Here is a 57,671-nt window from a genome sequence, read left to right as displayed (position 1 = left end):
ATTTACCATCACTTACTTCTATAGAAATAACCTTATGTCCTGTTGCTTCAATAGCTCCAGTTTCATGAACTAAAATATGTCCTGTATTTGCAGCAATAGCAGCTTCATGAGGTCTTAAAAAAGCTGAAATCACAGTTAAATTAGTTTGCGTGCCTCCAACAAATAGATGTATATCAACATCACTACGTCCTATTCTTTCTTTCATTAATTCAATAGCTTTCTGGGTATAAATGTCCTCCCCATATCCTTCTGTCTGCTCTAAATTTGATTCAATTAAAGCCTTTAATATTCTTTCATGTGTCCCTTCACTATAATCATTCTTGAAACTGTACATTATAAATAGCCCTCCTTTTTAATCCTAATTACTAATTTTCCTTACTTTCAATTATATCATATTATTTTTTCATATATTTTCCGAGCTATTTTTTCTTCTAATTTATCAAGATATTCAACTATGATAAAAACTTTTTATTTGCCGTTATTATTTATTAACACAGTATTATTTTCTTCAATTCGTTTTAATATACATTGTTTTAGGATTTCACAGAACAATGTATCAGTCCCATTATTACTTCTATATCTATTTTCATATTTATTATTTAAATTTTTATGAAGTCTATTATTAGATTCAACAATTGAATTTACTCGCATTTTATCACCTCTAATTATAAATACGAAACATGCATCACTTTTTTACGGTGTCCTTAAAGTAAATTTTCTCATATAAGTTCTTTATAGTTTTTATTGCCAGTAAACTCATGAATTATTTATTTTTAAAAATAAATAATAATACAAAAATAAGCACCAGCTTTCACTAGTGCTTATCCAAAACAAATATATAATAAGGGGGACTTATTATATTCTTTTAACCTTTCCTCTAAGGTCTATCGCCTTAGGACAATTATTATTATATAAGGTAATTGTTACGTTTTCGTGTAATATTTGTTACTTGTTAGTGTATATTTTAAAAACATTTTATGAACAAAGTATTTAGAATTAAACCAATTATTCTCTTTAATATTACACACAATATACTTAATAATCGACTTTACATAAATGATTGTTTAATTTATTTTTAGTTGGTGGTTAAATGTTTAATATATATAGAAAGTTGAAATGGTATATTTTTATTTTCTATCTCTTCTAATTTATTTGTACTATAAGTTATAGTAGCATCCGGAAAATTACGCATTATACTCACCCTTTCAAATAATTGTTTCTATTTTTTTATACATTTTCTTAGAACACTTATTATATTACAGGGTTTTTGTCACAGTTTTGTTTAAGCTTTGTTACTTCTTAATGTATATTTTTAAAACATTCTATGAATAAAGTACCTAAAACTAGCCAAGTTCTTGTTTTCAATATATAACATATATTTATTTATATACTATGTAACAACTTAAAAATGCTTTAGTTACTTCATAATTAAAATATGATTAAAAACTTACTAAATTATGGAGCAGGTTTTTATAATGACTCGTCTAATGTTATGAAAATAATTATAAAGGAGATTTGATCTATGAAAACTAATAATTTATTAAAACCAAAATACTCATTCATTCTTGCACTGGCATTTGCTTTTATCCTAGCTTTTCAATTTGGAGCTTCAAAAGTACTTGCTGCAGATTCCAGCGCAGCTTCTGCTGATACAGCAAGAACAATAAATGTTACAGGAGATGGTGAAGTAACTGCAACTCCAGACATAGCATACTTATATTTAGGAGTAACTGTAGACAAGTCTACAACTATGGATGCTCAAAATACTGCTTCTACTGAAGTGAACAATGTTATTGCTGCCATTAAAAAGGAAGGCATACAAAATGAAGACATAAAAACAGCTGATTATAGCATACGTCCTAAATACAATTATGATAAAAACACAGGAACAAGTACTTTAGCTGGATACACTGTATCAAATACTCTAAAAGTTACTGTTAAAGATATCAGTAAGGCTGGACAAATAATTGATACAGCTGTAAAAAATGGAGCAAATATTTCTAGTGGCATAAGTTTTGGAGTAAGTAATTACGAAAAATATTATAATACAGCTTTACAAAACGCATTATCAAATGCACAAAATAAAGCACAATCAATTTCTAGTTTTTTAGGAGTAAAGCTTACAACACCTTCAAAAGTAATAGAAAATTCAAGCGGTATTCCTAATGATTATCCTGTTCCATTATATGACAAAGCATCATTAAATGAGTCCTCAGCTTCTACAACTATTAATTCAGGAACCTATAAAATAAAAGCAAACATAAGCCTAGTTTATCAGTATTAATTAGCATAAGTTATAAAAACTTAGTAATGTAATATTGATAAAATTAAGGGACTGCCACATTAAGAACTTTACATACAATATGTTGTAATACTTATTCTTAGTGCTGTAGTCCCTTTATACAATTTTATATGTCTTGTAATTTTAATTCTCTGTTTTGGCAGCTGTTTAATAATCACCAGGTCTATTTATAGCTAACTACCTTAACCCCTTCATTTTCAATTGTCTTATATAACTCCTTAATATATTTTTCTGACGGAGTTTTAAACTGTCTTGATGTTTTTTCTAAACCTAAAGCTTCATATTTGCTGTCTCCATAGGAATGATAAGGCAGCAATTCTATCTTAGGTATTTCTATATTTTCTTTAATAAATTTGGCTGTTTGCCTTATATTTTCTACATCTGAATTAACATTCTCAATCACTGGTATTCTAACCACCACAGGTACCCTTAATTCATTAAGTCTGCATACATTTTTCAATATTTTTTCATTGCTTACTCCTGTATAAAACTTATGTTTGCTGTTATCCATGTGCTTTATATCTATAAATATCAAACTCATTTTTTCCAAAATGTCTCTTATTTCTTCAAAATCAAAATAACCAGAGGTTTCAATAGCTAAATCCACAGCTGAATCATAAAGTTTATATGCAAGTTCTCTAAGAATGTCTACTTGCATAGTTGCCTCCCCTCCAGAAAAGGTAACACCACCATCTGAATGCCTATAAAATATCTTTTGCTTTTCAATTGTCTTTAATATTTCTTCACTACTACAATTATAAATTAAATTTTTTCTACTTTTAGTTGGACATTCCTCTACACAAGCTCCACAAGCCTTACATTTTTCCTGTTCAAGCGGAGTATTTAAGTTTATACCTACTCCTTGCGGACATATCTTAGTACACCTTCCACACTTCACACAAGTCTTTTCATAATGAGCAACCTTCTTAAAGCTCGTATGACTTTCTGGATTAGAACACCACTTGCATCTAAGAGGACACCCTGCAGAAAAGATTATTGTTCTTATTCCATTTCCATCATTAACAGAAAAATTCTGCGCCTCCATAAAGTATCCACGTAAGTTATCCATATGAATCCCCTTAATAAGTTTCATGGGCTGTTCTTGCAATAATTGCATCCTGCATTGATTTAGATAGATTTACAAATTGTGTGCTGTAGCCTGCAACCCTGACTAACAAATCTTTGTAATCCTCAGGATGTTCTTGTGCTTTAAGTAATGTTTCAGTGGATATTGTATTAAACTGAACATGAAAAGCTCCTAATGAAAAGAAGGATTGTATCATGGCGCCTAAATTGCTTTGACCTCTTCTTGTATTTACCAAATTCTCATTTAGTCTTAAATTTAATAATGTTCCACCTGAATGTACATCCTGATTAACCTTTGCTGCTGAACGCATAGCTGCAAGTGGTGTAGAAGTATCAGATCCTGCAAAAGGAGATACGCCTTCTGACAATGGCTCCTTAGCTTTTCTTCCACAAGGAGTAGCTCCAACTACCTTTCCTGTTGGCAAATAGTTAGAAATACCCATAAAAGCAGTGTTAAAATTATTGTCATTAATGTCTTTATATTTGTGTCCTTCTTTATAATAGTGATTTGCCATCTTAATAGCAATATCATCTACATAATCTATGTCATTTCCGTATTTTGGAACTGATAAAGCTAGTGCTCTAAGTTCTTCATAGCCTTCCCAATTTGCATCAAGGGCTTTTACTAAAGTTTCCATAGTTGTAACCTTATCTTCAAAAACAAGCTTTTTAATTACAGCAAGGGAGTTAGATGTAACTGCAAGTCCAATTCCAGTAATTACAGGGCCCAAATTGTATTTAGCACCAGCATCAACTAAATCTTTTCCCTTTATCATACAATCTTCTATACATGCAGATAAAAATGGTCTTGGAACAATTTCTTTATGAATCCTCTGTGCTACTAAAGTGGCTGTAATTGAATGAGCAATTAAATTATCAAATTGTTTGTAAAAGGCTTCTTCTACTTCTTCATAAGATTTAAAGGTTGATGGATCTTTTTCATCCATACCTATCTTTTCACCAGTAATTCTGCTTACACCTTTATTTAAGGCATATTCTAAAGCTGCAGTAAAATTAACATTTACTGCTGAAGTCCATTCACCTGTCTTACGGAAATGAGGAACTACACAGCCGCAGTTGTTCCAATCTCTAGCATCTTCTGGTTCATAACCAGCATTTATAAGCATTTGATATCCTGCACTATCATTATGAATTGCTGGGAAACCAGTACCCTTACTTACCAAATGAGTAACTTCATCTAAAAAGCTACTTGGACAATCTTGATGAATTCTAACACTTAGTCCTGGTTGATGTGTTTTTACTCTTTCAGTAGCTCTCAAACACATATAAGAAAGATCATTAGTGGCATCTTTTCCTTCTCTTGTCTTTCCACCAACTGTTAAGTTTTGAAATTGATTATATCCAGCAAAGAATTCAGCAGTATTTGCAGAAATTGTCCAAACCCACTCTGATAACTTTATCCAAAATGCTTCAATAAGTTCTTCAATTTCATCCTTTGTCATAATTCCTTTTTCCATATCTGATTTATAATATGGATACATAAACTGATCGAATCTTCCTATATTAAGTGCTAATGGATTTTCAGCTAATATTCCACCAACTTGTGTAAACCAAACAAATTGAATAGCTTCATAAAAAGTTGCAGGAGGATTTTCAGGAATTTTACTGCATATTTCAGATATTTTTAATAGCTCAGCTTTTCTTACAGAATCCCTTTCTGCCTCTGCCATTTCCTTAGCCTTTTCAGAATATCTATTGGCAAGAGTAATAATTCCTTCAGAAGTAATTATAATTGAATTGTAAAAATCCTTCTTTTTTATATCTTCTACTGAAGTAATAGAAAGTTTTGATATATTTTCTTTACCTTCTTTAATAATTCCACCAAAACCTTTTTTAAACAGAACATCCTGATAGTCAGGTGTTATTTCACCAACTGCCTGTCTCCATTTTGAATCATTATCAACTATACCAGTATCAACAGCCACCTTTGCAGTTTCCTTTGGAAGCTGTGCTAAAAAAGATTCCTCTAAAGATTTTCCTTTCCAATAAGGAAATATATTTTTTCTAACAAATGCTCTTTGTTCATCTGTCATAACATATGGATCTTGAACTCTTTTATCAAAGTTATCCATTTCCCTATCTACCCATGTCCATGAGAACTCTGGAGTTAATATACCACATTTTCTAAATTCACCAATAGCACCAACAATAAGCTCCCCTTCAAAAATATTAACATCAATTTGCTCACAAGTATCTTTAAAAGCTTTAGCTCTCCTTATTGGAATTGCTTCACCTTCTGTCTTTTTGTGAGATTCTGTCCAAATTCTTGCCCTTTCATAGGAAATTGCAGGCTTTGCATTAATATAATTTTTTCTTGCCTTTTCAATTCTTTCTGTAACCATGATTATCACCCTCCATTTATATTTATATTATATTATGTTATACCATATATTTTATGTTATAACATACAAGGTTTTTAAAATTAGTTCAAAATATATATTTAATTAATAGTTAAGAGCGAAGAATTAATAATTAAGGCTCATTTTGCTAAAACAAAATATTGCTGAGCTAGTTTATACGAATTAAAAGATTTTTTGCGACAGCTAAAAACCATCCTTCACTATTAATTCTTAATTATCAATTCTTAACTAAAAACATTGCATACATAAAAATTAAATCATAAAATCTTAATTATATTACAAATTACTGGTTTTTCTTTAATATTTAATTACATTTTGAAAAATAACTTCTTCATCATATGGATTACTATAAGTATGACTTTTATTAGGCTTAAATCTTAATGCTGCTGGAGAAGTAAGTTCAAAGGTTTGATCTCCTAGAGTAAGCTTCAAAGTTCCCTTTGTTACTACAATATATTCTTCTACTGAGCTCTGATGCGGTGTAGAAACATGGTGTGTACCAGGAAGTAATTTGATGTAAAAATATTCAAACCCTGATAAAGGATTGAAAGGAAATACATCATATAATATCATTTTGCCATCTGATTCATATACAGGCTCAATATCATCTATGGATACTGCTTTATAATCATCATTTTCACTTCCTAGAAGTTCAGAAAATGAAATACGCAAACCTGTGGAAATTTTCCATAATATTGATATTGTAGGATTAGATTCCCCTCTTTCAATTTGACCCAGCATTGCTTTACTTACACCTGTTAAATTAGATGTTTCCTCCAATGTCAATTCTCTTTCAAACCTTACTCTTTTCAAAACAGAGCCTATATTATATGTCGGATCGTTCAATTCATATCAGCCTTTCTCAATTTTGTATTTTTTATATTGTGTATATTATAACATATCTTATACATTATAGCATACATCATTTTTCATCTTTTATTAAGTAAAATTCCACTTGACTTATTTTGTTAAATGCAGTATTATTTCACTATCGAATTAATACTATATCGAAATAATACTAAAAGGAAGTAATTAATATGAATAAAGTAAATGAAGAACAATTTCAAAGATTTGATGCTGTTATGCACAAGATATATAAACGCTTGAGACAATTACAAGGTGATATAGATACAATGTTTCCTGATGGAATAACAAGCAATGAACTAAGTGTATTAAAAGTAGCTAGTAAATATCCTGATGCAGCTTTAAAGGAAATTAGTCAATATTTGGATGTACCAGGAAGTACGCTTACCAGCACAGTTGACAGACTTGAAAAAAGAAATTTGGTTAAACGTGTTATAAGCTCAAAAAATAGACGTTCCTATTCATTAGAATTAACACAAGATGGTGTTAAAATAAGCGAATTACATGAAGATGCTGAAAACCAGCTGTGGAAAAAGGTGCTTGGAGCTTTAGATAAAGACTCTGAAAGAGATACATTAATTAACCTTCTAGATAAAATCAGTAAAGGAATAGAATAATTGGGGGAATAGAAATGAAAAAAGCTATTGTAATAGGAGCTACATCTGGGATCGGAAAAGAAACAGCTAAAAAATTAGCTAAAAATGGTTACGAGGTTGGATTAGCTGGAAGAAGAGAAGAACGCCTTATAGAAGTTCAAAAATCCATAGCAACTAAAACTTTTATAAAGAAAATAGACGTTTCCAAAACCGATGAAGCAATTTACCTTTTAAAAGATCTTATAAAAGAAATTGGAGGCTTAGATTTAATTGTAATATGCCCTGGCATTGTAAGGCCAAATATTGAACTCAATTGGAATAAAGATAAAGAAACTATAGATACAAATGTATCAGGCTTCTCATCCATGGCTAATGCTGCTGCTCAATATTTTTCTAATCAGAATCATGGACATATAGTTGGTATTTCTTCTATGTCTGCAATTACATACAGTGATAGAACTAATGCCTATTGTGCATCAAAGGCTTTTATATCAAGTTATTTGAGAGGACTAAGAATACTATTTAATAGATCAAATAAAAATGTATATGTAACAGAGGTTCTTCCTGGCTGGGTATATACTGAAATGACTAAAAATGCTGATATGTCAAAAGTTTTCTGGGCTATCAGTGCTGATAAAGCAGCTGATCAAATATATGATGCTATAGTAAGCAAGAAGAAAAAAATATACGTTTCTAAAAGATGGTGTATTTTAGCTTGGCTCATTAATATGCTTCCTGAAGGGCTTAGAGTTAAATAAACAATGGTAAGTTTTTCATTACATCAGCTAAATTGTTTCTTATTATTTTTAGCTTAAAGTTTGTGAAAACCTTAGCCCTGTTTAAGAAAAGCGAATTTCATCAAGTTGCTAGACTTTCACAAACTTCCAGCTCTACCTTAACTTAAAAAATAATATATATGCTTTTCGTACTGTGCTTAGTGCTATTTTTTAACTTTAATATAGTATATTCTTAAAAGTAAAGTTATAACAAAGGTAATTCCCAATATAAATGCCAAACTTCCTATAATGTGATGAGGAAAATAAATCCATACAAAAGTTAAAGGTACACATATAACAAAATCGCAAACTATAAATGCTGTTAAAACCAATTCAAGCTTTTTAATAAAATAGTAATAATAAAATGCTATATCCCAAATTGCTAGAGAAATCATAAATATTAAATACGAAATATTTTTAAATCCATTTTTAACTAAATCTTCATTAAAATATTGAATATTTTCACCATTACATAATATCCCAATAATTTGAAAAAATATCCCTATTATAAAAATAATAGCACCAGCTTTTATAAGCATTTTTGTAAATATACTACGATTCTTTAATACGCTGTTCATTTCAGCTACCACAGTATTTTCTTGTCCAAAGCACTGCAAAACTTTAAATATACTCTCCTCTTCACTCAATCCTTGTTTCTTTAATTCTTCCACTTCCTCATACAAATAATTTCTCATTTCTTCTTTTGATATTTTTGCATCTTTATCTGAATTGTCAAAATTCCCATAAATACTATCAATATACTCTTCAATCTTATTCATCTAATATAACCTCCATAAAATTATTTAGCAACAATTTTAAAAAACTCCATTCTTTTACCTTGATTGAAAAATAATTTCTGCCTTCCTCAGTAATTGTATAGTATCTTCTTCTTCCACCTCCACTGCTTTTATTATCATTCCAATAACCTTTTAAGTAGTTCTTTTTTTCTAAACGTTTTAAAGATACATATAAAGTAACCTCCTTCATTTCAAATTCTTCTTTTGATTTTTCTTTTATCATTTTGGCAATTTCATACCCGTACATATCCGCATTTTGTAAAATACTTAATACTATTGTGTCAATATATCCTTTCAATATTTCTTTATCAAACTGCAACACTTTAACCCCCTTAGAAGAATCATTCTATTACACATATTATTATATATAGTACTTTACATTATATAGTAATATTATACTATATAATGGTTAAAATTGATATACCTGGTTACATATTTTTATACGACTTATTTATGATTTATTTTACAAAAGAGGCTGCTGCACTAAGTAATTTACATACAATACGTTGTTTTGCAAATAAAAAAGCAACACAATATATTGTAGTACTTATACTTAATACAACAGCCCCTATGAAAGTCAAAACGGAATCTGCTGAAAACTTAATATATTAAATTTAAAAACAAGTCAACTCTTATTTTATAGAAACATCCCAAAAGAAATTGATAGTCTAAATTTTTGTACATTTTAAAGTTCTTCACCATTAGTTTCAATGACTTTCTTGTACCAATAGAAGCTCTTTTTCTTATATCTTTCTAAAGTTCCACTTCCATCATCATGTCTGTCTACGTATATAAAGCCATATCTCTTTTTAAGTTCAGCAGTTGATGCACTAACTAGATCTATGCATCCCCAAGTAGTGTATCCCAAAAGTTCAACACCATCTTCAATGGCCTCTCTTACTTGAATTAAATGATCTCTTAAATAATTAATTCTATAATTATCATTTACAGTCTTATTTCCATTTTCATCAGTTATTAATTCATCAACAGCACCTAAGCCATTTTCAACTATAAATAATGGTTTTTGATATCTGTCATATAACAAATTAAGTATGTATCTTAATCCTTCTGGATCTATTTGCCATCCCCAATCTGAAGCTTTCAAGTACGGATTTGGTATTCCACCAATAATATTGCCTTCTCCTTTTTTATTCTTTTCTGGATCTGAAGTTGCGCAAGCACTCATGTAGTAGCTGAAGGAAATGAAATCAACTGTATTTTTTAATATTTCCTCATCACCAGATTCCATTTTAATTTCTATGTTATTTTCTTTAAAAAATCTATTCATATATCTTGGGTATTGTCCCCTTGCATGAATATCTGCAAAGAAAAGATTTTGTCTATCCTGTTCCATGGCTTTAAGTACATCACTTGGGTTTGGAGTTAATGGGTAGTTTGGTACTCCAAGAATCATGCACCCAATTTTGAATTCTGGATTTATTTCATGACCAATTTTTACTGCCAATGCACTGGCCACTAATTCATGATGCATTGCTTGATACAAATCCTGCTTACTTAATTTTTCCTTCGGTGTCATAATACCTGCACTCATATAAGGTTCATGAGTTGCTGAGTTTATTTCATTAAAGGTCAGCCAATATTTTACCTTATCTTTATATCTTGTAAATATTGTTCTCACATAGTTTTCAAAAAATCCTATAAGCTTTCTGTTAACCCATCCATCATAATTTTTAGCAAGTGCCAGTGGTGTTTCATAGTGTGAAATTGTAACTAAAGGTTCAATTCCATACTTAGCTAATTCGTCAAATACATTATCATAAAATTGTAGTCCTTTTTCATTTGGCCCTTTATCATCACCATTTGGAAATATTCTTGACCATGCAATGGATAATCTAAAGGTTTTAAAGCCCATTTCAGCAAACAACTTTATATCTTCCTTATATCTATGGTAAAAGTCTATTCCAATAAGCTTCATATTATCTTCTGTTGGTTCCTTAGTTATAGGTCCCTTTATACCTTTTGGTGCTATATCCTGAGTTGATAACCCTTTACCATCTTCATTATATGCGCCTTCACACTGGTTAGCAGCTGTAGCTCCTCCCCATAAAAAGTTTTCTGGAAATTTAATCGACATAACTATTCCTCCTATAATTCAGTATATTTTTTACTATTTCCCTTAGCTTTTTCAACTGGATACTTCTTTTCATTCTTATCCATTTTACTATTCATAATATCTTCTAAATCAACCTCTAGAGAATCTGCCATATGTATACAATAAATCATAACATCGGCAAGCTCCTCAAGTACATGTTCTTTGTCATAATTTTCTTCATCCCATAAAAAGTTTTCTAAAAGTTCAGCAGCTTCAATTGAAATTGCTTTAGATATGTTTGCTGGTGTATGGAATTGATCCCAATCTCTATCAGTTCTAAATTTTCTAATTCTTTTTATTGTATCCTTCATTGTAATCACCTTTCTTTATTTTAGTAGAAATTATAAAGGATTCCAAACTAGGAACCCTTTATCAGCTTACTTTTGATTTTCTAAGTATTTTTCTAATATCATGGCTGCATCTTCTACACAACCTCTGCAGGAACGTAATACCTTATTTCCAGTTCGTCCTTTCAATTCAGCACATATAACACTGCCATTCTTATCTTTAAATGTTTTTTCTAGCTCCTGTAGTTGTTCATTATTAATATTTTTCCACTCTGCAGGATTATCTAAGTCTCTTTCTCCACTCATAGAGTTATTTACTATATACATTCCCATAACAGCACCACAGGTTTTAAACGCTCCGCCTCCGTACTTTTTAGAAATTTCCTTTGCTGTGCTTTCATCTATTTTCATTTCTTCACAAAATGAGCATGCTACTGCTTGTGCACAATTATATCCTTTGCCATGCTTCTCAGCAGCTTTTTCAACTTTTGACATATAACTTCCTCCATTTACTTTTTACTAATTTTTATTGTTATTTATATTACCTGTTTTTGATAATGCCTTACTTAAATTTCCTGTTAAAGCATTCAATAAATCATCATTTGGCTCTATTAGCCATGATTTATCTGATTTTACTAGCTTAATATCAACTTCTGTTGTTGTTTTTGGTGCATTAGGATCATTTATAGCATTTAAGAATCCCTGCATCAACTGATTTTTTGCATCATTTTCATTTGAGTTATTTGCCATAGCTGAAGAAATAAGCAAAGGAAGCATATTAGTGACAACCTTACCATATATCTGTGGCAAATCTAATGATGTAACCTTTACCTTTACAGTAGCATTTTTTCCATCCTCTTTTGATGAAACTTTTTCATAGCTCAATTTTGCAAAAACTGCTTTTACAATTTTTTCTTGTTCCTGGTTATCAAATTTAAAATTACCCTTGTCTCCATCCTTTTTCATGTAAGTAGCCATAGTAGTAATATCAGATTTTTTAGCTGCATCAAAAAAACTTTTAACAGTTTCTTCTGGTTTAGGACCACATGCTACTAAGCTTAACATTACAATAAATACCATTACAACAACAGTAGCTTTTCTAAATAATTTCATAATTTCATCCCCCTCGTATGTTATACATTAAAGTGTATTGTCTATATTAAAATTTGTAATTAACAAGTATAAAATTCACATTTTATAGTATAAATGACCTTTCATTACAAAAATAGACATGCACTATAACCTTTTATAGAATAACATGTTTTTAGATAAAAATCATCCTCTAGCTGCTTGGAAATAATCTTTGTTAATCACTTCTTTTGTTTCTTTTTATTAGAATATACTAATGAATCAGCCATCGTTCCTAATAACATACCTATCCCCATGCCCATATTTAAATTACCAAAAGCTTTTCCTAAACATATTCCAAGTGACATCCCTATTAGCATATAGAAAACTTTATATTCAGTATCATTATTTTTTTTAACCATTAATTTCTCCCCCAATTAATACACAATAATTGACAATTGTTTAATTATTATAACATTGCATCTAATCTTCTTTTTATTTTGTTTTTCTCTATTATTATTCCTGTAATAGCATATATAAACAGTGTTATGAAACAAATAAACATACAACTTAATACAGTTAGAAAAATGCCTTCTGATGATACTATACCAACACGAGTTATTCTATCTATAAGTCTTATTAATACACTTACTTCAAGAAATATTGAAAACATTAAATACAATCCAAACTTTTTCCAAAGTTTATTATACATATTATATTTTGACTCAGAATCAGTAAAAATTCTTTCCTCTTCACCTGGAGATTGAACTTTTCTAAAATAGTACCACTTTCCCCCAATTCCACACCAGGAATAAACTTCATCCCATGCTGCATCTGCAAATAACTGATGATAATCCTCTGTATCCTCTTCTGCTGTCACAAAATCAAGTTGATATATGTAATCTATTTTTTCTCCTTTAACAAATTCATATTTTGTTGGTATTCCCTTATGAAGTTTTACAAAATGCCATCCTTCTTTAGCTATATTAGATAAAAATTCTTCTTCCTTCTCATATTGATGAACTAAAAAAGACTTTCTAACATACTTTTTACTTTCTGCCATTACTAAATACCTCCCTACCGTTTGTATAAAGTTCTTCAATACGTTGAATTTCAGCTTCCAATACTTCTTCTCCTTGTTCAGTAATTTTATAATATTTACGCTTATTTTCCTGTTTTGTAATCATAACTAAATTTGTTTTTTCAAGCTTGGATAATGTTCCATACAAAGTACCAGGTCCTAAATTAATCCTTTCATTTGTAAGCTTTGAAACATACTGCATAACTGCATATCCATGCCTCTCCTCAGTTAATGACAAAAGAATGTAATAAGCAGTTTCACTCATAGGAATAAAATCTTTTATAATCATAATCACTATCTGTCCTTTCATGTCACTCTTCGATATATCGCAACGTGATATATCTTGATGTGACATATTATATCGCAGCGTGATATACATGTCAATATGCTTTTAACAAATAAGGAAATTTTCTATTGTTGCTATATTAATTATTTAAAATATGAAAATTTATACTTTTTTTCTTCTACATTTTGGTGTATAATATAAAATATATTATTTAATAATTAATATTACATAGTATTTAATAAGAATTAATAAAAAACTTAATTTTAGGAGGATTATTATGAAGTTATTTAGTAATTTAAAAATGAAGCAAAAATTATTATCGGGATTTTTATTTGCAGCACTGTTTGTTTTGGTTGCAGGCATAATTGGTGGAGTTGGCATGAAGAAAATAAATGCAGTGTCAAATGAATTATATAATAATGACATGAAAACTTTACAAGCTTTAAATGAGTTTGATACAAATACTCTTCATTTGAGACTTGAAATAATAAATCTTGTAGAAAGTAGAGATGCCAGCAAAGCTCAAGATACTATAAATACTAGTAATACATTAAAAAATAGGAATAATGAACTTTTAAGCTCATATAAGAAATCAAATTTAACTCCTGAAGAAAAAAGTTTAGTAGATGAACTAGATACTGAACTAACGGACTGGAGAAATGTATGCAATGACATACTAAATCTTATGTCTCAAGGGAAATATGACGAAGCAGCTAATCTGAATAAAAAAGCAGCATCCTACAGAGAAAAACTGACTACAACTATTGAAAAGTTAGTTAGTATAACTGTAAAAAGAGCAGATACTAGAAATAATTCAAGCTATATTACATACAAAAGCTCACTTTTAGTTATAATTTCTGTTACTTTAATAAGTTTTATTATATCAACATTATTGGGTATTAAAATTACAAATTCTGCATTAAATGAAATTAATAAGATTTTTAAATTCAGTGAGGATGTAAGTAATGGAGTTTTAAATAAATCTATAGAACTTACTAGCAATGATGAAATAGGTATGATAGCTGAAAAGCTGAATATTGCAGGTGAAAGTATAAAAGCTTTAGTAAAAGAAATAATGCAGAGTACAGATCATATGAATGCTTCAAGCCAGGAGTTATCTGCAACTACAGAAGAAATTTCTTCAATGATGTCTTCAGTAAATGAATCAACAAACCAAATAGCTAAAGGTTCTCAAAATTTAAGTAGTGTCACAGAGGAAATAAGCGCATCAACTCAAGAAATAAATGAAAACATAACAAAACTTTCCCTTAAGGCAAATGAAGCAGCAAATTCTTCAGCTGACATAAAAAAACGCGCAATTAGTATAAAGGAAAAGGCTTCAAGCAGTATAGAAGAAGGTAAAACAATATATGATGAAAAGAGAAAAAATATTATAAAGGCAATTGAAGATGGAAAGATTGTTTCTGAAGTTAAAACTATGTCAGCATCTATTGCAAGCATATCTGAACAGACAAATCTTCTTGCACTTAATGCAGCAATTGAAGCTGCAAGAGCTGGAGAACAAGGAAAAGGCTTTGCTGTTGTAGCTGAAGAAGTTAGAAAATTATCAGAAGAATCCTCAAAATCGGTTAAAAGTATAAGCCAAATGGTAATTGCTGTAGAAAGTGCTTTTAATAATATATCCAAAAGTGGTAATGAAATACTTGACTATATAGCAAACGTAGTTACCCCTAATTATCAATTGCTCATGGATACAGGAATTCAATACGAAAAGGATGCTGAATTTATAAATGATATATCAAATGGTATAAATAATTCCTTAAATCAAATAAAAGAGGTAGTATCACAGGTGAATACAGCCATTGAAGATGCAGCTTCCACAGCAGAGCAATCTGCATCTGGTTCTGAAGAAATCATTGGGAGTGTAAATGAAGTTACTAAAGCAATTGAAGATATATCATTATCTTCACAAAGTCAAGCTGAACTTTCACAAAAAATTTCACAAATGGTAAACAAATTTACCGTTTAATCACAATATTCATATAAATAGTATTTTTTTCGACTATTATATTCATTTTTTTGAAAATTGTGATATAATAATATTGACTGTTTCTTCAATACATAATTATAATTTTTTTTAAAATAAAGGAGGGTAAAAAATGTCAAGATTTACATTACCAAGGGATCTTTATTTCGGAGATAATTCTTTAGCTGAATTAAAAAACTTAAAGGGAAAAAAAGCTGTAGTAGTTGTTGGTGGCGGTTCAATGAAAAAATTTGGTTTTCTTGAAAAAGTAGAAAACTACCTAAAAGAAGCTGGTATGGAAGTTAAATTAATTGAAGGTGTTGAACCAGACCCATCTGTTGAAACTGTTTTTAATGGTGCTCAAGTAATGAGAGATTTTGAGCCAGATTGGATAGTTTCAATAGGAGGCGGATCTCCAATAGACGCTGCTAAAGCTATGTGGATATTCTATGAATACCCAGACTTTACTTTTGAACAAGCTGTAATTCCTTTTGGAATACCAGAATTAAGACAAAAAGCTAGATTCGTAGCAATACCATCAACAAGTGGAACTGCTACTGAAGTTACAGCTTTCTCGGTAATTACTGATTACAAAGCTAGAATAAAATATCCTTTAGCTGATTTTAATTTAACTCCTGATGTAGCTATCATAGATCCAGCCTTGGCTCAAACAATGCCTCCTAAATTAACTGCTCACACAGGAATGGACGCTTTAACTCATGCTATTGAAGCTTATGTTGCATCTGCAAGATCTCATTTTTCTGATCCACTTGCAATGCAGGCAATAGTTATGGTAAGAGAACACTTAATTAAATCCTATAATGGAGATAAAGAAGCAAGAAATGAAATGCATATAGCTCAATGCCTAGCTGGAATGGCATTTTCAAATGCTTTACTTGGAATAGTACACAGTATGGCTCATAAAAGTGGTGCCGTTTTCCATATTCCACATGGATGTGCTAATGCCATATATCTTCCATATGTAATTCAATTTAATAGAAAAGCTTCTGAAAGCAGATTTGCTGTTATAGCTAGAACTTTAGGATTAACTGGAACTACTGATGCTGACTTAACAGATTCATTAGTAGCTATGATTAGAGATATGAATAAACAGCTAGATATTCCATCAACATTAAAAGATTATGGTATAACTGAAGAAGATTTTAATGCAAATGTAGACTTTATATCTAAAAATGCTCTTACAGATGCATGTACAGGTTCTAACCCAAGAGAAATAGATTTTGACCAAATGAAAAAATTATTCCAATGCACATTTACTGGTGAGGATTGCACTTTTTAATCTATAAACCTTAAAAACAAACACATATCAGATGGTATTAAACCCATATGATATGTGTTTATTTATTATCTTTAGAAGATAGAAGCATTTTTTTAATAACCAATGCAAAAAGTAGTATTAGGGGTACTGCAAAATCAACTGGAAGAGAAATGTACTGCCATATATGTTCCCTTAACTTTAAAAATAGTACCCTATCATGACCTATATAATATGTAACAATTATCATAATTAAACCAAAAGCAGCAATAATAAATGGACTTCTCTTCTTTATTCCAGTAGTTTGATAAAAAGATTCTAAAGAACAAAATGTCATAACCCCTGCTTGATTCATTATACTCCAATACCATAAAGCTACCATAAATGATTCAAAACGGTGTAGATATTGAGTAATCTGAATAGATCTTACAAAATCCATGCTGGCAATACGCATTAACGCTACCACCTGAGGCCCCATTACCATCAATTCTACAATAAAATAGAAAATAAAGAATGAACCTCCAATTAATAAACCTGAAGCAGCTGCACCATAAGCTTTTTTCTTGTTACTGATCATTGGGAAAATCATTGCTATAAGCATTTGGGAAGGACCAACAAATGTATCCCCTTTTAAACTGGATTTAAATACATGCATAACTCCTGAGTCAAAAATGGGTGTAATCCTATTAATGTCTATTTCAGCTAAAGAAGCCATAAAAACTAGTAAATAAAAAATTATAGCTGCACCAAAAGCAATGACGCTTGTTCTTGCAATGACTTCAGGTCCTTTCCATACTAAATAGCATATCACAAAAATATGCAGTGTAGACACCACCAAAAAAGGTGTTTGAGGCAATAAGAAATCACTAAGATGGTGTATGTACATTGATATTGAACTAGCTGCAAGAAGGAAAAAATATATTGTAAGCATCAATCCTAAAATTTTTCCAAATACACGTCCTAAAAGCTTATGGCTGTATTCTACCATTGTTTTATCTGGAAACTGTTTTCCAACATAAATAACAATATAAGTAAACAGAAGTATGGTAACTATACTTATAATTCCGCTTATCCACATGTCACGTCCCACTTCTCTAGCTAAAATACCACTTCCATAATTGATTGTTGCAGGCCACATAAAGGCAATAATAATATCTCTAAACTGCTTATTGTTAATTACTTCTTTTTGTTTCACCATATTACCTATTGCTCCTTTACTGTGCATTTTTCTTTTGAGTTTTTATTGGTTCTAGTGGCTTTGCCAAAGATACATGATGAATTTTTACTTTTACATCAACAGCAACTTCACTATTTCTAAAAAGTTTATCCCATTGAGAAGATATTTGATGCCATTGCTCTTTATGCTGTTTATGTAATGTGCGGCTTAAGCCCGGAAAGTCTACTTGCATGTTCTTTGCCATTGTTATGGTAGATTGTATATCCTTAGAAATGGCTGTTCCAAGTGCAATTTCCAGTTCATGAAGTTTCTGTTTATCATTAAAATCTGTAAGACAAGATTGCTCAGTAATATTAGCATCAACTTTAACATTAATCGTAAAATGGGGTACATCCTTTTCCATGTAACTTTTAATGGATGACTTAGCATTTTTAATTTCCAATGTTACAGGATTATTATCATATGGACAATTTACAACCATTATGGAATCATCCATTTTATTTTTAATCCATAAAAGTCCTCTTGTATCCTTTTCGCTCAGTGTAGCAGACAATTTATTGCCGTCAAAAACATATGCACCACTGGTTTTTAAAACTGGTTCTGATTTTGATTTATCAAAAATAATTCTGGAAGTTACTGGACCTACACTTGGATCAAGATAATCTTCCATAAAATCTTTTAACATTATACTATAGGATTTACCAGTTAACTTTTCATTTTTAATTATTTTTTCCAAGTATTGTGCTGGATCCTTTTCCATTATAGGCACAACGTCAATAAGCTTTGATGCTTCCTCGGGGGTAACTGCAATTAAAGTTCTTAAACGAAGTTCAGGATTTCTAACGAAAAAATCAAATATCTCAAGAGTATTTCCTCTTGCCAGCTGCTCACTTATAATTATTACCTTGATATGAGACCAAAAAATACGGCGGGAAGATACAGCAGCCATATTACGTACTGCTTCAAAGATGGTTTTACCATTGCTTGTAATTACCCAAAAAGGTTTAGGCTTTTGGGTAGTTCCAGTACCTGATGGTGTCTTGCTGTAAGTTTCTGGACTTGCCATTTGTGCTGTTACTTTAAATCCAGAACTAGTTTTATCTAAGGCGATACTAAGTACAAAACCAAGTTCATCAATTTCTCTAGCATTCCAACACCCAGTTTGTAAAATGGAAAGTATAAGAACTAGTATAAGGGCTATCTTCCTCATCTTCACCTCTCCTTTTGCTCTAAAACAAGATTATCTGATTTCTCCCCCAATCTTCTATCAAATTGGATGATAATCACTCCATGTAAGCTAATAATCACTTGATTTATTATCATTACCTTCACCAGAATCTGCCTTTGGTTCTGGTTTCATATTAGGCATCTCTCTTCTAATCCCCCCTCTAGCAATATACTTAGGAAGTCGATTCATTCTCCACCATGGAGATCTAATAAGAATATCTTTAAATTCATTTTTATTTGCTGATACAAAAGGCTCCATGTAGTTTACACCAAAAGAACGCAGGCTATTTAAATGAATAATTATTATACTCAATCCTGCCAGTATACCAGGCAGTCCAAGTATGGAGGCTAGCATCATTAAAGGAAATCTAAGCAAGCGGCCTGAAGCTGCTGCATTAAAAGCTGGAATGGCAAAAGAACTTATTCCTGTTATGGATACTACAATTACCATAGCTTGCGAAACAATACCAGCTTGAACTGCAGCCTGACCTATAACAAGACCTCCTACTATGCTTACAGCCTGACCTGCCTGCCTAGGCAAACGCAAACCTGCCTCCCTTAAAATTTCAAATGTACCTTCCATCATAAATGCTTCTCCTATGCTGGGAAAAGGTACTCCTTCACGGGAAGCTGCAATTGATAATGCCAAGGTGGTAGGAATCATTTCCTGATGAAAACTTGTTAATGCAATATACATTGCAGGAAAAGTAACTGAAACAAAATAAGCCACAATTCTAACACATCTTGTTAAGGACCCTATGGGAAATCGTTCATAATAATCATCTGCCGCCTGCATAAACTGAAAAAAGATTGTAGGAACCATAAGTGCATAAGGAGTTGTATCTACAAGAATGGCAACTCTTCCTTCCAATATTGCTGATGAAACCTTATCAGGTCGTTCACTATGCTCTATTTGAGGAAATGGAGACATAGGAGTATCTTCTATTAATTCTTCAATATAACCACTCTCAAGTATACCGTCAATTTCAATCCTTCCCAAACGTTTTCTAACTTCCTGCACTACCCCTTCTTTTACTGTACCTTCAAGATAAACCATTAATACCATTGTTTTAGTCTTTGTACCTATCCTAAATAATTCAACTCTTAAATCAGGACTTTTTATACGACGCCTTATTAGTGCAGTATTGTTTTCTATGTTTTCTGTGAAACCATCCTTTGGTCCTCTTACTACATTTTCAGAAGTTGGTTCAGAAACTGCTCTATCTTTCCATCCTGAACTTCCTATTATGAGTACTTTGTCCATTTTATCCAGCAACAGGACAGTATTTCCATCAATTAATTGACTTACTATTTTATTAATATCAAATTCTTCATTTAGGTAAGTATTAGGTATGCCATATTCCTTTATAGTTTGAAAAAATTCAACATTATCTTTCACACTACTAAACCTATCATTTAACATTAATGCCCCAATAACTTGTTCATTAACAACCTCTCTTTCAACTAAACCTTTAATAAAAATAACTGCTGCCTTCATTTCAGTTCCTGGATCAACAGTAAATTCTCTAACTGTTACATCACTTGAAAATCCCATTTTTTCTTTTACTTTGTTAATGTTGGAACTCAGATCTAAGGAAAGTTTTATCTTCTGCTGCAATTTTTCTTCAATTTTCTCATGCTGTTGTTTAGTTTTATTTTTTTTCACTTTATGAAAATACTTCAAAATTGACATAATAAAACCTCCTTTAGAACAACTAAGTTATAGATTTAGTATGTTTAATACAATTAGAATTATTCACATACTAGCTTTTTATGGATATGGAAATTATCAAAGCAAATAATATTAACAACTTATTCATAAGCGGCATTCAATTGTCACTAAACTGACACAAATTATATGTATAATAAAAAAATAATTTTAATGTATAAGTATAAAAACTAAAAAGCTCCTACTATTATGAGAAAAATATAAAAGTTAAACTAATGCATAAAGTAATATTATAAAATTTTAGGAAGTGTTTTTATGGAAATAATTTTTGAGACAGAAAGACTTACTTTAAAAATATTGGACAAGCAATTTTCTAAATCAGTTTTGGATTTCTATTCAAGAAATAAGAATTTCTTAAAAGAATGGGAACCGTCAAGACTTGAAGGTTTTTATACTTTAGGATTTCAAGAAAATTTATTAGATGACAAATTTCTTGCCTTCACCAATGGCAGTTTAGTAGAATTTTGGATTTTTAAAAAAGATTGCACTAACAAAATAATAGGTTCTGTTATTTTTAATATCATAATAGGAGGTAATTTTTTAAACTGTCATATTGCTTATAATATGGATGAATCCGAGACCAATAAAGGTTACATTACAGAAGCAGCTCGAAAAGGTATCGATATTATATTTAATCAATATAAATTACACAGAATAGAGGCAAACATCATGCCTAAAAATAAAGCTTCGTTAAGGGTAGCTGAAAAATTAGGATTTCATAAAGAAGGATTAGCCTCTAAGTACTTACAAATAAACGATAAATGGGAGGATCATATACGCATGGCACTATTAAATGATGAAATGCAATAAAATACTTATGCAATTCAACTTTCGCGATTTAAAAATTATGCGACACAAACGTATGTAAGCGAAGTAACTTTCAACTGTATTCCAACTGATATATGCTGTGAAGAAAAACTCACTTCATTAAAAAGTTCTAATGCTTGAGATATTGAAAAATGGCTACCTCCTCAAATGCGACCTCCTGTCGCTTTCGGAGCTTTTGCCGTCCTGGCAAAAATTACGCCATTTTTAAGATCAAGTAAGGAAACTTCTCTTCGTTTCCTCAGAGGAGTAAGCGATTCGCACAAAATCATAGATTTTAGCTCTCTGCTTAACAACTTCTAAAATTCGCTCGCATCTTCCTTCACAGCATATATCAGTCTGCATACAGTTGAAAGTTACTTCTTAGTACATTGCGTGTACACATAATACTTATTACCTAGTGTATTCAAATTTTAGCTATTTTGACAATATATTATTGAATAGTCTGCAAAATAATAAGCTGATTGATTACTAATTGCATTTTAAATATTTTATAATATGCTAAATGCTCGATATTTTTAAAAGTGTTACCATAAAGTAGAAAGCAATTGATTTTATTAGTATATAAGCATACTCCGTATTAAATTTTAAGCATTATAACTTATAGTTATAAATATAATTTTCCTTACTAAAATTACCTATAACTATGCAATTAGGTGCATACACTTGAACTTGCTAGTTTGAATTTTAACTTTTATGCAGTGATATATGATAAGTGTTTTATCACATAAGCTAAATTGTTTTAATATTATTCTTAGCTTGAAGATTTGGAAAGCCTTAGAACTTTAGTCCTGTTTGAGGGAACCGAGTTTGACAAAGTTCTTAGGTTTTCCAAATCTTCAAGCTCTAGAATAATTAAAATATTTAGCCGTGATGAAGCACTTATCATATATCACGGAGTAAAAGTTAAAATTCAAACTTCCACTGCACTTTTAGTTATGTTGCATTATGCTTATTATGCAAATGAATTTATCAGTGATGACCATTGATAATCTTGTTGTAGTTCCACAAGATTATTATATACTTCAGAACTATTTGAACTTGTGCTGCTTATTTGATTAGCATATGTAGATAAAGAACTTTCTGTAATAGCTTGGGCATCTCCACCAGCTGTTACTGCTATTCCATCAAAACTACTAAATGCTGATTGTACTGTTGATACATTATTCTGTAATGCATCATTTAAAGTATCTTGATCTATGTTTAATGTACCATCACTATTTTTTGTAATACCTATAGACTGTAAATCTGAGGAAGCATTATTGAAATCATTAGATAAATTATTCAGTATGGATGTATTTAGATATTGCTGATTCTCACTAACAAAGCTAACCATAGAATTATAGGCATTCACAAAACTTTTTATATTGTCATTATTTACCGAACTAACTGTATTAGAAACCACACTTCCATAATCAGTATTTGTCTGTAATTGGCTTGAACATTGATATAAATCATTAGCACAAGCACTAAATTGAGCTAATATATTGGCTTGTTCTGAAGATGCTTGACTATTTACAGTATTAGTTTGTAAAGCTTGTTGTCCTTTTTCATACAAATTTGTTGGACTTATTGCTTGTTCTATACTTTGTATAATTGGGTCAGATGACGACGTTCCTAATAATGTTGAACACTCATTTTGCATGCTGGACATTTGATATTGTTGTAAAGATGAAATACTTGACATAAACCTCTCCTCCTTCATAGATATCATTGTACCTAGTCATATTACATCATACAAAGTTACAATTAATTTTACATTTCTTTTTATTATTCTTAATTGCATCTAAAATTCCACTTAAATTTTTTAGTAAAATTAAATAACTAACCTATATGTATATAATATGTGTAATATGTGTCAATTTAATGGCAATAATATGTCTATTTATGAATAAATTATTAACATTAGTTAAGCAAGTAAAAAAATTTTTCATCTTTATAGACACAATTTGATGTGCCATTTACAAACAATAAAAAGTTTTTTCTAAATTTTTAAAAAAATATTGAAATAATATAGGAAAGATTTACAAATGAAAATGTATTTAACCTTAAACTTCTATACTTCATTTATTTGTTTACAAATACATTCTTGTAAACAAATAAATATAGCAAGGGAACATTTTAAGCTCCCCTGCTTATTAATTTTTTTCTCTTATTTTCTAATATCAACAATCCATTCTTTTGCAAGCTTCCATAAGCTTGATTGAAAATCTTCTTCCTGCATAACTCCTGATTTTATTAACTTATCGTATTTAAATAAGTTATCCCAGCTTCTTTTTACTTCTGGTTTCAAATTTGGATAAAAAGGCTTGGTAAATATGTCTGACTCAATTGAAATATTAAACTTTGTCAATATATCTTTGTGTATTCTTTCATCTTTTTCATCAGCAGCTAAATATTTTAGATTTAAAATCTTATTCCAATCTTCATATCTAAAAAAAACACATTCTTCTACAGGCACTTCCAAAGAAAGTAGGTAATTGTCTGGATACCATCCAGCATAATCCACTTTAGTATGTGTCCAAAATGGATACTCAGCATGTTCAGGCTTTTTTACAATATTTTGTGCTTTATCTATATACCAATTATATGCCTCTAAAAATATACCGGAAACCTCTTGATACTTTTTTACAATATATTCTCTTTTTACATAGCATACCTTCTGTTCAAGTAAAGTCTTAATAACTATGGGACTTTGGGAAGTATACAATATTATCTTATCACTCTTTGTACCCATTCTTTTTTCACCTCCCAAATTGTACCCTGTTTCAAATTTGACAATGAATAAGAATTATCAAATAGTCTGTTCCAGCTTTTTATTATTTCACTTTTAAGCTGAGGATAAAAACTGCTCATATATGCATTTGAGTGATTTGATATTCCATAATCTTTAAGTTTTTTATCATATGCATCTTCATCCTTCTTATTTAGCGGAACATACCATAAATTAACTATCCTACCCCATTTTTCTGAATCCGTTACAATAACCAAATTCTTATCCACTAAAAGCTCTAATATAACCGTATCAGGCGTCTGTTGAAGCATAAAATCAGAAGTTACCGAAACCCATATAGGATATTTTACATCTTGAGGTTTATCAACTATTTCACTTGCTTTCCTAGTGTACCAAGAATACACCTCAAGATAATATTTTGCACAATCTTCTAGTTTCTGTTCTATATATTCTCTTTTTGCAATATACCTTCCTTCATCCTCTAAAACATCAAGAATGCTTGCATCTTGTCTGGTCCATATTTTTATTTTTTCTCCCATAAAATCACCTTACTATGAAAGGTCTTAAATTAGGACTATTTAAATCCATTCTTTATAAGTATATTAACAGCGTTTTCGCTTTCATCTTCACTTACCAAAACTATTGGACCAGTGCATCCCATTCCGCTCTCAGAATATATTCCTTCCTTCCAAAGTGATCTACAAGCATCTTCAAGCTCAAGAATATCAATTCCAGGTATTCCGTATGTTACTACTTTTTTAGGTGGCATCTTAACTTCTTCTGCTGCAGCTGCTGGTTTATCTTTTTCAAGTATTTTTCCTATTATTTCTTTTAAACCCGCTGCATTAGCATTTTTATACTCAATATCAGCAAGCTGCAGTAAATTATTTTTTGCAGAAAGTGCACAATATTTTAATGCTTCACAAATTAATGGAGCTCCAGATGCTCTTGATACTATATTAATTATCTTATCATAGCCTTCTCCTACTCCTGGACCATATCCATATCCAGTAGTTTCATAGTTTCCACCTGTTGTAAATGAAGCAAATATCTTTATTAATAAATTTCCTGTCAATGAATCACAAACCATAACATCAGGTGTTCCTGCCAGCAGGTCATTTCCTCTCATAACTGAACCCCCATCAGCTCTCAAGGATTCACTAAAAGTAAACTTATATCCTCTACTTTGTAATTCTTTAAGTGCTCTCTCAACTCCTCTAGCTCCATCTACATTTAATATGCCAACCTTAGGATCTTCAATACCGCAAGCTTTTGCAACAGATATTCCATTTATAGTGTTTTTAATCATTCCTTCAACTCTATGAGTAGCTGTTGTTCCTGTAGTTGTGGCAATTATCATTTCTCTTCCTAAACCTGGTGCAATAACTTTTCCAACTGTTGAAACCCCTATAGGAAAATCAAAATGCTGAGTGACACATCCATCTATTACTTTATTATCTAACAATTCCACCATTTTTTTATGACCTTCTTCAGCATCACTAACTTCAACTATTTCAAAGTCTCCTTCAACTTTAGGACCTATTAAAACTATATCAAAATCACCATATTTGTTCTTGGCAAGTGCTGCAGCTTTCATCATCTCTTCAACACCATGTTCTGAACCAAAAGTGGTTAATCCAATTTTAACTCTTTTTCCGAAACTTCCACTTATAATTCCATCAGCTATTTCATCAAATACTTCTGCAATTACTTTTTTAGTTTGCTCCACGTTGCTCCCTCCTTTTTTATTAGCATCTATTCAATACTTCCTAATGTCTATAATACCATTATTTATTCTTCCATCATTTTAGATGCAAATTTTTTTAATTCTTCAGCTATCATGTTCTTAATTTCTTCTTTTGAAACTGCTGCAGCCGAACTATCTGAATCACCATTATTTTTTTCAACCAAAATTGAAATTCCATCGAACAAGTTAGTCATTCTTCCTAAGAACAAGCTTCCTTTTCCTATTAACATAAAGTTATTTAATTTTCCTGCCATTATATGTTCAATACCATGACCAATTATAGGTACTCCTGATGGTATATGACCTTGTGTTGGTGCATATCCTGGGTATCCATGTTTTACAACAAAATTTGCTAACTCTTTTCTCTCTAATTGTCCGCTCTTTACTGCAAGCGCTCCTATCATCTTATAGTTTTGAGTTGGAACATCTCCTGCTCCTGCTGGTTCTGTTAAATCTGGAGTTTGAAGTTCTGGAGCAAATTTATCAACATCGGTAATTTTTAGTCCATTCTTACTTAATGGATCTGAAACCAATGCTTCCAAAACTGCTTGTGGTGCAGCACCATGTCCAATGCTATGTCTTCCTATTACATCTGTTCTTAAAATTGGACTCACACCATCATTTTCAGATATTAGTATTGCAAATCCTCCTAAGCAATCTTCTAAAACAGGTAATCCCTTTTTAACATGATCTTTACCATTCATTCCAAGCTTAGCAGTAGCTCCACCAGCAAAAACTATTACATTCTTGTAAATTCCTGATTTAACTAATGCTGCTGCTGCAACTATTGAATGTGAAGGACCCGCACAAAAGCCTCTCATATCTGAACCTGTAGCACCTTTAATTCCTGCAATTTCGCCACAAGCCTTAGCTATGTTTCCGCCGCCTCTCTGATTCATATCACCTATGGCTTCTTCTGAACATTCAATTAAGTATTCTACCTGATTAACGTCTACCCCTGAGTTCTTTACTAGATGCATTAATGCAAGTACCCCAGATGCCTTAACAGCTAAATTTTCAACAATAATATGTGAAGTTAGATTTTTATCAAATTCGTGAGCTCTTTTTACACAACCAACAAGCTTGCCATTATCATATAACCCTTCAGCTATATGATTTTCTATTAGCTTCTCTATTTCAGATAAGTCTATTCCTTCCTTTAACTCGTCAGCTTTAATCTTTAAAACAGCATGAGACTTAAACTTTTCTCTAACAGCCTCTGTGAAATTCTTCTCTAATAAAACAAGATCAAATACGTCACTTATCTTCATCAAACCATAGAATTCATCTTGAGGCATGATTTCACCAAACTTACCAAATCTGGACAAACCTTCAACCTTTTCATCATACCATGGTCTTTTTCTTTCACTTAATTCTTCTGGAGTCATGTTTCCAATATAAGTTTGATTTGGTGCATAACTAACAACATCTTCAAAAGATCTTAAGTGATTTTGTATCTCCTTTAAATATTCCGATTCTGGATTTGTTTCTCTTTCTAGGGTTTGAGTAGTACCATTGTGCAATATCATATCTGGTGTATTTACTAATACATACGCCGCTTTTTTTATTACTGGAAAACTCATTTTTAAAACCTCCATTCATTATGTTCAGTTATTGTATATTCAAAAACAGCATGCATTTCTGCATGCCATTTTTAGACCGTTAAAGTTGTTGATGACTATTTATTGTACTTTGAATATTCATCTCTAATAGGCTTTACTTCACTAATAATTGCATCAACATCAAGAACCATTTCCATCATTCCACACTGCTCATCATAAACAGCTGCATCAAATTCATCTTTAACTTCTGGTTCTACTACATGATACACTCCAAGACCTAATGCAATTCCTGCAAGTGGTCCTGCGAAAGTTGGATCTCCAGCAGCTACAGTTTCTGCTGATAGTCCTGAAGCCTCTGCTTCAGCTCCTCCTATTAACACAATCACATTTTCAGCACCATATTTTGAAGTTAAATCAATTACTCTTTGTTGGATCTCCAGATCCATAGCACCTGCGGCTGTTCAAACAAAGCATTCTGTGGAAGCAAATACAACTTCTGCCTTCGCACTTTTAGCACATTCTTCGATAGCTGGACCTGGAATTCCATCCCTGTCACCTATTGCAATTATTTTTTTTCCTTCTAATAAACTCATTATTCTTCCTCCTCGTATAATATACTTAATTAAGCACCAATATGTTTAACTATCATTGCTTCAATGTTTGCTTTTGTAGCATCATCCTTTATAACTTCTTCAATTTTTTGTCCATCTTTATAAAGTATAATTGTAGGAAGTCCAAGTACTCTTTGTGAAATAGCTAATCTTCTAGCCTTTGTAGTATTTAATTTACAAAACTTAACTTTTCCTTCAAATTTAACCGATAATTCTTCTATATCTGGCAACAAAGCCTGACAAGGTACACAACCATCTCCATAATAATCAACAAGTGTATAACCTTCAGATTCTAAAACCTCACCATTAAATGTCTCTTTGTCTAAAATTATCATATTAACTTCACCCTCTATTCTTCAAAATTTTTTTCTATATATTTCTCTGCTTGTACAGCAGCTATAGCACCATCAGCAGCAGCTGTAACTACCTGTCTCAATGGTTTTTCTCTAATATCTCCTGCTGCAAATACACCTTCAATATTAGTTTCCATCTTATCATTAGTTACAATATATCCTGCTTCACTAGTATCAACTAGTTCTTTAACTAATTGATTTGTAGGTAAATAACCAACGAATACAAATATTCCAAAAGTTCCATCTTCTTCATCTGCAAAATATTCGCTTAACTCGCCTGTTTTAGTATCCTTAAATACTGCTGACTCCACTATTCCATCACCTTTTATTTCAGTGATTACTGAATTCCACTTTATTTCAATTTTAGGATTTTTAAAAGCCTTTTCTTGTATTGATTTTGCAGCTCTTAATTCATCTCTTCTATGAACTATAGTAACCTTTTTAGCAAACTTTGTTAAATAAATAGCTTCCTCAATAGCTGAATCTCCTCCACCTACTACAAAAACTTCTAAGCCCTCAAAGAATTCAGCATCACAAGTTGCACAGTAAGATACACCTTTACCTATCAATTCATTTTCTCCTGGACAACCAATTTTTCTAGGGTTAGCTCCTGAAGCAATAATTACAGATTTAGCATAATACTCTTCTTTTTCACCTTTTAATTTTTTTATCTTTCCACTAAAATCAACTTCTTTTATGTTATCTTTTTTCCTTTCAGCACCAAAGCTTTCAACCTGCTCTTCCATTCGAGCAATTAAACTTGGTCCTGTAGCATGCTGAACTGATCCTGGATAATTAGCTACTTCATCTGTAATTACAATTTGTCCGCCTACTTTGACTCTCTCCAGTATCAAAGTTTTTAGTCTAGCTCTCGCTGAGTATATAGCTGCAGAAAGTCCTGCTGGACCAGATCCAATTATAATAACATCATAAATATTATTCATATTGCACCTTCTTTCTTAAATATTTCAATAATATTTACTTACTACTTAGTTAAATATACTTTTAATTTATCATTTTTAAATACTACTATTTATTCCTTAAACTTTCTCTTCCTGAAGAGCCTTGTATATGCTATAGCACATGACAAGCATAATCAGCATAAACGGAAAGGCAGCAGCAATGGAAGCCGTTTGAAGTGTCTTTATTGCAGCAGTTCCTCCTACTAAAATAATCATTATAGTAACAGCTCCTTGAGCAACTCCCCAAAATCCACTTAGTTTTTTACTTGGATTCAAATCTCCTCCAGATGTCAGCATACTTAATACATACGTAGCTGAAGTAGCAGCTCCTGCAAAAGACGTAATGATTAGGATAAGAGCCAATGGCGCAGTGATAACATAAAGTGGTAGATGCTGTAATGTTACAAATAAAGCAGTGGAAATATTAGTTTTAACAGCTGCCTGAATTGCACCATTTGACAATGCATCTAAATTAAATGCAGCTCCACCATAGATTGCAAGCCATAAGAAGCAGAAACCAGAAGGTAAGAACACTGATGCAAGTATAAACTCACGAATAGTACGGCCTCTGGAAACACGTGCTATGAACTGACCTACAAATCCTGCCCACGCAATATACCAAGCTCTGTAGAATACTGGCCAAGCTTTAGTCCATTCAATATTGCCCATCCACATACTCTGTCCTATAAAGTTTTGAATATAATCACCAAGTGTGTGTGTAAAAGTATTTAGTATAAATACCATTCCACCAAATAGGAAAATAAATACCATAAATCCAATTGAAAGCCATACCTTCACGTCAGCAACAGCCTGCATCGCCTTATGCAATCCAGATACAGTAGCAAGCGTAAATATTGCTGTCATAATTGCAATAATAATAGCAGTCATACCAGGTGTAGCTTTAATTCCCCAGATATACTCTATTCCTGTTGCAATCTGGCCAGCTCCTAGTCCCAAGCTTGTCGCTACACCAAACATCGTAGCAAATACCGCTATTACATCAATGGTCTTACCAATAGGTCCGCGAATGCGATCACCAAGGATTGGATAAAAAGCCGAGCTAATTAAGCAAGGAAGCCCTTTTCGATACTGAAAATAACCTAGAGCTAAACCACAAACCGCATAAATAATCCAAACATGAATACCAAAATCATTAAATACAATTCTCATAGCATCATGCATAGCTTGTGGAGTTCCTGGCTGCGCCACAGGTGGTGCCATATAATGACTTATAGGTTCAGCAATGGACCAAAAAACCATTCCGATTCCCATTCCCCCTCCAAATAGCATAGTAAACCACTGGAAAGTTGTAAATTCCGGTTTTTCATCATCTTTCCCCAGCTTAATTTTACCGTAACGGCTGAGAGCAATAACAAATATAAATATTGTAAATATAAATACTGATAAAAGATATAGCCAACCAAAATTAGTAGTTAAAAATGATAACACACCATTCGATGTTTTAGCCATTTGAGAAGGCAGGATTATACTAAATGCTACAAATACCAGAGCTATACCTGCGGAAACATAGAGAACCGAGCGGTCTTTTGCTTTTTGTTCATTTGACATAATTAATTTTCCTCCTTCACAAAACTAATCTAAATAGGTCTCATCCATTTTAACAAGACCTATTTAGTTACTGATTTAGATCTTTACTTTAAAAACAGTTTGTTCTTGAATATCAGTAGCAAGAGCATCTAAAGCTACACCAACTCTATGATATCTTAATTTCCACTGATGATCTTTAGAATCTGCAGGGTTTCCAAGTGGATATGGAATGGATATAGTTGGTACTATTCTGTTTGATCCTACTGTTGTTGCTACAGGAATCAAATTACACATTTGAACAACTGGGAAGCCAGCTCTTTCAATTTCTTTTACCATTGTTGCACCGCAACGTGTACAAGTTCCTCAGGTGGAAGTTAGTACAACTGCATTTACATTGGCTTCCTTTAAATGCACAATAATTTCCCTTGCCATTCTAGCAGCCTCACCTTGAGTAGTTCCAGTTCCAACTGTAGAATAGAAATACTCATGAAGTTTGCCTATTTTTCCTTCTTTTTCGTATGCTCTTAAAGCATCTAATGGAACTATTACATTAGGGTCTGCATCTGCTGCTGCTGGGTCAAATCCTGCATGGATTGTCTTGAATACTCCACCTTCTAATCTGTCTAACTTTGACACATCATATCTACCCCATCTTGTTGCTGAAGCAGATTGAATTCTATCAGGATTATCTACAGGAACTATACCTCCAGTTGTTACACAAGCTATAGTTGCCTTACTTAAGTCTTTAATAGCTGGTGCTATTGGAACTCTATCCATTTTAGGAATAGGCAGTTCTGTTTCAAATTTTTCACCATTTAGTTTCTTTATCATCATTTCAACTACTCTATCAGCAGCTGGTTTTCCTGATTCAAGCCAAACTTGATGTCTTTTGCCTCTTCCATAGTAGCCTTCTTCTTCTGCAGAAAGAAGCTTTTCACCACTAAGTATTTTATTTCCAAAGTTAGCCATTGCCTTTACATCTTTTCTCATTCTTCCAGCATTATTTCCACCTATAAAGATGTAAACATCTTTTTTGAACATCTCAACACCAGGATTTTCAATGTGCATAGATGATATTACTGGTACATTAAATTTCTCTTTTACTGCTTTACATATAACTCCGCAAGCATTTCCATATCTACCTGCTTGAAATGCAGGTCCTGCAAAGAATATATCAAATTCTTTTCCCTCTAAAAATCCTAGTATTTTTTCTACTGCTTCTTTTTCATTGGAACCCATGAAGTTATCTCCACATATTATTGTGTGAGTTACTTCAGCATCTTTAAGATCTTTGTTTAATTCCAAAGCTGGTCCAACTAATCCCTCTTTTATTTCTGGTTGAAAATCTGCTTTATCCTCTCCACCTATTTGGCCAAAGAATTGGTTCAAATATAAAATTGCTTTTTTCATTTAAGCTGCACCCCCTTAAAAATCTTTCATTGTCTTTGGTGACCAACCAACAGCCTGATCCCCACAGAACATCGCATTGTTTTCCATAATAATTGAACCATCTTCTCTTACTGAAGGTCCTAATATTTCATCATTTGACCAACCGCCAGACAAACCATCTCTAGCTAAAGATTGTAGTTCGCCTATAACAGTTTCCATTGGAGGTAGTTCTATCAACTCTGAAACGTTTCCAGTAGATACAATAGCATCTGCCTTTATATCTAAAGAAACTAGAGGTTGAGATTCTCCATCTCTTCCTGTACATTCATTAGTGATTCCACAAGTTTTAACTCCAGCATCTTCTAAAGCTACTATACATGCTATGAAGTCTGCATCTGGATTTCCATATCCTTCTTCAGCTACAATAGCTCCATCTGCACCTAAAGATTTAGCCATTTGAGCTACAAATAAAGCTGAACGTTTCTTTTGCTCTAATGCTACATTAAGGTTTGACATTATAACTCCTAAGAAGTTAAGTGTTTTACCATGCTCTGCATAAAGTCTTTTAATAGTTGGATTATTCTGAAAATCATAAGTTGACCACTTTGATGAACATGGCATAAAGCTTCCTGAAATCACAGCTCCATCCAATACTTCATTTGGATGCATAAATGTTGGAACCATATGATTTGCATCCCATCCATAAACTAGATCATTATATCCCATTTCTTCCATTTGTGATTGAGGCTGCATAACAAATACAACACTTGGAAGTTTTCGAACATTTTCAGGTCTTTTTATAATAGAATCCAATTCAAAAGTTTCAATATCTTCAGGCTCTAAATCTTTAACACAGCTTCCTATATATTCAGCAAGCTTATGTCCTGCCCATCTTAAAGCTTTATTTTTCTTCTGCTGTTCATGCTTTTCAAAATCTTCATCTGTATCACCTACAAGCACTATGTTTTTTAGTTGTGAATAGTAAGTATATTTTGCACCTTCACCACTCATATCTATTAATCCATCCTGGAATCCACCCCAATGCTTGCCAACTACAAGCAAACTGCAATCTTTAAGTGCATGTGTACGACCCTCTCCAACTGGAATTACATCTCCAGTTACACCTGGAAATAATGTAGACCCATCAACCTTAACTCTGCATTCAATAGCTTCCTTTACAGGAACAAGACGCACTTTATCCCCAGGCTTTACAATTAAGAGATCTGCCTCAGTAATATGTTCATCTTCCAATACATAATCTAAAGCTTCTTTTTTGTTAATTGTTAAAATGCCCTCTTTATAACTTGTTGAGCTGCCAAAAACAATATCCTTAACATGAAAGTTTCCAATTTCAAGTTTCATTATTGGACCTCCTCTACCATAAAAATTATTTTTTAATTGTTGAAATTGTCTAAATAGTACTATTTGAATAAATAGTATCACATCATGTTTGCTTTTTCAATCATGATTACTTAATAATCGTGATTGTTTGTTATTAAATTATCAAATCCATTCTATTATAAATTTTAATAAAGTTGAAAAGGATTGCATTGACTGCATTTCAAGATTTCATGCTATAGAAATTTGAAATACATCCTATAAGATTAAGTAATACATTTACTATATGTTATAATAGAATATATCAATTAAACATTTCTGGAGGACAAAATGGATAAAAGAGAAATAAAAAGGTATAGAAATATGAGTTATTTTATTGATGCTGCTGTTCAAATCATGGATGAGGAAGGAATTGAATTCGTTACAATAAGGAAAGTTGCCGATTTGGCAGGATATAATAGTGCTACCCTTTACAACTATTTTGAAAGCCTGGATGAACTTATACTGTTTGCCTCAATAAGGCATCTTAAAGAATATATCTTAAACTTAAAAGAATACATAAAGTCAGCAAATAACAGCCTTGAAAGGTATTATAAAATATGGGAATGTTTTTGCAGATACTCTTTTTCACGCCCTCAAATATATAACAATATTTTTTTTGGAAAGCGCAATAATTCCCTATCACAGATAATTAAAGAGTATTATTCCATTTTTCCTGAAGAACTAGTTGGGCAACTAGAAGAGCTAATGCCAATGCTTTTAAGTACTGATTTATATGCAAGAAATTTAGTATTATTATCAAAAATTCAATCAGAGGGTTATCTAAACAAGTCAGATTTAAATTATGTTAATGAAATGACAATACTGCTATATCATGGAATGCTGGTAAAAATTTTAAATTCAGAAAATCAATTAAAAATAGAGGATGTATCACAAAAAACACTTGGATATATTAGACAAATTTTAAACTCTTTTATAATACAAAAATAGAATAGAAATCTATTCTCAGATTAATAAAAAACCGCCGATATAAAAATCGGCGGTTTGACTTTCTACATAAATACCTGGCTAGCAAATATAAAACTATTATAAAAGTGATTTATCTGGAGTTATAAGTATTTTTACATGTGATTTCTTTTCTGGTCCAGTTAAAGCACCAAAGCCTCCTTCTACTATATCATCTAGTAGAATTTTCTTTGTAATATATCCTTCTGCCTTTATTCTTCCATCACTCATTTGTGCAATTGTTGCTGGGAACTCATGTCTATAAGCTAGTGTTCCAACTATTTTCTTTTCAGAGAATACTAAAACATTAGGATTAAAGCTTGTATCGCCTTCCCAAATACTTGTTATTACCATAGTTCCTTCAAACTTCAATGAATCAAGTCCAGTATCAAAACCTATCTTAGCACCAGTAGTTTCAAAAGCTGCATCAACACCAACTCCATCTGTAAGCTTTTTAACCTCTTCAGCTATATTAACTTCATTTGGATCTAGAACTACGTCTGCACCAGCTCTTTTTGCATATTCCTGTCTTACTGATTTTCTCTGTAAAACAACTACAAGTTTAGCACCAGCTGCTTTTAAACATTCAATAGTTGCAAGACCTATTGGACCTGATCCTAATACTAAAGCTGTATCTCCAGTTTTAAAATTAGCAATTCTTATTGAATGAAGCGCTACTGCCATAGGTTCTATTAATGCAGCTTGTTCATAAGACATATTATCTGGAATTTTATGAATAAATTCTTCTGGGAATACAGTATATTCTGCAAATCCACCACCGCTTCCACAAAGTCCATGGAAACCTAGAGATGAGCAAAGATTATATTTTCCTTCCCTGCATGCTGGACATTTACCACAAGCTACAATTGGTTCCACAGCTACTCTATCTCCAACATTAAAATTTGTAACTCCTTCACCTATTTCTACAACTTCTCCTGAGAATTCATGACCTAAAACTACAGGAGCTGTATTACCACTTAAAGGATGAGGTTGTCCTACTGGAATAAATATAGGGCCTCCTAAATATTCATGCAAATCGGAACCACAAATTCCACACCATTTAACCTTGATTTTTACTGATCCCTTTACTACCTTTGGCTCTTCAATTTCTTCAACTCTAACATCTTTCTTATCATACCATAATGCTGCTTTCATAATAATACCTCCAAATTCAATATAATTGTTAATTCATTCACAGATATATTTAGCAAATATCATGCCAAAATAGAAAAAGCCCATTATCAAGCTCTTTCTATTTTAGGTGTATCATATTGACACATTTAAGGCTGTGCCATATTGACAGGAAAAAATTGTTTTTCTCATTTTGGCACATTTTTATTTAATCATTGTTAATATTATATCTTTTTATTTTTCTGTATAAGGTAGAACGACTTATATTTAAATAATTTGCAGCTTTTACTATGTTACCCTCACAAATCTTAATGGCATTTTCAATAGTTTCTTTTTCCAATATTTGCATTGGAATGATACTTGATTCTTTTTTATCACATACATCTACATACTTAGTAGATGTTATCTCTTCTTCATCATAAGAAGTAACAAAATACTCATCACTTAAATAATAATCTCTCTCTACTACATTTCTAAGTTCTCTTACATTACCTGGCCAATTATACTTTTTTAATTTATCTAAATAACTTTTATTTACTTTCTTATGTTGATCCTTACTTTTAGCATTTAAAATTTCTACAAAATACTTAACTAGCACATCTATATCTTCTTTTCTTTCATTTAAAGGTATAGTTTTTATACTCATCACATTTAATCTATAATAAAGATCTTCTCTAAAGTTTTTCCTTTTTATTTCTTCTTTTAGGTTTCTATTAGTAGCACCTACCACCCTTATGTCCAATTGTTTTTCATAGGTTCCACCAACTCTTATAATCTTATTATTGTCGAGTACCCTTAGTAATTTGCTCTGTATATCTAAAGGCAGTTCTCCAATTTCATCTAAAAATATTGTACCTCCATTTGCAATTTCAAATTTTCCAGGATGACCTTCCTTAGAAGCTCCAGTAAAAGCCCCTTTTTCATATCCAAAGAGTTCACTTTCCACTAGCTCTCTAGGTATGGATGCACAATTTACAGCAACAAAAGGTCTTTCCCTTCTTTCACTATAATTATGAATGGATTGAGCTATGAGTTCCTTACCTGTACCACTTTCCCCTTCAATAAGAACATTGCTATGACTTCTAGCTATTTTTTTACCAAAGTTTATTATTTCTTTCATTCTTTCATTTTCAGTTATAAAATCGTTGAAATTATAAGAAGCGCTGTAGCCAATTACCTTACTTACTAATTTATGAACATCCTGCACTTCTCTAAAGGTTATAACTATTCCTATAGCCTTACCTGTTACTTTCATTGGCACAGCATTTATTATGCACTTTACTCTTTTCGTATTTATATAAAAATCACACTCTACATTATTATAATATATAATATTTTCACTTATTATCTCACTAAAGTTCACACTACTCATTAACTGTTTAATATTCATTTTTATTATTTCTTTATGGTTTATCTCCAATATTTCAACAGCTCTATCATTTACTCTTTTAATATTTAATTTTTCATCTATGACAATCATACCTTCACATATAGAATCAAAAGTAATATTCATAAGATTGTTGGAAATAGTCAGTGCCATCTGCTTCTCTATTAGCTGAGCTGCAGATGTAACCATAGCAAGCGTATGAGAATGAGCACTATGAACATTTCCTGACATATTAATAAATCCTATTATATTACCTTCTTCATCATGAATAGGTGAACAGGAACAAGTCCAACTATGTTGGTGTATTCCAAAATGTTCGGCTCCTATAGTTTGTACTGGCTTGTCTAAAAACAGTGCTGTTCCAATGGCATTAGTTCCCACAACATTTTCTGTCCAAAGCTGCCCTTTAACAAAGTTCAGCTCATCTGCCATCTTCATGATATCATCATCACCAATTATATCCATTATGTATGCATCTTTATCTGCAAGCATTATGGCAAAGCCTGAGCCTTGAACAATGTTGTATATATTCTCAATTATAGGATGTGCCACTGAAATCAATTGTGCATTTTCTTCAACCTTTAATTTTTCTGAAGCCTTATATTTATCATTTCCCTTTCCATCCATAGGATTTACTTCATAGCCCATACACCTTTTCCACGACTCTGCTATTTCTCCTCTTACCTTAGGATTTATACATCCCTTATTAATAAATTCATTCCAAGCAAAAGTTATAAATTCTTCATAATTTTCCATATCATTCACCTCATACTACAACATAGAATACTGAATACATACAATTTTACATTCTGTGTTAATTGGATATATAGTTTATCAATTTTTATTTAAATTCATTTGTGAAAGAGAATACATCACTAATGCTGACCATATAAATACAAAACTTATCATATCTATGCTTGTAAAACCTTCATGATACATAAATATTCCAATAAACAAGCTTATGGTTGGCGAAATATATTGTGTAAATCCAATCACTGACAAAGGTAATCTTCTTGCTGCACTTGCAAAAAGCAGCAGTGGAACAGCTGTAACTACCCCAGATCCTATAAGTAGAAATATTACTGCTGCACTTTCTCTCCCAAAAGCACCTACTCCACTAAATTGCCTTGATGCTATATATGCTGCTGCAATTGGAGTTATCATGGTTGTCTCCAAAGTTAACCCAACTATAGAATTAGCTTTAACAAACTTCTTCATTGCACCATATAATCCAAAGGAAATAGCTAGTCCTAGTGAAATCCATGGAATTTTACCATATTGAAATGTTTTAATTATAACTCCAAAAAAAGCAGTAGAAAGGGCAATTCCCTGCCACAAATTCAACTTTTCTTTGAAAATAACCACTCCTAGAGCTACTACAACCAATGGATTAATATAATATCCTAAGCTTGCATCAATAATCCTATTTGAATTAACAGCCCAAATGTATAATCCCCAATTAAAAGCAATGAGAATAGATGCAATAAAAATATAAAGCATTTGCTTCTTATCCTTGGCTATACGCTTTAACTCTCCCCATTGTTTAGTTACTGCAATAATTGCAACTGTAAATACAAAAGCCCATACAATTCTGTTGGATAAAATCTCTATTGGAAATACACCATCTATCAGCTTCCAATATATAGTCAAAACACCCCATAATGTATATGCTGCAACTGCATATATCACACCAACTGTCTTTTCGTTACGCATTTATCTTCCTCCCTTTTTCATATGTTTTCTACCTTTAAAAGTATATATACTACTACTAATCTTTTCTGACAACTTTCACTATTAACTTCTGTTTGTCAAACCTTTTTTCCATTATACACTAAATCTCTTTTTTTTCATAAGTTATTATTTTCTACTTATAATTCACAAGCTAATATTTATACATTAAATATGTAAAGTTTTTGTATAAATATTAGATTTTAAATTTTAAATTATAAATTACAATTTTCTATATCATTTTTATACAGTTATCTTTTAAATTTTCTGAACACCAAAAATTCCCTCAGACTTAACTTAGTCTGAGGGAAAAATATGTTTTTTTATTTATATGTTATATTAACGGCTTGCTTCGTACTGTCTTAAAAGTTTAACAAATAACTCAGGAACCTTCATCATGTCTTCAGGAGTTCCTACGAATGAAATACGGAACTGAGTGCTTCCTGGATTATTCTCTCCTGCTGGAATATCATAGAATCCTTTTAAAGGTGCTACTAGAAGAGTTGTTTGAACTCCTTTGTAGTCCACAGATCCTTTTTGTGCACAGTAAAGAACAAAGTCAATTGCATCAAATCCTGGTTTTACAACATTTCTAACGTCAATTACTGAGTATATAGATGCATCAGGGCTAGAAACGATTAAGCCTGGTTCCTGCTCCTTCAAACCATTATATACTTTGAATATGATATCTTTATAGTATTCACGAAGACTCTTGCACCATGAAGCAATACTTTCTTTGCTTTCATGTGCCAATGCTCCAAATATGTACTGACCAATTACATTAGCACAAAGATTTGCAGTATATTCAGCTATTGAACGATCATGGTATTCTGGATTATCAGTAATTACAGCACCGATTCTTAAACCACATGCATTCCATACCTTTGATGTTGTCTCTAAACTTATTCTTCTTCCTTCTATACCAGGTACATCTGCATCTGTAATTCCCCAGATACTTACTAGACTGTTATCACCTGTATAGTATAGTTCACGATAAGCTTCATCACTAACCATCCACATATTGTATTTTACGCATAATGCAGCAAGTCCCTTAAGTGTTTCATAGTCATAAAGCTGTCCTGTAGGATTGTCATAAGGTATAACAAGAAGTGCTCCAGGATTATTCTTTTTAATATTTTCTTCGATTTCATCAAGTTTTGGAAGACTAAACTTTCCATCCTCACCTAACGCACGTTTTACAGTAATCGTTTTACGTCCAATTCTTTCTGCAAAAGAAATATAGTTTGTGTATGCTGGGTCTATCATCATAAAAGGCTTTTCATCAGTACCTGCAGGTCCGCAAACACCAAGTAATACTAATTCCATACCACTTGATCCGCCGTCTGTTACTTGAACTAATAATTTGCTAGTATCAAATCCTTCACATGCAAGAATGTTTTTAAATGCATTCTGACACTCTTCAAAACCAGCAGTTCCTGAATATCTTACAACACCCTTTGCAAATGGGCTTTCAGGAGCATTAAGTGCAAACATTCTTTTCTTCATAGCAGGATTTGTTGGAAGTGAAACATTTCCAATACCTACATTTATTACAGCTTCAGGCTTAACCTCACGCTCATCATACTTCATTTGTGCCAATCTGACATCTGATGGCGTTCTTGATTCAAAATGTGCTGATAAAACTGGTTTATTCATAACAATCCCCTCCTAAAAAATATAAATATAATTTACAGAATATATGATACATATTTATACTAACATTTTAATCAAATTATTGCAATCTTATACCAAAAACAATTTATAAAAAAAGAAGGTACTGCGGCACTAAAAAATTAGTACGACGGTTTTTTGACCAAAAAGTAAAGCTCCTACTGAGAATAATGAAAGATTTATAGTAAAATTAACATATATAAAATTAGATATTCTTTTCCAACATCTCAGACAGTTCATCGAAATTCTTTTTAGCTATTATACCCTTATTTTTAAGATGTTGTATCTTTTCTTTACGGTGGCCTCCATTTTCTTCAAAATCAATTAATGCTTCTTTAATTGCATTTTTAAGGAGCGGAATTACATTAATTATTCGTTTTATTCCATAAACATATTCATCATCATAAAGTCTAAAACTTTCAAACAATCCTGATGTCAACCTGCCATCGGAAAATATATAAATATATCTATCCCTCATATCATCAGATAAATCAACTTCAATTTTATGTCTATATAATCTAAAGGTAACTCCCTCCTTCTCTACAAATACTGGAAATAACATAGAAAAGAGGAATACTATTTCTTCTTCTTCATCAATTAATCCTGAAAAATCACTTTCATTTAACTCATTCATAATCTCATCAGTAAAAATACAGTCTTTTATTCTATTTCCTAATTTGATCCTGAATTTTCTTTCTTTCTCATCCCGTAGTAAATTATCAATTGAACTCAATAATCTACTAATTGAATTCTTATTTTCTGATAAATTTTTATCACTCTTCATATTTATACTCATTCCTTTCGGTATGTTCATTGTACAAAACTTAGTTAACTGTTAACTTCTTAACTCATCTATTCTTTTTTCAACTATATATAGTTATCAAGTTTCATAAACAACGCTTTTGCTTTTCAGCATCATTTATTTTTGATTATTTTACTAATATAACCATCTGTATATTCCAGATGCTTTAGCATAGCCATAGATGCAGCAGCAGAATCATGCTTTTTTATAGCCTGCATTATATCTTCATGTTGTTTTTTTAGTATATTTTTATTCTCTACATTTCGAAACATATTGGTTAACACATTTTCAATATATGTTTCTACCAAGGTTGATGCTGCAAACATCATAGTAGAAACTAAGTAGTTTCCCGATGCCTGAACAATTTTATAATGCATTTTTTTATCTAATTCTGCACATTCCTCTTCATTCTCTGTGCTATTTAATAAATTAACTAGTTCTTCTATTTCTTGAAGCTGCTCATCATTTATGTTTTTTGCTGCTAATGCTGCCATTCCAGGTTCAGTAAACTTTCTTAAATCTAAAATTTCATCTGTTTTGCTTCCATGAAGCATAAACGTCATGGAAAGTGGTTTCAACAAACTATCTTCAAAGCTGTCTTTTATAAAATTTCCTTCACCTATTTTGCATTTGATGATTCCTAATATTTCCAAAACTCTTAAAGCTTCCCTTACCGATGTTCTGCTCACATTAAGTTGTTCACACAACTCTCTTTCAGAAGGTAATTTATCTCCACATTTCAATTCACCTTTTTCTATTAAATCTTTAATCTTTTCTATTACCTTTTCATATACTTTTGTATTTTTTGTTGTATTAAGCATTCAAAATTTCCTCCAAAATAAGATATTTCTAGTCTTTTATCTTATTATTATAAATTTCTTCAATTATTTCAACAAGCTCCTACACTTATTAAATAGAATTATTTAATAAATACAAAAAATAAGTTCCACATAATAGGAACTAAAAAAACAGTAATAATTCCCGAGAGGGCCATAGTTAAACCACTCATTGCTCCCTCAGTTTCTCCAAGTTCCATAGATTTTGCAGTCCCTACAGCATGAGAAGAAGCACCCATAGCGATTCCCATTGCAACTTTATCATTAATTTTAAAAATTGAATATAAATAAGGTCCAATAATTGACCCGATTACACCCGTAAGTATAATTGCTACAACAGTAATTGATGGCAATCCACCTAATTGTTTTGATAAAGCCATTCCTATTGGTGTAGTAATAGATTTAGGCATTAAAGATTTTATTATCACATCAGATAAATTAAATAATTTACAAAGTAAAATTATACAAGTAATACCACATACATTCCCACACAAAATACCTATGAGTATGGGTAAAGCATTTTTTTTAAATAAAGTGAACTTCTTATGCATAGGCAAAGCTAATGCAATGGTTGCAGGATACAAAAAGAATGATATAAGTTGGCCTCCACTATTAAAAGCTTCATATTTTATATGAAATTTTGTTAGGAAAAAAATTAATATTATCATGGCAATTAGTAAAGGATTAAAAATTGAAAGTTTTGTTTTTTTATTTATATAAACTCCTATTGCATAAGCAACTAACGAAATTAGTACACCAAATACTGGAGAATTAATAATATCATTCATGTGAATTCACCTTTCTTAAAAATTTTACTGTATACGCTGTTATTAACCAAAATACTATTGTTGAAATAATCAAAATAACTATGAATACTGTCCATTTCCCCTTTAATACTCCAAATGCATTCATTAAACCTACCCCTGCAGGAATAAATAAAAATGACATATTTGATATCAAAAATTCGCATACATCCTCAATCATTTCAACTTTGATAATTCCTATTTGTAATGCAAGAAAAAGTAAAAGTAGCCCAAGCACAGCACCTGGAATTGGTAAATGAAATAATGTTTGTAATAATTGTCCTATAAAATATGTAATTAAAATAATCATTAATTGAATTAGATATTTCAATAAAATCACCTGCCCATCAGTATATAAATTTTACATATCAGTGGTTATACCGGTCATACCACTTTAAATATTAATGCTAGTCTACCACTTTTTTTAATGCATTGCAATAATATATTTTTTTATTTATTGCAATATGCTGAAAAACGTGATAAACTAACTTCAAACAAATGACTGGTATGACCGGTACGACCTTTATAGATGAAACTGTTAAGAAAAAATTCTAAACAAAGCGTCGATAAACTATTTGCTTTAATTGAAAGGACAATTTTTAAAGACAAAAATAACTTGGACATATAATGTTTGTTCACAATGGAGGTAATATAAGTGTTAGAAAAATTTGAAAACTATCTATTATATAAAGAGCATAAAAGTTCTAGTACAATTAAAACATATTCAAGGTGTATACAAAAATTTATTGATTGGTACTATATCAGCAGTGGTAAAAAGCTTTTGAAATTAAATATGGAAATTATTAATAATTATAAAGACTATTTAGTATTCATAAAAAAAAGAAAGCAAACAACCCTAAATGTTGAACTTTGCGCATTGAGCAAGCTTAATAGTTTTTTCTGCTATAAAAATGCACCTAAGAATTATATTCCAGGTAAAAAACATAAAAATATTAACTAATCTTAGATTATTGAATATAAATAAGAAGGTATTGCAGTTTAAATCAATAGTAATTTAAATTGCAATACCCCATATTTTTAAAGTTCTTTATACTATACTTATAATATTGGCTTTATTGCTTTATGATCTTGGATTTTTTTACTTGAGCCTGTACAGCTTCTATCTTAATAGACCCACTTCATTTTTTATAAATTACTGTATATCCTATTCTCAAAAGCAAATTTTAATCATATTTAAGAACAACAATCCCTGAATAATCTTTAATATTTGCTTTGTTTAATTCAAGTTCCTCATACTCTTTTACTTTTAGTCCTGAAACTGAAATGAATTTATCAACCTTACCAAAGATATAGCCCATTAGACCTAGTGCTTTTGTCCTGTAGTGCATAGGTATAACAATTGTTGGGTTCAACTGCTTCATTACTTGAACAGCATCAAATGCATTAATTGTGGCTAAACCACCAACAGGGAGAAGTAGTATGTCTACATTTCCTATCTCCCCTATCTATTTAGAATTTAGAACATGTCCAAGGTCACCACAATGACAAATATTTATATCATCAATATTGAAGTTATATACAGTATTTTTCCCTCTCTTAGATCCAGAGGTTTTATCATGAAATGTTTGGATACCTTTTATTTCTATTCCATGTTTTGAAAAATCTCCTGGCTCACTTATGTGTACAAAACTGCTCCTGACTGCATTTATATTATTATGATCACTATGATTGTGACTTGTAGATACTATATTAGCTTCTATTTCTTCAGGCAATTTATAGCCAAACATTTTCTTATATGGGTCTGTTAATACTTTTATTCCACTTCTAGATGTTATCATAAAACATGATTGGCCAAACCATTTAATTTTCATCTTAGTCCTCCAATCTTTTTTAATATTTTGGTTTCTATTTTATTTTAATGATAAAACTATTTCTTTTGTAGTTCTAAGTTTACCAATCCTAGGGAAGATATATTTACAAACATACTCATGTTCTTCTTTCGTTACAGCTGTCATTGCATCTTCTACAAAAATTTGATTATAACCGTGTTGATATGCTTCTCTTGCTGTAGTGTCTACACCAATGTTAGTAGAAATCCCACCTAATATAATAGTATCAATTCCTCTACGTCTTAATTGTAAATCTAAATCAGTTCCATAAAAAGCTCCCCATTGTCTCTTGGTAACAATATGGGCATTTTTAGTATCTGCTATTTCAGGTACTAGGTTATCCCATCCTTCTGGATATTTCATTCCAGTAACTTTTAAATCTGTTTTTGGTCTAACCATATCTTTACCATCTATGGTAGAAACTCTTACAAGAACTATAAAAGCTCCTTTCTCACTAAACGCATTAACTAGCTTGCTTGCATTTTGAATAACTTCTTCACTTGTATAAGGTGAAGGAGAAATTTCCCTAGATGTAATTCCATTTTGTAAGTCTATAAGTACAAGAGCACTTTTTTCTGCATTAATAAATTCATTTTCATTTAATTTTAGGTTTTCCATATTTATATCTCCTTTTTAATTTTATTTTTATAGAATTAATTATTTATTAAATAAGATTTGTTTAATACTTTTCATAAAAATTAGTCATCCAACAATCTAATAATATTATTAATTTAAATCAAGTTTTTTATAAACCTTAAAGTAGACCCAAATTGCATTTATAAATAACAATGCACTTGTGACAAAGAATACGTATTGCATTCCTAAAATTCCTGCAATCTGTCCGCCTAAGACTGAACCTCCAAATACTCCCAAGTATCCTGCTGACATATTGAAACCAAATACCCTGCCAGTAAGAGAAGAAGGTGTTATCTTTTTTAATATGATATTAACAGATGGATTAAGCCCTGCAGATGCTAGTCCTAACAAAAAGCGAAGTCCCATTAACTGCCAAGTATTTTGTACAAAAGCTTGTGGTATAAAAATGATCACTGCACCTATAAGGCATGTTAACATTACTTTATGAGCTCCTATCTTATCTGAAAGTTTTCCAAGTCTTGGAGCAGCAATTATATTTGCAAGACCTGAAGCTGAGAATGTAAGTCCAGCTAAAAGTGCAATATGTGAACTATTATTGGATAGCTGCTTAACATATACTGTTACAATTGGCTCCACAGAATATAATGCTACAGCTAATATAAAGAAGGTTACAAACATCGTAACTGTTAAGCTTTTTTCTGGAATAGTGCTCCATACCTCTTTAATAGTAAGCATCTTTTTATCTTCTCTAACAAATGATTCTTTTATAAATAGAAGCGTTGTGATAAAGGAAATTAAAAGTAAAGCTCCTGTTATGAAAAATACACTTTGTAAACCTAATATCTCATCTATAAAACCACCAATAGTTGGACCAAGCAAAGCCCCTGCAATACTAGCTGTTGAAAGTGTACCTAAAGCATATCCTGCATGTTCTTTATCTGTTTGAGTTGCAATCAATGCAGTACAAGCTGTACTATAGCCAGTAATTACGCCTTGAAGTAATCTTAACCCTATGAGTACATACACATTTGGCGCAAACCCCATGCATCCTATTGTTATTGCCATACCAAGGCTTGCCCTAAGTATCATTGGCTTTCGCCCATATTTATCAGCTGCGCTTCCCCAAATTGGTGAAAAAACAGCTGAAATTATAAATGTGATACCAAAGGCAATTCCTGAAATTTTTGTAATTGTTGCTGTATCTTGAACTCCAAGATGTTGTATATACAGTGGTAATACTGGTGCAATTTGACTCATTCCTATAGCAGCCACAAATATTCCAAACCAACATACTATTAAATTTTTTCTCCACATTTCCATAAATGTACTCCTTTCTTTTGTATAACTTAATTGTTAATAAGATTTTTTTAAATAATAATTAACATATAGACAGTGCCATCAATACATATAAATACGTAATAAAATATTAATAAACAACGTGGGCAATGATAAAGTACATATTATTTATTCTTGCTAGTTGTATTACTGCTATCTTCAATTTGATTATAAACTATAAAACATAGTTTGTAAACTACGAAGTGTAGTTTAATGATTATAAAATATAGTTTGATAAATATAGTTTATAATGTTAAACTACTGTTATAACTTAAGATTATAGAGGTGAGAAGTAAATGCAAAAAAGAAATTTAACCAAAGAAAAAATTATTCAGGTTTCTTTTTCTTTGGCAGATGAAATTGGTCTTAATCAACTTACTTTCCAAAAAATCGCTGAAAAATTGAATATAAAATCTCCTTCTTTATATAACCATTTTACTAATATGGATAGCCTTAAAATAGAGATGACTGTGTACCTTTTAAATGAATTGAATCAAAAATTAATGCAGAGGTTAATTGGTAAGAGTGGTGATGAGGCCATAAAAGAATATGCTAATATTTATAAAGAGTTTGCTTTTGAAAATACCACCGCTTATAGACTTTTTATGAGTATTCCAAGTACTGAAAACTCAGAGTTATTTAATTTAGCAAGAGAAACTAATCGTATCATTTGTCAAATTTTAAAGTTTTACATTAAGGATGAAATTTGTTTGGTTCATAAGAGTCGAACTTTAAGAAGTCTTTTGCATGGTTTTGTCTCTTTATATTCATTTGGATATTTTCATAATGATAAAGTAACTTTAGATGAGAGCTTTTACTCTATGATAGATGACTTTATTTCATCACTTTCAAAAAAATAAAAAATAGAGTATTTTACTTAAAATCATTAATGAAATTAAGTCACAATACTCTATCATTTTTATATCATCATAATCTTTATCCAACCGCTCATTGTATGAAGTTTTCAGATTAAAATCATACTATTAATTTTACTTATCCCATTGGTCTTGGATTTTTTACCTGAGCTTGTACTAATGCTATCCTAAAAGATCAACCACTATTTTTTTACTATTATGAAACACTTCTTACAATTGCTAATACTTGATGTTGTTGATATTGAATTTAATCCATAACATCTTTTAGTTCTAACAATTCTCTGGTATAATTCCATAGTTTATTTTCCATAGAGCTATCTCCTCCAGGATACACTGGTATAATGTGTTTGCCATTCCCGACATTAAAATATCCACCAGTCACTCCTTCATACTGTGGTCCTACAGCTAATTGAGTAATAATATCAGCTCCTATATGTGGATCTCCTATACGCAAAAATTTCAATATACGCTCAACCGCAGAAGCAAACCATAGTTCACGTCCAAGACCTGTCGCATTAAATCCCGGATTAAGTGCATTAACAGTAACTCCAGTTCCTAATAATTGGCGAGCCAGTTCTCCTGTAAACATAATATTGAGCAGCTTAGTCTTCCCATAAAGTGAAGAGGACTCTCTAGAAGTAAATGTATTTATATCGGCCAAATCATCAGGTAACTTAAGTTTACCATGGTTACGTGATGCCTCAGAAGCAACGTTGACAATTCTAGCATTTCCAGACCTTATTAACGGTTCTTTTAATATATCAGTTAGTAACCATGGTGCAAGGTAGTTCACCGCTATCATTTCCGCAAACCCCTCAGAAGTTATTCTCTGCTCAAAGGCATGTAATCCTGCATTATTCACAAGTACGTCAATCTTTGGATATGAAGCTTTAATATCATTTCCTATTTTTTTAACATCTTTCATCAATGACAAGTCTCCGAAGAAAAACTCTACTTTTACTCTTGGTGCTATATTTTTTATTAATTCTTTAGTCGCTTCAGCTTTATCCTTGCTCCTCGCAGTTAATACGAGATAAGCACCTTGTTTTGCTAATTTACTTGCAACTAGCTGTCCAAGACCATTAGTAGCACCAGTTATTACAACTATTGGATTAGTAATCATAATAATCCTCCTTAATATTTATATAATAAGTTAGTCTTACTTGACATGTAATAAACAAATAAATATACTTGATATATGTCAAGTATATTTATTTGTTTGATATATGTCAAGCATTATATTATATAATTTAATCTTTAAGTCGAGGTGTAATATGGACAATAATAATATTAAAAGAATAGAATTGGAATTAAAATTAGGTAAAGAATTAAATGCACTTATAAGTGCCTCACATGCTCTTAATGTTAGAACTGCAGCACGTTTCAATTCAACCATACAGCCTGCAGCATTTTTGCTTGTCCGTTGGATTTTCTCATTTGGAGCAACAAGTGCCACAGTTTTAGCTGAAGCAACAGCTATGGATCGGAGCTCTGTTAGCCGCCTTGTCAATCAACTTAAAAAATTAGGCTATGTAAAAAGTGAAACATCACCTGATGATCGTCGTGGAGTACTGTTATCTTTAACTGAACTTGGACGACAAAGAACAATAGATGCTTTAAAGGAGAAAGAATCCCTATTTTATGAACGTATTTCAAAATGGGATGATTACAAACTCGAAAAATTTGCCGAAATGCTCAGAGATTTTAATGGTCACGATTGCAAATAGCATAACCATGAATTTCATAGTATCCTATTTTTAGTTCAAAGTACGATTTTTAAATAAAAATAAGTACTGTGCTTAAAATTATTAATGATTTTAAGTACAATACTTATTTGTTTGTAGTCTGAATAGCCTTAAATACCTATTATATAAGGCTTTTTAAGCTATGTTTATATTATTTTCACTTTATTATTTATTTGATCTCGGATTCTTTACCTGAGCCTGAGCTGCAGCAATCATAAAAGACCAATCTCTGTTTTTACTATTATGAAACACTTTTTGTTATCTTCAAATATCATGAATTGATTATTTTGAGTTTATCTCAACTATAATTTGTTTCCATTAGTTTCTTAAGAATTTTTGCACCTTTTAAAGAAAGCGTTTAAATTCCGGCATTCTGTATCTTATCGATATAACTTTTTCTCCATCTGCTGAGTTGAGTTTGCTTATATAAGTTTCAAGTCCTTCAGCCAGCTTTATGATACAAATATAAATAAACTCCAAATAAAACATACTGTTTAAGCTTCCCGTCTCAAGAGCCTCAGAAATAACCTTTTTCAATAAACTTTTCATTTTATAAAGATTAGCTGTACTTTTTGAGACATTATTAAAGTATTTGGCGTTGAATAAAAACCTGCCATAGACAGGAAAAGTCAAATCAAATTTCAAATATGAAGTTATAATGCACCTAAATTGCTCAAAGAAATCTCCGAATTTTATATTCAAAGCTTCATTAATATAATTGAATTTCTTGCTTGTGACATATTCTACCAAAAAATCATATAGGTCGTTTTTACCTTCAAAATAGCGATAGAAACTGCCTTTTGTAACATCGAGACCTGCTATAATATTATTCAGTGATGCAGCATTATAATCATGCTCTGCAAATTCTTTTAATGCCGATTCTATAATTTTTGTTCTCTGATCAGAATACAAGTTTAAGAAAGTCTTTTTTCGCACACAAACCTCCATATTATACTCGTTCAAAGCTAATTTAGAATAAAATCAGTACTGTTTAGTAGCTACCATATGGTAGCTTTATATTTTCATATTCATTTATGAATGTAAAGCATGTACTGTTAAATTCTGCGGTCATATATTTTTACAGATTTGTTCCGATAAAAAATTCCAGGAGTTCATTTTCCCTGCTGGAGTTTTCTTTTGATTTTATTAGTAAATTGTTCATGCCTCTAGGAGTCTTCCATCACTTCCCCGTTTGCTCCCTTGTTTTCTTTTAGTAATAGAGTTGGGAGTATGGTAATAATACTTATTATGCATATGACAAACATTGTATCATTAAGTGCCTGAAGTTCAGCTTGTTTTGCCACCACAGCATAAACTTCAGTTATAGCTGCACCCTGAGCATCAGCTTGGGTGAGCCCGCTGCCTAAAAATATCCCCTGTATCAATTTTAAAAGAGTAATACTATTTGGATTAAAAGCATTTATTTTTGAAGATATATCCGCATAATTAATAGTATTTCTATGCTGCATTATACTGGTTATAATAGTAATACCAACGGAGGCGCCTATTTGCTTCATAGTATTTATAATAGCCGAAGCATTAGGCATTTCCCTCTTTAAAACTGCATTGAAGCCCGCTGTCTGAACCGGTGCTATTAATAGTCCTACTCCCATTCCTCTTAAGAGTAAAAGTACAGTAATATCATTATTGGGAGTGTTCAAAGTTATTTTAGACATACTGTAGCTGTTTAATGCAAGAAGTATTAATGCTATAACTGCCATTACCCTTGTGTCCACTTTATTACTGAACTTCCCCGATATGACCATGGACACTGCCGTAGCAATAGCTTCAGGAAACAGCACTAGGCCTGTCTGAAATGGTGAAAGTCCTTTAAGCTGCTGCATAAAAATCGGCACAAGAAATATACCACCATAAAGTGCCAATACCGCAATATTTAGAATAATGTTGCTCATACAAAAAGTATAGTTTTTTAAAAGGCGTAAATCAAGCATTGGCTCCAAGATCATCAGCTCATTTGCAACAAATATTATTAAACTGTAGCAGCCTATAATCATCAATACTATGTTTTTAATATCTCCCCAATCAATGTTATCGCCTCCAAGCACATATAATATGCATCCAAGTCCAATACTGCATGTTATGAACCCTATTATATCCAGATTTTTTGTAGATTTATGCTCTGAATTTTTTAATACTATGCTAGCTAGTATTGTGCCGGCTATTCCTATTGGAATGTTAATTAAAAAGATAAGCCTCCAATCTAAGTTTTCAATAATGTAACCGCCTAAAGTTGGGCCTATGGCTGGAGCTGCCATTACTGCAATACCCATAACTCCAATAGCCATTCCTCTCTCTTCTTTATCAAAAGTACTCATTAATATTGTATTGGCTATTGGGATTATTAATCCTCCTCCAATGCCTTGTACTATTCTGGAGATAACAATTGATGTTCCATTCCAGGATAATCCGCAAAGCAATGAACCTATAGTAAATAAAACAATTGATAATACAAATACATTTTTCATACCATATCTATCGCTTAAATATCCACTGGCTGGTATTGTAATCCCCATGACTAGTGTATAAACGGTTAATACCCATTTTATTTGATCAAGAGTTGCATTAAAAGTTGTCATCATCTTAGTAATTGCAAGGTTTACAATACTGGAATCCAAACTTACCATAAAACATCCGGAAACAATAGTGATTAAAATAAGCCATTTGTATGAAGCTGCTTTATTCTTTTCCATTCACCTCACCTACTTTACACGGATTTTTACAATGGCATTAGTAGCAGTTAAGAGATTGACATCATATTTTTCAAGCTTAATTTTAACTGGAACCTTTTCAACAACCTTAGTAAAAGTTCCGCTTGATGCTGAAGGAATCAGCGAAAATGCCGCATTAGAAGCTAATCCTATTTGTTCCACTTTGCCCTTGAATTTTTCACCTTTATATTGATCGATCTTAATATCAACATTTTGCCCTACCTTAAGCTTTTTAATTTTTGTTTCTTCAATATTTGCATTTATATATAGCTTACTTGGATCAATAAGTACAGCAAGTGTAGATCCGGCGGCATCCATTTCACCAATTTCACCCTGTTTTTTTATTATAATACCGGTTATGGGAGCTCTAAGAAGGGATGTGTCTATACTAGAATCACCAGCTCCAATTGCTTCAACGTGCCCAAGAATCTGATCTTTAACTACCCTTTCGCCTTCTTTAGCATCAAATTCCAAGAGCTTTCCAGATATCTGTGGTGTTACTTTAAAAAAATCACCAGTCACCTGAGCATCTTCTGTAGAAACATAGTATGTGCTGTTGTACCAGTAGTACCCTCCTACTCCTATGAGTATAACCATCATCGCTGCTAATAATGATAAAATTACTACCTTACGTTTTCCTTTCATATCTCTCACCTGCCTTTAGTTTTTTAAAGCTATTTCTGCAAACATTCCTGGTTTCAGCAAAGGATCCTGTGTCTCAAATTCTATTTTCACTAATTCATTTTTATTTTTCGAGTCAATTACAGGGTTAATCACTAGTATTTGACCCTTAAAGACTTTATCAGGAACGTTAGATACTTTAATAGCAACTTCTTGTCCAATCTTTACTCTGTTCATTAGTGATTCTGGAAGATATGCATTTATATATAGCGCATTTGAATTTACAATCGTAACTAGAGGTGATCCAGCTTCAGCAAGCTCTCCGCTGCTTACATTTTTACTGCTTACAACTCCTGATATTGGAGATACAATTATTCCATTATTAAGCTGAACTTTTGCCAAATTTAAGGCGGCTTGTGCCTGTTCTACCTGCGACTGTGCCTCTTTAATGGTTTCCTGTGTTTCACCATTAATTAGCATCTTTAAATCAGCTTCATAAGACTTATAGGATCCTTCTGCATTAGCTAGTGCAGTCTTATATTGGTCAAGCTGACTTTTGGAAATAGCACCTGTATTAAAAAGCTGAACATTTTTATCATAATTCTCTTTTGCATTATCATAGGTTGCCTTAGCACTAGAAGCTGCCGCCTGAGCCTTAGCTATCTCCTCAGGCCTTGCTCCGCCTTGAATTTTCGCAAGATTTGCATTGGCAGTTTCAACCCCTGCCTGGGCTTCAGCTACTTGGGCATTAAGGTCTTTGGCATCCAATTTGATTATCACATCTCCTTCTTTTACATTAGAGCCAACATCAACATTTATAGCTTCTACCTTTGCAGTAATTTTTGATGTTATATCAATATTTTCATTTGCTTCAATTTTTCCTGCCATCATATATTCATTACTATCACTCTTAATCACCTTTGTTTGAAGAGTACTGACATTCGGAGCGCTTCCTGCACTGCAGCCGCTTAATAAACTGACTCCTAATACACTTGCCATAAGTATACTTGATATCCTTCTTTTCATAAAAATCAGCTCCTTTCTTGACCTTTGTAAAATTCCATACCTAAAATTAATTTTAAAGTTTGTCGGTTTTAAAACCGACCGTTCGGTATGTAGGCGTTAAAAAAATTTATTCTTTTATTTCTTCATAAAAATCCTTCCAAAGCTGCAATAAAGAACTGGTTAATACTGGCTCTTGGCCTTTCAATATGTTTTGAAGACTAGAGGCATCATTTGTATATATAAATATTCTTGCAATTTGCTCATCACTCATAGGAGATTTAATTTCTCTCTTATCCCTAGCAAGCTTTATTATTGCTGTCCATGCATTAAGTTCATCCTCTAAAGTAGCATTTAACTTTTCATAAAAGCTTGGAATAAGCTTACATGCATCAAAAATTAAAGAAAAATAATTTAAATCAAATACACTATCACAGTCATTATTTCTCTTGAACAATTCCATTCTTTTATCAATGAACTTTATATAGTCATGAAAAAATTCATATAAAGAATTATGGCTGAACTTGCTGTAGTCCACTAAAAAATCACTAAAAGATTTATTAATAACTTCCAAAAAAAGCTGTTCCTTGCTCTCAAAATAATGGTAGAACGCACCTTTTGACAAGCCTGAGTTCTCCACAAGCTCTTTCATGGTAACTTCCTTATAGCTCTTTTGAAGAAAAAGTTTATAGGAAACCTTCAAAATATGTTCTCTTGTATCATTCATTAGTTTAACGCCTCCTTGATACCGACCGTTTGGTATGTAATTATATTATCACTTAAATTTATCCATGTCAATTTTTTATTTTTATTAAAACAAGCAGCGCACATCAAAATAAGCACTAACTTTCGTCAGTGCTTATTTTATAAATAATTTTTTCAATTTCTTCTTCAGTAACTATATTTAAACCAAGAGATATCTCAACATTACTTATTATATCTTGTTCTGAAACTTTAGTAGCATCACTTAATCTTTTAACCAATGTAATTAGCTTTTCACTCATCATTACCACCTCATATTAATAACTTTTCTTTTAACTTTATTTTATTACTACATTTTTATGTATTAATTAATACAAGGTTAAAACTTTGTTTATTTTAAATCTATATCATCACCTTAAGATTGTTTAAAGACAACAAAGTTTTCAATCTGTGCATTAACAAGTTCAGCCAAAGCTTCTCAACAATTCCTAGTGGTTGTCAATAATAATCTCATTAAGTCATGTATTGAACTCAGTAATTAGCAAATATGCATTTTTACTAATATCCTAGCATTCTTTATTTTGGATTTTTCACCTGAGCTTGTGCAGCTGCAAGTCTTGCTATTGGAACTCTAAATGGTGAACATGATACATAATCCAATCCAACATTATGGCAAAATTCTATAGAAGATGGGTCTCCACCATGTTCTCCACATATTCCAAGATGGATATCTGGCCTTGTTTGTTTTCCAAGTTGTACTGCCATCTTAACAAGTTTACCTACACCTATTTGATCTAACTTTTGGAATGGATCAAATTCATATATCTTCTTATCATAGTAGTCTCCTAAGAACTTACCAGCATCATCTCTTGAAAAACCAAAGGTCATTTGAGTTAAATCATTTGTTCCAAAGGAGAAAAATTCAGCTTCTTTAGCTATTTCATCTGCTGTAATAGCTGCTCTTGGTATTTCTATCATAGTACCTACCAAATATTTTAAATCTATTTTCTCACTAGCAATTACTTCTTCAGCAACTCTCACAACTATATCTTTTACAAATTTTAATTCTTTTATTTCTCCAACAAGAGGTATCATTATTTCTGGCACTATATCATAGCCTTTTCTTTTCTTAACATCTATAGCAGCTTCTATTATAGCTCTTGCCTGCATCTCTGCTATCTCAGGATATGATACAGGAAGACGGCAGCCTCTATGGCCCATCATAGGATTAACTTCATGTAAAGATTCAATTGTTGCTTTTAAGCTTTCAAACTTAAGTCCCATTTCTTTAGCCAAATCTTTTATATCTTCATCCTCTTGAGGTAAAAATTCATGAAGAGGTGGATCCAATAATCTTATATTTACCGGTTTTCCTTCCATAGCCTCATAAATTCCTATAAAGTCTTCTCTCTGCACTGGAAGCAATTTATTAAGTGCTTTTCTTCTCTGCATTTCTGTTTCTGAAACTATCATTTCTCTAACTTTTGGTATTCTATCTTCATCAAAAAACATATGCTCAGTTCTGCAAAGCCCTATGCCTTCTGCACCAAAATCAACAGCATTTTTAGCATCTCTAGGTGTATCAGCATTGGTTCTAATCTTTAATATTCTTATTTCATCAGCCCAAATCATAAAAGTTTTAAAATCTCCACTTATTTCATTTCCAGTAGTTTTGATAGCTTGACCATAAACATTTCCTGTACTGCCATCTAAGGATATATAATCCCCTTCGTTATATAGCTTTCCACTTAGTTCAAAAGTGTTATCTGCTTCATTTATTTTTAAATCAGCACATCCAGCTATGCAGCAAGTTCCCATTCCCCTTGCAACAACTGCAGCATGAGAAGTCATTCCTCCTCTTGCCGTAAGTATACCTTCAGCTGCTACCATTCCTTCTATATCTTCTGGCGATGTTTCAAGTCTTACAAGTACTACCTTTTCACCTTCTTCATGATGTTTCTTAGCATCCTCTGCAGTAAAATAAACCTTACCACAAGCAGCACCTGGTGAAGCAGGTAAACCCTTTCCTATAATCTCAGTATTTTTTAATTCATTTTGATCAAAACTAGGATGTAAAAGAGAATCCAACTGTTTAGGCTCAACCTTTAATATTGCTTCCTTCTTTGTAATAAGTCCTTCTGCTACTAAATCTACAGCAATCTTTAATGCAGCTTGAGCAGTTCTCTTACCATTTCTAGTTTGAAGAAAATATAATTTTCCCTGTTCAATGGTAAACTCCATATCCTGCATATCTTTATAATGCTTTTCCAATCTTTCTGCTATTTCCATAAATTGCTTATAACAATCAGGTAAATCCTGATCTAATTTTGTTATTGGCTGAGGAGTTCTTATACCTGCAACTACATCTTCTCCCTGTGCATTTATTAGGTATTCACCAAATACAGCCTTTTCTCCAGTAGCAGGATTTCTTGTAAATGCAACTCCTGTTCCTGAAGTTTCTCCCATATTGCCAAATACCATTGATTGAACATTAACAGCTGTTCCCCATTCCCTTGGAATATCATTTAGCCTTCTATAAACTATGGCTCTAGGGTTGTCCCATGATCTAAATACAGCTGTTATAGCTTCTAATAACTGTTCCTTTGGATTCTGTGGAAAATTCACACCCATTTCTTTCTTATATAAATCTTTATATTTATTAACAACATCTTTTAAATCCAATGCAGTTAATTCATTATCAAATTTAGCTCCTTTAAGTGCTTTAACTTCATCAAGAATATCTTCAAATT

General features: G+C 31.6%; 56 protein-coding genes and 1 pseudogene (2 of these 57 cut by a window edge). 10 read left to right on the top strand and 47 right to left on the bottom strand.

All coding sequences use genetic code 11. The features are described from left to right. Together Q6H37_RS11705 and Q6H37_RS11700 are read right to left on the bottom strand one after the other, a co-directional pair. Positions 1 to 334, bottom strand: the 5' portion of a protein-coding gene (locus Q6H37_RS11705) for a low specificity L-threonine aldolase (protein WP_318742102.1). It extends 701 nt beyond the left edge of the window; 334 of the gene's 1,035 nt are visible here — the first part of the coding sequence; its start codon is at positions 332 to 334; the stop codon falls past the left edge of the window. 134 nt (positions 335 to 468) lie between these two features. Next, complete coding sequence (locus Q6H37_RS11700) at positions 469 to 651, bottom strand: hypothetical protein (RefSeq protein ID WP_318742101.1); 183 nt, start codon at positions 649 to 651, stop codon at positions 469 to 471. An 871-nt stretch (positions 652 to 1,522) separates the two neighbouring features. Here Q6H37_RS11700 and Q6H37_RS11695 point away from each other — a divergent pair. Continuing rightward, the gene (locus tag Q6H37_RS11695; protein ID WP_318742100.1) at positions 1,523 to 2,284 is read left to right on the top strand and encodes an SIMPL domain-containing protein; all 762 of its coding nucleotides are present in this window, start codon (positions 1,523 to 1,525) and stop codon (positions 2,282 to 2,284) included. Between the two features lie 181 nt (positions 2,285 to 2,465). On the opposite strand, the gene Q6H37_RS11690 is transcribed toward Q6H37_RS11695, so the two are convergent. From Q6H37_RS11690 to Q6H37_RS11680, 3 genes are all read right to left on the bottom strand, one after another. After that, on the bottom strand, positions 2,466 to 3,371 hold the full coding sequence (locus Q6H37_RS11690; protein ID WP_318742099.1) for a glycyl-radical enzyme activating protein: 906 nt from the start codon (positions 3,369 to 3,371) through the stop codon (positions 2,466 to 2,468). Between the two features lie 10 nt (positions 3,372 to 3,381). Further along, entirely contained in the window at positions 3,382 to 5,751 is a 2,370-nt protein-coding gene (locus tag Q6H37_RS11685; RefSeq protein WP_318742098.1) for a formate C-acetyltransferase/glycerol dehydratase family glycyl radical enzyme, read from the bottom strand. 315 nt (positions 5,752 to 6,066) lie between these two features. Next, entirely contained in the window at positions 6,067 to 6,615 is a 549-nt protein-coding gene (locus tag Q6H37_RS11680) for an XRE family transcriptional regulator (protein WP_318742097.1), read from the bottom strand. A 191-nt stretch (positions 6,616 to 6,806) separates the two neighbouring features. Between Q6H37_RS11680 and Q6H37_RS11675 the strand changes: the two genes are divergently transcribed. Continuing rightward, on the top strand, positions 6,807 to 7,250 hold the full coding sequence (locus Q6H37_RS11675; RefSeq protein WP_318742096.1) for a MarR family winged helix-turn-helix transcriptional regulator: 444 nt from the start codon (positions 6,807 to 6,809) through the stop codon (positions 7,248 to 7,250). A gap of 14 nt (positions 7,251 to 7,264) precedes the next feature. Beyond that, positions 7,265 to 7,987 (top strand): SDR family NAD(P)-dependent oxidoreductase, encoded by a 723-nt coding sequence (locus Q6H37_RS11670; protein WP_318742095.1) that lies wholly within the window; start codon positions 7,265 to 7,267, stop codon positions 7,985 to 7,987. A gap of 182 nt (positions 7,988 to 8,169) precedes the next feature. On the opposite strand, the gene Q6H37_RS11665 is transcribed toward Q6H37_RS11670, so the two are convergent. The 9 genes from Q6H37_RS11665 to Q6H37_RS11625 all read right to left on the bottom strand — a co-directional run bounded on the left by Q6H37_RS11665 (position 8,170) and on the right by Q6H37_RS11625 (position 13,640). Further along, positions 8,170 to 8,784: a permease prefix domain 1-containing protein gene (locus Q6H37_RS11665; protein ID WP_318742094.1), complete on the bottom strand. Its 615-nt coding sequence runs from the start codon at positions 8,782 to 8,784 to the stop codon at positions 8,170 to 8,172. Next, positions 8,777 to 9,121, bottom strand: a complete 345-nt coding sequence (locus Q6H37_RS11660) for a PadR family transcriptional regulator (protein ID WP_318742996.1) — start codon at positions 9,119 to 9,121, stop codon at positions 8,777 to 8,779. The genes Q6H37_RS11665 and Q6H37_RS11660 overlap by 8 nt, the downstream gene beginning before the upstream one ends. Before the next feature lie 366 nt (positions 9,122 to 9,487). Continuing rightward, positions 9,488 to 10,897, bottom strand: a complete 1,410-nt coding sequence (locus Q6H37_RS11655; protein ID WP_318742093.1) for a glycoside hydrolase family 1 protein — start codon at positions 10,895 to 10,897, stop codon at positions 9,488 to 9,490. Positions 10,898 to 10,908: 11 nt separating this feature from the next. Then, the gene (locus tag Q6H37_RS11650; RefSeq protein WP_318742092.1) at positions 10,909 to 11,226 is read right to left on the bottom strand and encodes a nucleotide pyrophosphohydrolase; all 318 of its coding nucleotides are present in this window, start codon (positions 11,224 to 11,226) and stop codon (positions 10,909 to 10,911) included. Between the two features lie 66 nt (positions 11,227 to 11,292). Continuing rightward, a complete protein-coding gene (locus Q6H37_RS11645; RefSeq protein ID WP_318742091.1) occupies positions 11,293 to 11,697 on the bottom strand; it encodes a C-GCAxxG-C-C family protein in 405 nt (134 codons plus the stop codon). 24 nt (positions 11,698 to 11,721) lie between these two features. Further along, positions 11,722 to 12,315, bottom strand: a complete 594-nt coding sequence (locus Q6H37_RS11640; protein ID WP_318742090.1) for a DUF5105 domain-containing protein — start codon at positions 12,313 to 12,315, stop codon at positions 11,722 to 11,724. A 197-nt stretch (positions 12,316 to 12,512) separates the two neighbouring features. Further along, positions 12,513 to 12,692: a hypothetical protein gene (locus Q6H37_RS11635; RefSeq protein ID WP_318742089.1), complete on the bottom strand. Its 180-nt coding sequence runs from the start codon at positions 12,690 to 12,692 to the stop codon at positions 12,513 to 12,515. Positions 12,693 to 12,739: 47 nt separating this feature from the next. Next, positions 12,740 to 13,333 carry a DUF2812 domain-containing protein gene (locus tag Q6H37_RS11630; protein ID WP_318742088.1) on the bottom strand — a complete coding sequence of 198 codons (594 nt, stop codon included), beginning with the start codon at positions 13,331 to 13,333 and terminating at the stop codon, positions 12,740 to 12,742. Beyond that, a complete protein-coding gene (locus Q6H37_RS11625) occupies positions 13,320 to 13,640 on the bottom strand; it encodes a PadR family transcriptional regulator (protein WP_318742087.1) in 321 nt (106 codons plus the stop codon). Before Q6H37_RS11625 ends, Q6H37_RS11630 begins: the two co-directional genes overlap by 14 nt. A 274-nt stretch (positions 13,641 to 13,914) precedes the next feature. On the opposite strand from Q6H37_RS11625, the gene Q6H37_RS11620 reads away from it, so the two are divergent. Then, entirely contained in the window at positions 13,915 to 15,627 is a 1,713-nt protein-coding gene (locus tag Q6H37_RS11620) for a methyl-accepting chemotaxis protein (protein WP_318742086.1), read from the top strand. A gap of 130 nt (positions 15,628 to 15,757) precedes the next feature. Continuing rightward, a complete protein-coding gene (locus Q6H37_RS11615) occupies positions 15,758 to 16,924 on the top strand; it encodes an iron-containing alcohol dehydrogenase (RefSeq protein WP_318742085.1) in 1,167 nt (388 codons plus the stop codon). Positions 16,925 to 16,982: 58 nt separating this feature from the next. On the opposite strand, the gene Q6H37_RS11610 is transcribed toward Q6H37_RS11615, so the two are convergent. The 3 genes from Q6H37_RS11610 to Q6H37_RS11600 form a co-directional block, all read right to left on the bottom strand. Continuing rightward, the gene (locus tag Q6H37_RS11610; protein WP_318742084.1) at positions 16,983 to 18,098 is read right to left on the bottom strand and encodes an endospore germination permease; all 1,116 of its coding nucleotides are present in this window, start codon (positions 18,096 to 18,098) and stop codon (positions 16,983 to 16,985) included. Positions 18,099 to 18,114: 16 nt separating this feature from the next. Next, positions 18,115 to 19,287 (bottom strand): Ger(x)C family spore germination protein, encoded by a 1,173-nt coding sequence (locus tag Q6H37_RS11605; protein WP_318742083.1) that lies wholly within the window; start codon positions 19,285 to 19,287, stop codon positions 18,115 to 18,117. An 87-nt stretch (positions 19,288 to 19,374) separates the two neighbouring features. Beyond that, complete coding sequence (locus Q6H37_RS11600) at positions 19,375 to 20,997, bottom strand: spore germination protein (RefSeq protein ID WP_318742082.1); 1,623 nt, start codon at positions 20,995 to 20,997, stop codon at positions 19,375 to 19,377. A gap of 291 nt (positions 20,998 to 21,288) precedes the next feature. Between Q6H37_RS11600 and Q6H37_RS11595 the strand changes: the two genes are divergently transcribed. Continuing rightward, entirely contained in the window at positions 21,289 to 21,843 is a 555-nt protein-coding gene (locus Q6H37_RS11595; protein WP_318742081.1) for a GNAT family N-acetyltransferase, read from the top strand. A 970-nt stretch (positions 21,844 to 22,813) separates the two neighbouring features. On the opposite strand, the gene fliD is transcribed toward Q6H37_RS11595, so the two are convergent. The 11 genes from fliD to Q6H37_RS11540 all read right to left on the bottom strand — a co-directional run bounded on the left by fliD (position 22,814) and on the right by Q6H37_RS11540 (position 34,126). Then, a complete protein-coding gene (fliD, locus tag Q6H37_RS11590; RefSeq protein ID WP_318742080.1) occupies positions 22,814 to 23,545 on the bottom strand; it encodes a flagellar filament capping protein FliD in 732 nt (243 codons plus the stop codon). Between the two features lie 465 nt (positions 23,546 to 24,010). After that, the gene (locus tag Q6H37_RS11585; protein ID WP_318742079.1) at positions 24,011 to 24,595 is read right to left on the bottom strand and encodes a DUF3841 domain-containing protein; all 585 of its coding nucleotides are present in this window, start codon (positions 24,593 to 24,595) and stop codon (positions 24,011 to 24,013) included. Then, positions 24,571 to 25,131 carry a DUF3841 domain-containing protein gene (locus Q6H37_RS11580; RefSeq protein WP_318742078.1) on the bottom strand — a complete coding sequence of 187 codons (561 nt, stop codon included), beginning with the start codon at positions 25,129 to 25,131 and terminating at the stop codon, positions 24,571 to 24,573. Before Q6H37_RS11580 ends, Q6H37_RS11585 begins: the two co-directional genes overlap by 25 nt. Positions 25,132 to 25,166: 35 nt before the next feature. Beyond that, positions 25,167 to 26,321 carry a glycine/sarcosine/betaine reductase complex component C subunit alpha gene (grdD, locus tag Q6H37_RS11575; RefSeq protein WP_318742076.1) on the bottom strand — a complete coding sequence of 385 codons (1,155 nt, stop codon included), beginning with the start codon at positions 26,319 to 26,321 and terminating at the stop codon, positions 25,167 to 25,169. 62 nt (positions 26,322 to 26,383) lie between these two features. Further along, positions 26,384 to 27,922, bottom strand: a complete 1,539-nt coding sequence (gene grdC, locus Q6H37_RS11570; RefSeq protein WP_318742074.1) for a glycine/sarcosine/betaine reductase complex component C subunit beta — start codon at positions 27,920 to 27,922, stop codon at positions 26,384 to 26,386. Between the two features lie 95 nt (positions 27,923 to 28,017). Next, positions 28,018 to 28,494: a glycine/sarcosine/betaine reductase complex selenoprotein A gene (grdA, locus tag Q6H37_RS11565; protein WP_318742072.1), complete on the bottom strand. Its 477-nt coding sequence runs from the start codon at positions 28,492 to 28,494 to the stop codon at positions 28,018 to 28,020. 29 nt (positions 28,495 to 28,523) lie between these two features. Continuing rightward, a complete protein-coding gene (gene trxA, locus Q6H37_RS11560) occupies positions 28,524 to 28,847 on the bottom strand; it encodes a thioredoxin TrxA (RefSeq protein WP_318742070.1) in 324 nt (107 codons plus the stop codon). A 14-nt stretch (positions 28,848 to 28,861) separates the two neighbouring features. Further along, a complete protein-coding gene (gene trxB / locus Q6H37_RS11555) occupies positions 28,862 to 29,809 on the bottom strand; it encodes a thioredoxin-disulfide reductase (protein ID WP_318742068.1) in 948 nt (315 codons plus the stop codon). Positions 29,810 to 29,905: 96 nt separating this feature from the next. Further along, positions 29,906 to 31,396: a BCCT family transporter gene (locus Q6H37_RS11550; protein ID WP_318742066.1), complete on the bottom strand. Its 1,491-nt coding sequence runs from the start codon at positions 31,394 to 31,396 to the stop codon at positions 29,906 to 29,908. A 75-nt stretch (positions 31,397 to 31,471) separates the two neighbouring features. Next, a complete protein-coding gene (gene grdH, locus Q6H37_RS11545) occupies positions 31,472 to 32,785 on the bottom strand; it encodes a betaine reductase selenoprotein B (RefSeq protein WP_318742064.1) in 1,314 nt (437 codons plus the stop codon). A gap of 15 nt (positions 32,786 to 32,800) precedes the next feature. Then, positions 32,801 to 34,126 (bottom strand): glycine/sarcosine/betaine reductase component B subunit, encoded by a 1,326-nt coding sequence (locus Q6H37_RS11540; protein ID WP_318742062.1) that lies wholly within the window; start codon positions 34,124 to 34,126, stop codon positions 32,801 to 32,803. Positions 34,127 to 34,432: 306 nt separating this feature from the next. Between Q6H37_RS11540 and Q6H37_RS11535 the strand changes: the two genes are divergently transcribed. Continuing rightward, positions 34,433 to 35,092: a TetR/AcrR family transcriptional regulator gene (locus tag Q6H37_RS11535; RefSeq protein WP_318742060.1), complete on the top strand. Its 660-nt coding sequence runs from the start codon at positions 34,433 to 34,435 to the stop codon at positions 35,090 to 35,092. Positions 35,093 to 35,188: 96 nt separating this feature from the next. Here the strand turns inward: Q6H37_RS11535 and Q6H37_RS11530 are convergent, their stop codons facing one another. The 8 genes from Q6H37_RS11530 to Q6H37_RS11495 form a co-directional block, all read right to left on the bottom strand. Beyond that, on the bottom strand, positions 35,189 to 36,262 hold the full coding sequence (locus Q6H37_RS11530) for a 2,3-butanediol dehydrogenase (RefSeq protein WP_318742058.1): 1,074 nt from the start codon (positions 36,260 to 36,262) through the stop codon (positions 35,189 to 35,191). A gap of 184 nt (positions 36,263 to 36,446) precedes the next feature. Continuing rightward, positions 36,447 to 38,381: a sigma-54-dependent Fis family transcriptional regulator gene (locus Q6H37_RS11525; RefSeq protein ID WP_318742056.1), complete on the bottom strand. Its 1,935-nt coding sequence runs from the start codon at positions 38,379 to 38,381 to the stop codon at positions 36,447 to 36,449. Positions 38,382 to 38,459: 78 nt separating this feature from the next. Further along, positions 38,460 to 39,338 (bottom strand): EamA family transporter RarD, encoded by an 879-nt coding sequence (gene rarD / locus Q6H37_RS11520; protein ID WP_318742054.1) that lies wholly within the window; start codon positions 39,336 to 39,338, stop codon positions 38,460 to 38,462. Between the two features lie 354 nt (positions 39,339 to 39,692). Then, entirely contained in the window at positions 39,693 to 41,009 is a 1,317-nt protein-coding gene (locus Q6H37_RS11515) for a pyridoxal phosphate-dependent aminotransferase (protein WP_318742052.1), read from the bottom strand. 220 nt (positions 41,010 to 41,229) lie between these two features. Further along, on the bottom strand, positions 41,230 to 41,808 hold the full coding sequence (locus tag Q6H37_RS11510; protein ID WP_318742050.1) for a hypothetical protein: 579 nt from the start codon (positions 41,806 to 41,808) through the stop codon (positions 41,230 to 41,232). A gap of 131 nt (positions 41,809 to 41,939) precedes the next feature. Further along, on the bottom strand, positions 41,940 to 42,647 hold the full coding sequence (locus tag Q6H37_RS11505) for a FadR/GntR family transcriptional regulator (RefSeq protein WP_318742048.1): 708 nt from the start codon (positions 42,645 to 42,647) through the stop codon (positions 41,940 to 41,942). A gap of 98 nt (positions 42,648 to 42,745) precedes the next feature. After that, positions 42,746 to 43,450: an LrgB family protein gene (locus tag Q6H37_RS11500; protein WP_318742046.1), complete on the bottom strand. Its 705-nt coding sequence runs from the start codon at positions 43,448 to 43,450 to the stop codon at positions 42,746 to 42,748. After that, a complete protein-coding gene (locus Q6H37_RS11495) occupies positions 43,443 to 43,796 on the bottom strand; it encodes a CidA/LrgA family protein (RefSeq protein WP_318742044.1) in 354 nt (117 codons plus the stop codon). The genes Q6H37_RS11500 and Q6H37_RS11495 overlap by 8 nt, the downstream gene beginning before the upstream one ends. Before the next feature lie 324 nt (positions 43,797 to 44,120). Here Q6H37_RS11495 and Q6H37_RS11490 point away from each other — a divergent pair, with 324 nt between their 5' ends. Beyond that, positions 44,121 to 44,426: a phage integrase N-terminal SAM-like domain-containing protein gene (locus tag Q6H37_RS11490; RefSeq protein ID WP_318742042.1), complete on the top strand. Its 306-nt coding sequence runs from the start codon at positions 44,121 to 44,123 to the stop codon at positions 44,424 to 44,426. Between the two features lie 223 nt (positions 44,427 to 44,649). Here the strand turns inward: Q6H37_RS11490 and Q6H37_RS11485 are convergent. From Q6H37_RS11485 to Q6H37_RS11475, 3 genes and pseudogenes are all read right to left on the bottom strand, one after another. After that, positions 44,650 to 45,297 (bottom strand): annotated as a pseudogene (locus tag Q6H37_RS11485) (MBL fold metallo-hydrolase). 39 nt (positions 45,298 to 45,336) lie between these two features. Further along, positions 45,337 to 45,933 (bottom strand): isochorismatase family protein, encoded by a 597-nt coding sequence (locus Q6H37_RS11480; RefSeq protein ID WP_318742040.1) that lies wholly within the window; start codon positions 45,931 to 45,933, stop codon positions 45,337 to 45,339. Positions 45,934 to 46,041: 108 nt separating this feature from the next. Then, complete coding sequence (locus Q6H37_RS11475; RefSeq protein ID WP_318742038.1) at positions 46,042 to 47,232, bottom strand: multidrug efflux MFS transporter; 1,191 nt, start codon at positions 47,230 to 47,232, stop codon at positions 46,042 to 46,044. A 311-nt stretch (positions 47,233 to 47,543) separates the two neighbouring features. On the opposite strand from Q6H37_RS11475, the gene Q6H37_RS11470 reads away from it, so the two are divergent. After that, on the top strand, positions 47,544 to 48,107 hold the full coding sequence (locus Q6H37_RS11470; RefSeq protein WP_318742035.1) for a TetR/AcrR family transcriptional regulator: 564 nt from the start codon (positions 47,544 to 47,546) through the stop codon (positions 48,105 to 48,107). Between the two features lie 262 nt (positions 48,108 to 48,369). On the opposite strand, the gene Q6H37_RS11465 is transcribed toward Q6H37_RS11470, so the two are convergent. Next, positions 48,370 to 49,245 carry an SDR family NAD(P)-dependent oxidoreductase gene (locus Q6H37_RS11465; RefSeq protein ID WP_318742033.1) on the bottom strand — a complete coding sequence of 292 codons (876 nt, stop codon included), beginning with the start codon at positions 49,243 to 49,245 and terminating at the stop codon, positions 48,370 to 48,372. Positions 49,246 to 49,396: 151 nt separating this feature from the next. On the opposite strand from Q6H37_RS11465, the gene Q6H37_RS11460 reads away from it, so the two are divergent. After that, complete coding sequence (locus tag Q6H37_RS11460; protein ID WP_318742031.1) at positions 49,397 to 49,849, top strand: MarR family winged helix-turn-helix transcriptional regulator; 453 nt, start codon at positions 49,397 to 49,399, stop codon at positions 49,847 to 49,849. A 363-nt stretch (positions 49,850 to 50,212) separates the two neighbouring features. Here Q6H37_RS11460 and Q6H37_RS11455 read toward each other — a convergent pair whose 3' ends face one another. The 7 genes from Q6H37_RS11455 to ppdK all read right to left on the bottom strand — a co-directional run. Then, positions 50,213 to 50,803 (bottom strand): TetR/AcrR family transcriptional regulator, encoded by a 591-nt coding sequence (locus Q6H37_RS11455; protein WP_318742029.1) that lies wholly within the window; start codon positions 50,801 to 50,803, stop codon positions 50,213 to 50,215. Positions 50,804 to 51,033: 230 nt separating this feature from the next. Beyond that, positions 51,034 to 52,578 (bottom strand): DHA2 family efflux MFS transporter permease subunit, encoded by a 1,545-nt coding sequence (locus tag Q6H37_RS11450; protein WP_318742027.1) that lies wholly within the window; start codon positions 52,576 to 52,578, stop codon positions 51,034 to 51,036. A gap of 9 nt (positions 52,579 to 52,587) precedes the next feature. Beyond that, complete coding sequence (locus Q6H37_RS11445; protein WP_318742024.1) at positions 52,588 to 53,241, bottom strand: HlyD family secretion protein; 654 nt, start codon at positions 53,239 to 53,241, stop codon at positions 52,588 to 52,590. Between the two features lie 15 nt (positions 53,242 to 53,256). Then, positions 53,257 to 54,243 carry an efflux RND transporter periplasmic adaptor subunit gene (locus Q6H37_RS11440; protein WP_318742022.1) on the bottom strand — a complete coding sequence of 329 codons (987 nt, stop codon included), beginning with the start codon at positions 54,241 to 54,243 and terminating at the stop codon, positions 53,257 to 53,259. 106 nt (positions 54,244 to 54,349) lie between these two features. Further along, entirely contained in the window at positions 54,350 to 54,946 is a 597-nt protein-coding gene (locus Q6H37_RS11435) for a TetR/AcrR family transcriptional regulator (RefSeq protein WP_318742020.1), read from the bottom strand. A 115-nt stretch (positions 54,947 to 55,061) separates the two neighbouring features. Then, positions 55,062 to 55,223, bottom strand: a complete 162-nt coding sequence (locus tag Q6H37_RS11430) for a hypothetical protein (RefSeq protein ID WP_318742018.1) — start codon at positions 55,221 to 55,223, stop codon at positions 55,062 to 55,064. 274 nt (positions 55,224 to 55,497) lie between these two features. Continuing rightward, positions 55,498 to 57,671, bottom strand: the 3' portion of a protein-coding gene (ppdK, locus tag Q6H37_RS11425; protein WP_318742015.1) for a pyruvate, phosphate dikinase. 457 nt of this gene lie beyond the right edge of the window; 2,174 of the gene's 2,631 nt are visible here — the last part of the coding sequence; its start codon lies off the right edge, out of view; it ends in the stop codon at positions 55,498 to 55,500.

Source organism: Clostridium sp. JS66, assembly GCF_033561535.1.
Lineage (GTDB): Bacteria > Bacillota > Clostridia > Clostridiales > Clostridiaceae > Clostridium_AM > Clostridium_AM carboxidivorans.
This window is presented reverse-complemented; position numbering and strand designations above follow the sequence as displayed.

Bases quoted from the DNA above. Each gene is read 5' to 3' on its own strand.
- Q6H37_RS11690 (WP_318742099.1), bottom strand. From the start codon at position 3,371: ATGGATAACTTACGTGGATACTTTATGGAGGCGCAGAATTTTTCTGTT.
- Q6H37_RS11515 (WP_318742052.1), bottom strand. From the start codon at position 41,009: ATGAATAAACCAGTTTTATCAGCACATTTTGAATCAAGAACGCCATCA.
- Q6H37_RS11600 (WP_318742082.1), bottom strand. From the start codon at position 20,997: ATGTCAATTTTGAAGTATTTTCATAAAGTGAAAAAAAATAAAACTAAA.
- Q6H37_RS11450 (WP_318742027.1), bottom strand. From the start codon at position 52,578: ATGGAAAAGAATAAAGCAGCTTCATACAAATGGCTTATTTTAATCACT.
- Q6H37_RS11650 (WP_318742092.1), bottom strand. From the start codon at position 11,226: ATGAAGGATACAATAAAAAGAATTAGAAAATTTAGAACTGATAGAGAT.
- grdC (WP_318742074.1), bottom strand. From the start codon at position 27,922: ATGAGTTTTCCAGTAATAAAAAAAGCGGCGTATGTATTAGTAAATACA.
- Q6H37_RS11465 (WP_318742033.1), bottom strand. From the start codon at position 49,245: ATGATTACTAATCCAATAGTTGTAATAACTGGTGCTACTAATGGTCTT.
- Q6H37_RS11645 (WP_318742091.1), bottom strand. From the start codon at position 11,697: ATGTCAAAAGTTGAAAAAGCTGCTGAGAAGCATGGCAAAGGATATAAT.
- Q6H37_RS11510 (WP_318742050.1), bottom strand. From the start codon at position 41,808: ATGAAGAGTGATAAAAATTTATCAGAAAATAAGAATTCAATTAGTAGA.
- Q6H37_RS11505 (WP_318742048.1), bottom strand. From the start codon at position 42,647: ATGCTTAATACAACAAAAAATACAAAAGTATATGAAAAGGTAATAGAA.
- Q6H37_RS11700 (WP_318742101.1), bottom strand. From the start codon at position 651: ATGCGAGTAAATTCAATTGTTGAATCTAATAATAGACTTCATAAAAAT.
- trxB (WP_318742068.1), bottom strand. From the start codon at position 29,809: ATGAATAATATTTATGATGTTATTATAATTGGATCTGGTCCAGCAGGA.
- Q6H37_RS11540 (WP_318742062.1), bottom strand. From the start codon at position 34,126: ATGAAACTTGAAATTGGAAACTTTCATGTTAAGGATATTGTTTTTGGC.
- Q6H37_RS11665 (WP_318742094.1), bottom strand. From the start codon at position 8,784: ATGAATAAGATTGAAGAGTATATTGATAGTATTTATGGGAATTTTGAC.
- Q6H37_RS11670 (WP_318742095.1), top strand. From the start codon at position 7,265: ATGAAAAAAGCTATTGTAATAGGAGCTACATCTGGGATCGGAAAAGAA.
- Q6H37_RS11480 (WP_318742040.1), bottom strand. From the start codon at position 45,933: ATGGAAAACCTAAAATTAAATGAAAATGAATTTATTAATGCAGAAAAA.
- Q6H37_RS11620 (WP_318742086.1), top strand. From the start codon at position 13,915: ATGAAGTTATTTAGTAATTTAAAAATGAAGCAAAAATTATTATCGGGA.
- Q6H37_RS11630 (WP_318742088.1), bottom strand. From the start codon at position 13,333: ATGGCAGAAAGTAAAAAGTATGTTAGAAAGTCTTTTTTAGTTCATCAA.
- Q6H37_RS11585 (WP_318742079.1), bottom strand. From the start codon at position 24,595: ATGGGTACAAAGAGTGATAAGATAATATTGTATACTTCCCAAAGTCCC.
- Q6H37_RS11685 (WP_318742098.1), bottom strand. From the start codon at position 5,751: ATGGTTACAGAAAGAATTGAAAAGGCAAGAAAAAATTATATTAATGCA.
- Q6H37_RS11435 (WP_318742020.1), bottom strand. From the start codon at position 54,946: ATGAATGATACAAGAGAACATATTTTGAAGGTTTCCTATAAACTTTTT.
- Q6H37_RS11440 (WP_318742022.1), bottom strand. From the start codon at position 54,243: ATGAAAAGAAGGATATCAAGTATACTTATGGCAAGTGTATTAGGAGTC.
- Q6H37_RS11550 (WP_318742066.1), bottom strand. From the start codon at position 31,396: ATGTCAAATGAACAAAAAGCAAAAGACCGCTCGGTTCTCTATGTTTCC.
- Q6H37_RS11625 (WP_318742087.1), bottom strand. From the start codon at position 13,640: ATGATTATAAAAGATTTTATTCCTATGAGTGAAACTGCTTATTACATT.
- Q6H37_RS11475 (WP_318742038.1), bottom strand. From the start codon at position 47,232: ATGGAAATGTGGAGAAAAAATTTAATAGTATGTTGGTTTGGAATATTT.
- Q6H37_RS11535 (WP_318742060.1), top strand. From the start codon at position 34,433: ATGGATAAAAGAGAAATAAAAAGGTATAGAAATATGAGTTATTTTATT.
- Q6H37_RS11605 (WP_318742083.1), bottom strand. From the start codon at position 19,287: ATGAGGAAGATAGCCCTTATACTAGTTCTTATACTTTCCATTTTACAA.
- Q6H37_RS11430 (WP_318742018.1), bottom strand. From the start codon at position 55,223: ATGAGTGAAAAGCTAATTACATTGGTTAAAAGATTAAGTGATGCTACT.
- Q6H37_RS11655 (WP_318742093.1), bottom strand. From the start codon at position 10,897: ATGTCGATTAAATTTCCAGAAAACTTTTTATGGGGAGGAGCTACAGCT.
- Q6H37_RS11530 (WP_318742058.1), bottom strand. From the start codon at position 36,262: ATGAAAGCAGCATTATGGTATGATAAGAAAGATGTTAGAGTTGAAGAA.
- rarD (WP_318742054.1), bottom strand. From the start codon at position 39,338: ATGCGTAACGAAAAGACAGTTGGTGTGATATATGCAGTTGCAGCATAT.
- Q6H37_RS11695 (WP_318742100.1), top strand. From the start codon at position 1,523: ATGAAAACTAATAATTTATTAAAACCAAAATACTCATTCATTCTTGCA.
- Q6H37_RS11675 (WP_318742096.1), top strand. From the start codon at position 6,807: ATGAATAAAGTAAATGAAGAACAATTTCAAAGATTTGATGCTGTTATG.
- Q6H37_RS11595 (WP_318742081.1), top strand. From the start codon at position 21,289: ATGGAAATAATTTTTGAGACAGAAAGACTTACTTTAAAAATATTGGAC.
- Q6H37_RS11580 (WP_318742078.1), bottom strand. From the start codon at position 25,131: ATGGGAGAAAAAATAAAAATATGGACCAGACAAGATGCAAGCATTCTT.
- Q6H37_RS11525 (WP_318742056.1), bottom strand. From the start codon at position 38,381: ATGGAAAATTATGAAGAATTTATAACTTTTGCTTGGAATGAATTTATT.
- Q6H37_RS11470 (WP_318742035.1), top strand. From the start codon at position 47,544: ATGCAAAAAAGAAATTTAACCAAAGAAAAAATTATTCAGGTTTCTTTT.
- Q6H37_RS11635 (WP_318742089.1), bottom strand. From the start codon at position 12,692: ATGGTTAAAAAAAATAATGATACTGAATATAAAGTTTTCTATATGCTA.
- Q6H37_RS11445 (WP_318742024.1), bottom strand. From the start codon at position 53,241: ATGAAAGGAAAACGTAAGGTAGTAATTTTATCATTATTAGCAGCGATG.
- Q6H37_RS11500 (WP_318742046.1), bottom strand. From the start codon at position 43,450: ATGAATGATATTATTAATTCTCCAGTATTTGGTGTACTAATTTCGTTA.
- Q6H37_RS11610 (WP_318742084.1), bottom strand. From the start codon at position 18,098: ATGGTGAAACAAAAAGAAGTAATTAACAATAAGCAGTTTAGAGATATT.
- fliD (WP_318742080.1), bottom strand. From the start codon at position 23,545: ATGTCAAGTATTTCATCTTTACAACAATATCAAATGTCCAGCATGCAA.
- Q6H37_RS11640 (WP_318742090.1), bottom strand. From the start codon at position 12,315: ATGAAATTATTTAGAAAAGCTACTGTTGTTGTAATGGTATTTATTGTA.
- trxA (WP_318742070.1), bottom strand. From the start codon at position 28,847: ATGATAATTTTAGACAAAGAGACATTTAATGGTGAGGTTTTAGAATCT.
- Q6H37_RS11460 (WP_318742031.1), top strand. From the start codon at position 49,397: ATGGACAATAATAATATTAAAAGAATAGAATTGGAATTAAAATTAGGT.
- Q6H37_RS11615 (WP_318742085.1), top strand. From the start codon at position 15,758: ATGTCAAGATTTACATTACCAAGGGATCTTTATTTCGGAGATAATTCT.